Here is a 54,976-nt window from a genome sequence, read left to right as displayed (position 1 = left end):
ATTGCCACAGCGGCGGTGATATAGGCCCCTACGGCCTGGCCAAGGGGCAGCTCGGGAAATTGGCTGACCAGCAGTGCCGTGCCAGGCGCGGACCAGGCCGTAATCACCGGTACTTTGAACCACCAGCTCAAGAGTATCCCGCTCACCGCGGCGCCGACTGAAACCGCCCAGATCCAGGACGTGATCATCTCGGTCGAGGCATTGGCGCTCTGGGCGGCCTGGAAAAAGATGATCATGGGGCCGGCGTAGGAAATCAGCACGGCAAGAAAGCCGGCAGTCACGGCCGAGACGGAAAAATCTTTGGAGATCATAGTGCGCTTCTCTTTGCACCCAGTGGCCGTATAGCCGCCGGGTATTTATTATGAGCGCACTCTATTAGCCTTCTTTGAATTGATAAATAGGCCAGACCTGAGCAAGGCTGCCGAGCAGTTGGGCATTTCCCGCGGCTGCGCGACCACGTTGGTCAGGCAGTTGGAAAGCCGCCTTGGCGCCCGGTTGCTGCAACGCACTACGCGACAGCGTCTGTGCCACTCTGGATGGGCAGTCTTCTGACTCTCGGCTGACTGAGCAGTTGACCCTGCGCGGCGGTGTGGCATTTGACGAAACGCCACTCCGCAACAAGGGCAAAGTCGATTCGAAGGGAGAAGTGGCGAGTCTGTCTGCGACTTATCGCTTCTGACCCCCTGTGGGGTTCTCAGCATTGCGCGGGCTTGGTGGTGCTGCGCTCGGTTCGATCGCGAGGCGCCAAGCGAGGGCGGTGGAGTGGCAGAGCAGGCAAAAATTTCGGAGCAGAAAAGATAAGGGCCTGCATGAGATTAATCATGCAAGCCCTTGATATCTATGGTGCCCGAACCCGGAATCGAACCGGGACGCCCTTACGAGCGGGGGATTTTAAGTCCCATGCGTCTACCAGTTTCGCCATTCGGGCGGTAGCGCGGTGAAGCAGGTTTGCTGCTTTTAAATCAATCCGTTAGCGACGCGATGCGGCTTCGGTCGAAAATTTCGCAGGGGCACGAATATATACAGGTGTCTTCGTCTAGGCAAGTTTGCCGAGGCTGATATCACCACAATTCTTTACTGCTGTTCTTTTGGGAAAAGCCAGATAGATCAGTGATCTACGTAATTTTCCACGCGTGCAGTCTCACTCAAGTAGCACGTGGCTCGGGCGTTGCGCGCATCTGATCTGTACTTTGCTGCGCCACCTGCCTCTGTAACGAAGTATCCAGCTACCTAGAATAGCGCTGTGATGACAGAGAGAGGATAGGAGGCGAAATGTTGAAGATGGCGTTGTTTCTGGGCGGCTTTCTGGCGCTCACCCTGGTGATTGGCGCACTCGCGACAATCTCTCCCATTTAAGCCAATACTCCGCAAAAAACAGCCTATAGCCATGGCAATAGCGGCGCCAAGGCATGGACGAATGTAATAACCCCAGCGCATTACACCCATGGGGTTAATGCTATTTGACGCTAGATATCATATTGCCTCCATGCGCTACTGGGCGCCTCGTTATCGAGGTTATCGAGCGCGGAGACAGGTATGCGCAAACGTGGATTCAAGTACTGGGACTGGGCTGATTGCACCTTGCATAGCCGCTGCCATATCGAGTGGCTCGCCGATCGAACCCTGATCGACGTGCAGGCGCGCTTGTCCCGGATGGGGGTTACTCAGTTGTTTGTGGGGGCCTATGCCCAGGGCGGGGAGCTGATTTTCGAGGAGTATTACGAAAGCCGTTGTGGCGAAACCATCAGCCAGGCGCTGTTGTGGGGGCAGGAGCGGGCCCGGTCGCTGCTGTCGCTGCAGTTCACGACATTGGTATTGCCGCGCCGTGGCGCATACCGGGCGTGTTGATTGATGTGTGGTGAGTGTTGAGCGGGCGGCGAGGCCGTCCGCTCAAGATCGCTCTAGAAGCGAAAGTTGGCGGCCAGTTCGGCCGAGCGCCCCGGTGCAACGTTGGCGAACACGCCCACATGGGAGGCGTCGTAGATGGTTTCGTCGGTCAGGTTCAAGACGTTGAACTGCAGGTCCAGGTTCTTGTTGACCCGGTAGGCAACCATCGCGTCGTAACGCCAGTAGGCATCAAGGCTCTTGATATTGGCGTCGTCGACATAGCGTTTGCTCATGTAGTTGGCGCCACCGCCGACTTTCCAGCGCTCGGTCAGCATGTAGGTGGTCCAGACGCTGCCGCTATGGGGCGCAATAAACTTGGCCTGCTTGCCGTCGAAGCTTTCGCGTGAATTGGCGTACTTGACTGTCTTGGCATCGAGATAGGTATAGCCCGCCGCAATGTCCCAGCGATCAGTGATGCTGCCAGTGGCCCCCACTTCGAAGCCCTGAACTTCGCTATTACCGGTCAAGCTGACTTCGCCCGTGGCGGCGTCATAGGAGCGGCCATCGGTTTTTTCCGTCTTGAACACGGCCGCCGTTAGCGCTAGGCGCTCGTCAAGCAGATCCCACTTGGTCCCCAGTTCCAGGCTGCGACTTTTTTCCGGATCGAGGTCGAGCAAGCCGCCCCCTGCCGGGCCATCCGCGCCCCCCGATTGACCGGCGGTTTCGCCCGAAGGGTTGGAGGAGGTACCGTAGCTCAGGTAGATACTGCCGTACGGCAGTGGCTTGAAGACGATGCCGGCCTGGTAGTTCCACAGGTTGTTCTTGTTGGTCAGCTTGGCGTCGGAGACGTGGTAGTCGTCATAACGCACGCCCAGGTTCAGGTCCCATTGTTCATGCAGGGCCAGGGTGTCCATCAGGTAGAGGGCGCGGTTGTTGTGCTTGACCTCGCTGTGACTGCCATTGCCACGCCCGTAAGGCGCATAAGGATCGTTGGGGTTGGGATGGTTCAGGTCGCCGGCATCGATATCCCTGGAGGTTGCGTACCGCGCCTTGGTGTCGAGGCGTTCCCGGGAGAACTCCAGACCGGCGCTGTAGCTATGGGTAATGGAGCCGGTATCGAACTTGCCGAACAGGTCGGTCTGGTTGATCAGTGCCTTGTTCACCACATTGCGCCCGCGCGCCGGACCCCGGGCGACGATGCCGGCCTGCTCCTGCGCTGCGGTGAGGGACGCACGGCTCATGACGTAGTCCTGCATGCTGCGGCTGCCACGCAGGGTGTTGCGCAGGGTCATGTGCTCGTTGAGGTCATGCTCGAGCTGGAAGGTTGCCAGGTCACTGGAGGTCTTGCGAAAGTCGCGTTTGGCGAAGCCGTAGAAGTTGTCGCGGTCGACATTGACCGGCTTCTTGGTGATCTCCGACATCGGGTGGCCCTGGTCGGGGATATCGTCGCTCTGCATGTGGTAGTAGCTGAGCGTCAAGCGAGTCGGGGTGTGCAGGCCAAAGGTCAGGGTGGGGGCAATGCCCCAGCGGCTGACTTCGACATCATCACGTCCCGGGGTATCGGCTTCATGCTTCATGGCATTCAAGCGAAAGGCCATGTTCTGCTCGGGCAGGTAGCGGTTTACATCGATGCTCGTGCGGCGCAGTTGGTCGGTCCCCAGTCGCAGGCTGCCTTGAGTGAAGTCTTCGGCGCGTGCGGTCTTGCTGACCAGGTTGATCGTGCCCCCGGTGGAGCCGCGGCCAGCATAGGCCGAGCCCGGGCCCTTGACGATTTCGACCTGTTCGACGTTAAAGGTTTCATGGGACAGGCGACCGACATCGCGGATGCCGTCAATCAGGATATCGGTGCTGGCTTCATAGCCCCGGATAAAGGGGCGATCGCCCAGTGGCGTGCCGCCTTCACCTGCGCCAAAGGTGATGCCTGGGGTCGTACGCAGGGCATCGGCCAGGGAGGTGACGCCGCGTTCCTGCATCAAGGTATCGGTGATGATGGTGACGGACTTGGGCGTTTCGCGCAGGGGCGCGGTGAATTTCGGCGAGCTGGACACATCCTTTTTGTAGCCACCATGCTGCTCGCCTGTGACCTCGGTACTGTCTAGCGTGAGTGCATTGTGTTCAGGAGGCGTTGCGCGTTTCTCGGGCACGCCCGCAGCCAGCGCACTTTCGGAAATACCGAGGGCCAGAAAGCCCAGCGAAGTCGACCACAACCGGCGGGAAGCATTAGGGTATGGAGTGTTGTTACGGGACATGAAGAAATGAACCTCGGCCTAAAAAGTGCGGGGATTCTTATATGCAAACGAATCTCAATCAATTTAAAGTTCCGAGCAAACAGTGTCGAAATGTATATCTGGTGTACTGGCCTAAAGGGCTCTAGCGCGCCTCATTCTGGCGTCATCAGGACCGCCAGGGCCATGCTGATGAATTCGTGGTTGTGATCGAGTGGGTCCAGGGTGCTGCGTACATGGTCGGCGATGTCGGCTGAGCCTTGCTGCTCGACCCAGTTGGATAACTCGACAATGGCGCTTTCCAGCGCCAGCTGGTTTTCATTGAGCTTGGAGAGCAGGGCGGGGAGCAGATCGGTATTGGGCATGGGTAATCCTCGACGTTAGGCCAACGTTAGCCCAGGCGAGGCGGAACCGCCTTGCGCCTGGTCTATGGCTGATGCCGGAATTTCCTCAGGCTGGCTGCAGATTTGTGCCTTTTCTTCTGTTGCTGATTCGCCAAAGCCTGTAGGCCCTAACCCCGGCACGCACCGAGCGAAAGACTTGGCCCGGGCGCATTTCCCGGGCGAAGCCGGAGCGTACGAGCATGCGCAGGAAGGTGCCGCGAGCCCGGGAGATACTCAGGATAATGCCCTGGGCCTTCAGGGTTTCGCGCACTTCGTTCAGGGCGGCCAGGCCGCTGACATCGATCGATGTCACGCCTTCGGCATCGAACAGCACGGCCTTGGCATTGGGCTCGTTGGCGACGGCTTCGAGGATCCGCATCTTGAAGTAGTCGGCGTTGAAGAACAGGATCGCCTCGTCGAATCGGTAGATCACCAGGCCCGGGTAGGTTCGCGCCTTGGGATGCCGGGCGATATTGACCTGGCCTTCCACGCCGCGCTCCCAGCCCAGTACAGCGTCAGTGGGCTGGTAGATGGTTTGCAGCAGGCGCAGTACTGCCAGGGTCACGGCGATCAATATGCCGGGCAGTACGCCAACGCCCAGCACGCCGACGGTGGTTAGCACGCACAGCCAGAACTCGAAGCGGCTCAGGGAGTAGATTCTGCGCATCGAGCGAATATCGATCAGGCCCCAGCCGGCCATCAGCAGCACGGCACCGAGCGCCGGCTGCGGAATCCATGCCAGCGGTGCGGTAAACAGCAGGAGGGTCAGGGCAATCACCAGGGCTGCGATGATGCCGACCAACTGGCTTTTGCCGCCGACCATATCATTGACGGCGGTGCGCGAGTCGGCGCCGCTGATGGCAAAGCCTTGGGAAACCCCGGCGCCGATGTTCGACAGACCCAGGGCAATGAATTCACGGTTGGCATTGACTGCATAACCGTGACGCGCGGCAAAGCTGCGGGCGGTCAGCATCGCGCTGCAAAAACTGACCGTGGCAATCCCGAGGGCGTCGCGCAGCAAGCTTTTCATTTCGCCCAGATTGCTCTGCGGCCAGCTCAGTTCCGGCATGCCGGAGGGCACCGCACCCAGTACGGCGACGCCGAAAAGGTCCAGGCGAAACAACGCTGCCAATACGGTGGCGACTGCCACGGCGACCAGCGCCGAGGGCCATTTGGGATAGCGGCGCGGCAGCCAGATCAGCAGGCCCAGGGCGAAGAGGCCCAGCAGGAGGCTGAGGATATGGGTTTCGTTGATCCGGCTCAGCATATTGACCAGGCTGAGAATAAAGCCGTCGGCCTCGGTTTTGTAACCAAGCACCTTGCCCAACTGCCCGGCCAGCAGGCTCAGGCCAATACCGTTGAGATAACCGATCAGGATGGGCCGTGAGAAGAAGCTGGCAATAAAGCCGGCCCGGGCGACCCCGGCGGCGATCAGCATCAGGCCCACCATGATCGTGGTAATGACCGACAATGCCGCCAGACGCTGAGGGTCACCCATGGCCAAGGGGGCGATGGCACCGGCAAGCATGGCGCAGGTGGCGGCATCGGGGCCGACCATCAACTGGCGGGAACTGCCCACCAGGGCGTAAATGATCATCGGCAGAATGCAGGCGTATAGCCCGACATGGGGAGGGAAGCCAACAATCTGTGCGTAGGCAATGGCAATGGGGATCTGGATAGCCGCCACTGACAGGCCGGCCTGCAGGTCGGACTGAAACCACTCGCGTTTGTAATGAAGAAGGTCGGCCAGCCCGGGTAGCCAACGGGAAAGCGCCATGGGTAGATCTCCTGAAAAGCCATGAAGCGGCAAGACACAAAAGCCGCGCAGTAGAGCAGATCTCCCGCGTGCTCGTCCTTGACTAGGGTCAGCATAAGGCCATTGGCCATCTATTTACATAAAGACGAATCCCACTTATCTGGGCATGTATTCCTTCTGCCAGCGACGAGGAATCCAGAGTGATACCAGGCCGAGTATTACGGCTATCAAGGCACTGGCCCATAACGCACGCAAGCCGAACTGGCTCTCCAGTAGTGCGCCTAATATGGCGCCCAGCAACATTCCGCTCCAGGGCACCAGTTGCACCCGCCAGCCGTTGCGCCGCTCGCCCATTAGCCAGCGCCCGAGCCCGCGGCCAAAGCGCGACAGTGCCCCGGTGACATAGGTCAGCCCGATGGGCAGCCCATTGACCTGTTCGACGGCGGCATTGAGCATGCCCATGGCCAAAATGGCGGCGATCAGCGCGAGCAATTGCCCGCTCTGGGGCAGCGTAGCCGCACCACATAGCAGTGCGGCGATGCCCAGCATCAGGGGCAGGGCGCGGTGACCGCTGAGGCGACCGATGACCACCCCCAACGCGTTGCCCACTACAAATGCGGCGATTGCGGTGAGCAGGCGCAGGGTCAAGCCCAGCTCTCCTTCGCTGACCGCCACCGCCAGGCGGGTGGTGTTGCCGCTCATAAATGAAACGAAATCGCCGGTGGCCATAAACCCGATGGCATCGGTCATGCCCGCCAGGAGCGAAAGACTGGCCACCAGCCCCAGGCCGATGCGCGCCCGCCAGGCCTGAATACGTAAGTGACGTGGGTTGCGTCGCACTAGACCGGGTAACGGCAACATCGATTCGGTTCCTTGAACAGGGCAGTCGTGCCCACCAGTTTGCCTCGCGGCTCTGTGGCTTGGCCAGCCTGCGGTCGCCGGTCCTCAGGCGAGTACGGCGACTGCCTTGATCTGTGCCCAGAGTTGCTGGCCCGGGTGCAGGCCGAGCTGGTCTCGCGAGTAACGGGTGATGCGGGCCAGCAAGGGTGTGCCGCCGACGTCGAGGCGGACCAGCATATGGGCGCTGTTATCTGCCGGCGCTTCACCGGTGACCACAACAGGAAGGCGATTGAGGATGCTGCTTTGCTCATCGTAGTGACGACTGAGGCTGACATCCCGGGCCTGGACCTTGATCCGCAGCGGGGTGCCCTGGGCCAGTTCGGTATGGGTCACGCGCATCTGCAACTCGCTGTCGGGCAGGCGTACGGTCAGCAGTTGATAGGCTGCGTTGTAGTTGCTGACCAGCCCCTCGATGACCACACCGCCGTCGTCGCCCATGGCCAATGGCAGGTCCAGGCGCGCCAGTGTTTCGCCAATCGGTCCGCTGGCCAGGGCGCGGCCCTCGCTGAGCAGGACGATATGGTCGGCCAGGCGGGCGACTTCATCCTGGGAGTGGCTGACATAGAGCACCGGGATATCCAGCTCCTCATGCAGGCGTTCGAGGTACGGCAGGATTTCGGCCTTGCGCCGTGAATCGAGGGCAGCCAATGGCTCGTCCATCAACAATAACCTGGGGCTGGTCAGCAGGGCGCGGGCGATGCCGATGCGTTGACGTTCGCCGCCGGACAGCGTGCCTGGATCCCGTTCCAGTAGATGACCAATGCCCAATAGACCGGTGGCCTGGGCCATATCGACCTGGCGCTGGCTCCGGGGAATGCGGCGCAAGCCGAACTCCAGATTCGCCCGCACCGAGAGGTGGGGAAACAGGCTGGCCTCCTGGAAGACATAACCCAGGGCGCGCTTGTGCGGTGGGATGAATATTTTCTGGCGACTGTCCTGCCAGACTTCATCGTTGATCCGCACAAATGCCTGGCTGGCACGTTCCAGGCCGGCGATACAGCGCAGGCAGGTGGTCTTGCCCGAGCCGGAATGCCCGAACAGCGCCGTGACACCTCGCCCGGGCAGTTGCAGGTCAAGGTCAAGGTCGAAGCCCGGATAGTCGAGCTGCAGGCGTACTTCGATTGACGCGCTCATCGCTAGCCCCAACCCATTTTGGTTTTACGGCTGGAGTAAAGCGCCAGCAGCACGAGGAACGAAAATATCAGCATGGCGCCCGCCAGCCAGTGTGCCTGGGCGTATTCCAGGGCTTCGACATGGTCATAGATTTGCACCGAGACCACCCGGGTCTTGTGCGGGATATTGCCGCCGATCATCAGCACCACGCCGAACTCGCCGACCGTGTGGGCAAAGCCCAGGATGGCGGCTGTGATAAAGCCTGGCCTGGCCAGGGGCAAGATCACACTGAAAAAGGTGTCCCAGGGATTGGCCCGCAAGGTCGCGGCGACCTCCAGTGGGCGTTTGCCGATGGCGATAAAAGCGTTTTGCAGCGGCTGGACCACAAAGGGCATGGAATAGATCACCGAGCCCAGCACCAGCCCGCTAAAGCTGAAGGTCAGGGTGCCCAGCCCGATGGACTGGGTGAACTGACCGATAAAACCGTGGGGGCCAAGGGCCAATAGCAGGTAAAAGCCGATCACCGTCGGTGGCAGCACCAGGGGCAGGGCGACGATGGCTCCGACTGGCCCGCGCCAGCGTGAAGGGGTGCGGGCCAGCCAAAGTGCAATCGGAGTGCCGACCACCAACAGAATCGCCGTGGTCAGGGAGGCCAGCTTGAGGGTCAGCCAGATCGCGGCGAAATCGGCACTCGAGAGCGGCATTTAGAGCTCGTAGCCGTAGGACTTGATCACGGCAGCGGCTTTCGGCCCCTTGAGGTAGTCCATCAGCGCCTTGGCGGCTGCGTTGTCCTTGCCTTTGGTGAGTAGCACGGCGTCCTGTTTGATGGACTCATGCATGTCCGCCGGGACAACCCAGGCCGAACCGCTGGTGACCTTGCCGTCCTTGTAGATCTGGGACAGCGCGACAAAGCCCAGTTCGGCATTGCCGGTGGAGACAAACTGGAACGCCTGGGTGATGTTCTGGCCAGTCACCAGCTTGTCCTTGACCTTGTCGGTCAGGCCCAGCTTGGCCAGCACCTGGGTGGCTGCCAGACCGTAGGGAGCGGTTTTTGGATCGGCGATGGACAGGTGCTGGTACTGGTTGTCCTTGAGTACCTTGCCGTTGGCATCGACATAACCGTCCTTGGCGGACCAGAGGGCGAGGGTGCCTATGGCGTAGGTGAAGCGCGAGCCGGGGACAATATCGCCCTCTTTTTCGAGGCGGGCCGGGGTGCTGTCATCGGCGGCGAGAAACACTTCGAAGGGCGCGCCGTTCTTGATTTGGGTGTAGAACTGCCCGGTGGCGCCATAGGCCGCGATCAGCGTGTGCCCGGTGTCCTTTTCGAAATCGGCGGCGATGGCCTGGATCGGCGCAGTGAAGTTGGCGGCGACGGCCACCTGGACTTCATCGGCCTGGGCGCTTCCTAGCGCGAAGACTGCCAGCAGGGTTGCCAGGCATGTCGGGGCAAAACGTGATGGGCGGATAGTCATGGAACAGCTCCGTGGTGGACGTAGGCGCACACAGCAGGTTATTGGAAGAGGATGCGCCGGTAGGGGTGATTCGCTATATAAATGAATATATAGCGAATTGTCGACGAACGGAATGTTCCTGGTGCTGCCGGGGCTGTGTATCTAGTCCCTGAGCTTGAGTCGTGCCAGCGCCTGCTCGGCCAGTCGCCGCGTCAACTCGGCGCTCGACAGGTCGCGTCCCAGGCCCAGCGCCTGGCCAGACCAGAGATTGGCGAAATCGGCTTCATCCTTGGCCCGCAACGGCATCAGCGCGCCGCCGGCCAGCGGAAAGGCCGGGGCCTTGGCGTTGATCGGCCCCAGTTCGCGCATGACCCGGTTGACGATGCCCCGGGCTGGTCGCCCGGTAAACAGGTTTGTCAGGGCGGTATCGCTGTCCTTGGCAGTGCGCAGGGCCTGGTGATGGCTGGGCGAAACCTTGGCCTCGGGGGTAAACAGGTAGGCGGTGCCGACCTGGGCCGCCGAAGCGCCGAGCATCAGGGCCGCCGCAAGGCCGCGGCCATCACCGATGCCGCCGGCGGCAATCACCGGAACGCTGACCGCATCGGCAATCTGGGGCACCAGGGCGAGGGTGCCGACCTGGGTATTGAGGTCATCGCTGAGAAACATGCCGCGATGGCCGCCCGCTTCGTAGCCCATGGCGATGATTGCGTCACAACCGTGCTGTTCCAGCCAGATGGCCTCGGCCACCGTGGTGGCCGACGATAGCACCTTCGCCCCGGTCGCCTTGACGCGGTCGAGCAGCGGTTTGGGCGGCAGGCCGAAATGGAAGCTGACCACCTCGGGGCGTAGCTCCTCGATCAAGGCACAGCCTGCTTCGTCGAAGGGCGCGCGATTGGAGACGGGCGTCGGGGCATTGAAGTCCACGCCAAGCTCACGGTAGTAGGGCTCCAGGGCCCGTTTCCAGGCCGCTTCACGGACGGCGTCCGGCGCTGGTGGTTGATGGCAGAAAAAATTCAGATTCAAGGGGCCCTGGCTTGCCTGGCGAATGCTCAGCACTTCCTGGCGGACCTGCTCGAGGGTCAGCATGGCGCAAGGCAGTGAGCCCAGGGCGCCGCCCTTGATGGCGGCAATCACCATGGCTGCGGTCGTGGCGCCGGCCATGGGGGCCTGGATAATCGGCAGTTCGATGCCCAGCAGATCCAGGATACGCGTATCAGGCCACTGACTCATGCAAGGATGTCCTTCTGAAAAGGTGGGAGGCAGGCCGGTGGTTGTAACAGCAGTGCGCGCCCGTCTCAACTGTCTTGTGGTGTGAAAAGAGCGCGGCAAGGCTGCTGCGCCCATGCTAGAAAGCACTTTAAGATTTAGCATAAAACTTAATTAAAACAGTTAGTTGTATATCTATATTAAAGTACTTTATTGCCTAGCCGGCGACTCGAAATGTCAGATTGATTCTTCGCTCACCCCAGTCGGGATGCTCGCCTGCAGACAGCGGCATGATCCCGTGAAAGCGCAGGCGATCCTCGCCACCCCAGACCACCACGTCGCCGTGGAGCAGAGAAATGCGTGCGGGTTTATCGCTGCGTTGGTGACCACCAAAGAGAAAGGTGGCTGGCAGGCCCAGCGAAACCGAAACAATAGGCGCGGCGAAATCGCGTTCGTCACGGTCCTGATGCAGGCCCATGCGTGCACCGGGGCGATAGCAGTTGATCAGGCAGGCGTCGGGGACGAAAGCGCCAAAGCCCGTTGCTGCAGCGGCCTGGCCGGCGAGGTCGAGAAACACCTCGGGCATGGACGGCCATGGCTGGCCACTCAGGGGATCGAATGCACTGTAGCGATAGCCGAAGCGATCACTGATCCAGCCAAGCGCACCGCAACAGGTCGTGCTCGCCGACAAACTCAGGCCCGACGGTGTGACCAGATGGCGCAAGGGCGCCAGGGTCATCACCTGATTGAGCGGTGCGAGCAGCCGGTCGGCGAAATCCAGGGCAAAGCCTCTTAGTACGAAAGCCTCGCGCCCAATGCCGAGCGTCCTGGGTGGCTGCTCGACATCGCTGAACAGATCAGGCGTCATCGTCGCTTACAGCGCCTTGCTGACCTTGATGTCGCTGATGACTTCGCCTTGGGTGCCGTGGATGGCCTCCAGGGCTGCGCGGGCTTCGGCTTCGCTGCCGGTCTGGAGCTGGGCAAACTCGAAACGGCGTTCACCGTCGAGCTTGTACTTGATGACGTACTTGGTGGTCTGGGTCACGGTCTTTCCTGGGCCTGCCTAGCGCAGTTTCGAGCTGGAGCGGCGGATGATGCGGATGGAATGAGTCAGGTTGGGTTTGCGCGTCACGCTGATCGGGCGCCGATTGACGGTGTCGATGGTGATATTCCAGAACCCGGTGCTGGGGATGGTGATCTTGGCCGGGAACTGGTCGAACGCGCCGCCATGGTAGGTGTGCCGTCCACCATTTTTGAAGCTGCGGAAGTTGGCGTCGTTCATCAGCCGGATATTGCAGACCTGGGAGCAGTCGATCACGACAATGTCGTCTTCGTTCAAGTGCTCGCGCTGGTGGATGAATTTCATGGGCGCCTCCAAACGGCTTTTTCTACACAATCAAAACAATAGCTTGTGCCGTGGGTTTTTCGGGTCGCCACGGGGCGCCCATTATGGGGCCGGCGAGGGGCGGACTTGAGTATTTTTTTCTTTGTTTTCCAGATTAATCCGTCTTTTCAGGGAGAAAATTCCAACGGGTCTTGTCGTAAGGGTCTTTAAGCGAGGTTTACCGGATGAAGCGGGGAGTTTGGGTCATGGTGCTGGCGATCAGTGGCTGTACCACAGTGGCGGATATCGAGCAGACGCCCCCGTCGATGAATGTCATCTCCGGGAAAAAGCCGGATGCCTATGCTCGCTGTGTTTCCGACAAGCTGGCTGGCAGTCGCGAGCCCGCGGTCGTACAGGCCCGCGAAGACGGCTACCGGGTGATTATCGCCCAATCGCTGTCCTCAGCACCGGCGGCGGTGTTCGATATCGAGGAGCGCTCGGGCGGCAGCAGCATCAAGGTGCACGAGTTTCTCGCCAATCTGCCATTACGCTCGACACAAGTGCGCGATGCCGCGACCCAGTGTATTTCCGGCTAGGGCACCTACCTTGAGCCGGGCGCATACGCCTCGGCAGCGAGCCTCCTAAAGGCCCGACGCTTCCAAAGAAAGCGTCGGGCCTTTGCTTTGGTTGAGGCAGTGCTCTAGGCACATTTCGACTTGCGGGTCACGCTTTGGTCACTTTTTGGTTGATGTCAAATTGTCGCAGGGTTTAAAGTCATATTCTTTTCCGTGATAAGCATATAACTAGAAAGATGAGGAGAGAGCCATGATCCCGTTGGATCGAGCACTGTTGGGCGGCTTGTTGTTCGCGTTGCTCAACACCGCCCAGGCGGCAGATGGGCAAAAGGTCATGACCCAGGGTGGCGCGCAACCAGGCGCCATGGCCTGTATCGCGTGCCATGGTCCCGATGGCATGGGGATGGCAGCGGCAGGTTTTCCGCGCCTGGCCGGCCTGCCCGCCGCCTACCTGAGCAAGCAGTTGCATGATTTCAAGGCCGGCACCCGCAGTAACCCGGTGATGGAGCCGTTGGCCAAAGCCCTGACTGAAGAAGAAATCGCCGCGGTCACCCAGACCCTGGCCGCGCTGCCTGCGCCCAAGACACCGCAACTGGCCCGTAGCGAAACGCCGACCAATGCTGTCGAAAAACTGGCCCTGCAAGGTGCTTGGGATCGTCAGATTCCGGCCTGTAGCAGCTGCCACGGCCCAGGTGGCGTCGGCGTCGGTGATGCCTTCCCGCCATTGGCCGGCCAACCGGCCAGCTACCTGGTCGCCCAACTCAACGGCTGGCGTGACGGCACGCGGCGCAATGATCCCAACGACCTGATGGGCCACATTGCCAAGTCCATGACCGCTGAAGAGGTTAAGTCAATCGCCGATTATTTCGCTTCCCTGACCGCCCGGGAGGTCAAATAATGAAACGTCTGATGCTCAGCCCTTTGCTGTTCGCCCTGGCGCCATTGAGCGCGCTGGCGGCACCGATTGCCATGGAAGACCAGTCGCAGATCAAGGCGCCGCCTGCCAGCAGCCATGTGGGCGAGTACTTCCAGCCGCCGAGTGAAAGCGAACTGCCGGATAACGCCTACGGCAAGATGGTTCGCCAAGGCTATGCGCTGTTTGTCGACACCAAGCGCCTGGCGCCGCAGTACGTCGGCAACGGGCTCAACTGCAGCAACTGTCACTTGGATCAGGGGCGTCTGGCCAACTCGGCACCGCTGTGGGGGGCCTACCCGATGTACCCGGCCTATCGCAAGAAAAACGACAAGGTCAATACCTACGCCGAGCGTCTGCAAGGGTGCTTTCAGTTCAGCATGAACGGCGGCAAGCCACCGGCGGCGGATAGCCCGGAGATCACGGCGCTGTCGGTGTACGCCTACTGGCTTGCCAGTAAGGCGCCGATTGGTGTCGAGCAGCCAGGCCGTGGCTACCCGGATGTCGTGCAGCCGGCCAAGGGCTTCGATATCAAGCGCGGCGCCAAGGTTTACCAGGAGCAATGCGCGGTTTGCCACGGTGCCGATGGCCAGGGCCAGAAGGTCGGCCAGGACTACGTGATGCCGCCGTTGTGGGGTAAGGACTCCTACAACTGGGGCGCGGGCATGCACCGGGTCAATACGGCGGCATCGTTTATCAAGCACAACATGCCCCTGGGCAAGCCGGGCTCGTTGAGCGATGAGCAGGCCTGGGACGTTGCAGCTTATGTCAACAAGCATGAGCGCCCGCAGGATCCGCGCCTGATCGATGGCTCGATCGAGAAAACCCGCGAGAAGTTCCATGCCAACGATGGCATCAACTTCTACGGCCAGAAAGTCGATGGAGTTCTGGTCGGGCAAGGTATCAAGTAAACTGCACGCCGATTGGAAAATGCCGTCAACGCGCAAGGCGTTGGCGGCATTGTTATGGGTGGAGTTCAAATGAAGCGCGAACAGGTTAGAGAACGGCATGCCGAAGGCCATATTTCGGCAACCCATGTGATTCAGAACCCGGCGAACTCGGGGGAGTGGATCGTGTTTTTCAAGAAAAGCGCAGGGCGTAGCTTCTTTCTGGTCGACGACAACGATGAAGTCGAGTCCTTTGCCCGCCTGGACGATTTGATCGAGACGGTACGCTCACTGGGCATCAAGTTCGCCGAAATCCATATGTAGGCTTGAGCCTACTTGCAGACCACCACCACGCTGCGACTCTTGTAGTTACCGACATCCACGCCCAGGGTTTTCTCGCTTTCCTTGGGGGCCGGCGTGCCGTCGGTGCCCCTGATCTCGTACTGCGCGCCCGCGCAGGACTCACTGGCTTTCTCATAGCAGGCGGCCCAGGAATTGGCTTCGCCCGAGCAGTCGATGGTCAGCCCTTGCTCACCGTTGTTCAGGTAGGTGTCGGAGACGGTGGCGCAACCGCCCAGTACCACGACCGCCATCAGTGCCATGCATGTTTTCATCAATGCGTTTTCATCCAGAAATAAGGGAGGCGGCCCGCTGTCCGAGGGCACGCTATAGCGAAGTGCCATGCAGGTATAGAGCGCAAGGAAACGCCCCGGTTCCCACGCTAGCTCAGCCGGCATTCAGCGCCCGAATGGGCCGCTCGTAAAGGGCGTCTGACGCAATATTTACAGCGCCGAGGAACTATCTGGCCTAGGATTTCTCTATCTTGGCATCGGTAGGCCATCAGCGGGGCATTGTAAGGTGAACGCCGCCTGATTAGACTGCGCCGAAACTCGTAAGCCCAGCCTTTTTAAGGACTCATATGATCAAGAAATGCTTGTTCCCAGCAGCCGGTTACGGCACTCGCTTTCTGCCAGCGACCAAAGCCATGCCCAAGGAAATGCTGCCGGTGGTGAACAAGCCACTGATCCAATACGGTGTAGAGGAAGCCCTGGAAGCCGGGCTGAGTGAAATCTCCATCGTGACCGGCCGCGGCAAGCGCGCTCTGGAAGATCACTTCGACATCAGCTACGAGCTGGAAAACCAGATCAAGGGCACTGACAAGGAAAAATACCTGGTCGGTATCCGTCGCCTGCTGGACGAGTGCTCATTCTCCTACACTCGCCAGACCGAAATGAAAGGCCTTGGGCACGCGATCCTGACGGGCCGCCCACTGATCGGCGACGAGCCGTTTGCTGTGGTGCTGGCAGACGACCTGTGCGTCAACCTGGAAGGCGACGGCGTCCTGACCCAGATGGTCAAGCTGTACAAGCAATACCGCTGCTCGATTGTCGCGATCCAGGAAGTCGACCCGCAAGAAACCAACAAATACGGCGTGATTGCCGGCGAGATGATCGGTGACGACCTGTACCGCATTCGCAACATGGTCGAGAAGCCAGCGCCGGCAGATGCACCGTCGAACCTGGCCATTATCGGCCGCTACATCCTGACCCCGGATATCTTCGACCTGATCGAGCAAACCGAGCCAGGCAAGGGCGGTGAAATCCAGATCACCGACGCGCTGATGAAGCAGGCGCAAAACGGTTGCGTTATTGCCTACAAGTTCAAAGGCAAGCGCTTTGACTGCGGTGGGGCAGAAGGCTACATCGAAGCCACCAACTTCTGCTTTGAAAACTTCTACAAAACCGGCAAGGCGTACTGATTCAGCCGCCTGAACGGAACTGAAAAAACCACCTGAGGGTGGTTTTTTCATTTATGGACCCCATGTAGGAACAGCACTGGCCCTGAGGACAGCAAGGGCTGTGCTGTGTGCCTGCCTAGGAGAGTGAAATGGCCTACGATTTTGATTTGTTTGTAATTGGCGCCGGTTCCGGCGGTGTCCGTGCCGCGCGGTTTGCTGCGGGCTTCGGCGCGAAGGTGGCGGTGGCTGAAAGCCGCTATCTGGGTGGGACCTGTGTCAACGTCGGCTGCGTTCCGAAAAAACTCCTGGTCTATGGCGCTCATTTCGCCGAAGACTTCGAACAATCCCAGGGATTTGGTTGGTCATTGGGCGAAGCTCAATTCGACTGGGCGACCCTGATTGCCAACAAGGATCGCGAGATCCAGCGCCTCAACGGCATCTATCGCAACCTGCTGGTCAACAGTGGCGTCAGCCTGTACGAGGGCCATGCCAAGCTGGTCGGGCCCCATGAGGTCGAGATCAATGGTCAGCGGTTCAGCGCCGAGCATATTCTGATCGCCACGGGCGGCTGGCCGCAGATCCCCGAGATCCCCGGGCGCGAACACGCCATCAGTTCCAACGAGGCGTTCTACCTCAAGTCCTTGCCCAAGCGCGTGCTGGTAGTGGGTGGCGGCTATATCGCGGTCGAATTCGCCGGGATTTTCCATGGCCTGGGCGCGCAGACCACCCTGGTTTACCGCGGCGAGATGTTCCTGCGCGGTTTCGATGGTGCCGTGCGCAAACACCTGCATGAAGAGCTGAGCAAGCGCGGTATGGACCTGCAGTTCAATGCCGATATCGTGCGGATCGACAAACAGCCTGACGGCAGCCTCAAGGCGACCCTCAAGGACGGCCGCGAGTTGCTGGCCGACTGCGTGTTCTACGCCACGGGCCGGCGACCAATGCTCGACAATCTGGGCCTGGAAAACACCGCAGTAAAACTCGACAAACGCGGCTTTATCGAGGTTGACGAGCAATATCAGAGCAACGAGCCATCAATCCTGGCCATTGGCGATGTGATCGGGCGAGTGCAACTGACGCCGGTGGCGCTGGCCGAAGGCATGGCTGTGGCGCGTCGTCTGTTCAAACCCGAGCAGTATCGTCCGGTGGACTACCAGATGATTCCGACGGCCGTCTTCAGCCTGCCGAACATTGGCACCGTTGGCCTGAGCGAGGAGCAGGCCCGCGAAGCAGGGCACAAGGTGCAGATCTTCGAGAGCCGCTTCCGGGCGATGAAGCTGACGCTGACCGATTGCCAGGAGCGGACCCTGATGAAGCTGGTGGTCGATGCCGACACCGACAAGGTGCTGGGTTGCCATATGGTGGGGCCGGAGGCCGGCGAGATTATCCAGGGTCTGGCGATTGCGTTGAAGGCCGGGGCGACCAAGCGTGATTTCGACGAAACCATTGGCGTTCACCCCACCGCGGCGGAAGAGTTCGTGACGATGCGTACACCACTCGTAAACTAATCGCGGGCCTCTGGCCCGGCGGTTGGCGGCCAGAGGTCGTGACGCCCCTGGCAGTGGCCGGTACACTCCCGGCCTACTGCTATGTGACGCGATGGTCATGTCACCGTCGCAGAAATCCGCTAGAGTCGCGGATATGGTTTTCTTCTATTTATAGAGTCACTTGATAGAGAAACCTAATCAGTAGTATCAGCTTTGCCAATGAGCCAATCGGCAGAGCCATGGGTATGATTCACCCATCAACTTTTTCAACCCTGACGGAGAGTCAACGATGCCTATCATCAACAGCCAAGTTAAACCCTTCAAAGCAACTGCATTCAAAAATGGCGCATTCGTCGAAGTGTCGGACGCCGATCTGAAAGGCAAGTGGTCTGTGGTGTTTTTCTACCCGGCTGACTTCACCTTCGTTTGCCCAACCGAGCTGGAAGACCTGGCAGACAACTACGCCGAATTCCAGAAACTGGGCGTTGAGATCTACAGCGTTTCCACCGACACCCACTTTGCCCACGCTGCCTGGCACAACACCTCGCCAGCTATTGGCAAAATCCAGTACACCATGATCGGCGACCCTACGCTGACCATCTCGCGCAACTTCGACGTGCTGATCGAAGAAGCGGGTCTGGCTGATCGCGGTACTTTCGTGATCAACCCAGAAGGCCAGATCAAGATCGTTGAACTGAACGACGGTGGCGTAGGCCGCGACGCTTCCGAGCTGCTGCGCAAAATCAAGGCCGCTCAGTACGTTGCTGCGCACCCAGGCGAAGTGTGCCCAGCCAAGTGGAAAGAAGGCGAGGCCACTCTGGCTCCGTCTCTGGACCTGGTCGGCAAGATCTAAGTCTGTGAGTCAGTCAAGGGCGGTCATCCGCACTTTCTAAGTAAGCCGCACCGCCCTATAACGCCCGGGTGGTAGACACCTGGGCGTTGTTATTTCTACAGAATGAACAAAGGAGATCGCCCATCATGTTGGACGCCAATCTTAAAGCCCAGTTGAAGTCGTACCTGGAACGGGTCACCCAACCGATCGAGATCGTCGCCTCCCTCGATGACGGCGCGAAATCTCAAGAAATGCTGGCCTTGCTCAAAGATGTGGCCAGCCTTTGCGACAAGATTACCTTGCTCGACAACGGCAACGATGCGCGCAAGCCTTCGTTCTCGCTGAACCGCCCTGGAGCCGATATCAGCCTGCGTTTCGCCGGTATCCCCATGGGGCACGAATTTACTTCGCTGGTGCTGGCCCTGCTGCAAGTCGGCGGCCACCCATCGAAAGCCAGCGCCGAAGTGATCGAACAGATCCGCTCGCTCAAGGGCGAGTTCAACTTCGAGACCTACTTCTCGCTGTCCTGCCAGAACTGCCCGGACGTGGTTCAGGCGTTGAACCTGATGGCGGTGCTCAACCCCAATATCCGCCACGTCGCCATCGACGGTGCGTTGTTCCAGGATGAGGTCGATCAGCGTCAGGTCATGGCTGTTCCCAGCGTGTACCTGAACGGTGTCAACTTCGGTCAGGGCCGCATGGGCCTTGAAGAAATCCTCGGCAAGATCGACACCAGCGCCATCGAGCGCCAGGCTGAAAAGATCAGCGCCAAGGAAGCTTTTGACGTGCTGGTGGTCGGCGGTGGTCCAGCCGGCGCTGCAGCGGCGATCTACGCCGCGCGCAAAGGTATTCGCACCGGTGTTGCTGCTGAACGCTTTGGCGGCCAGGTACTCGATACCATGGCCATCGAGAACTTTATCTCGGTCCAGGAGACCGAAGGGCCGAAACTGGCCATGGCCCTGGAAGAACACGTCAAACAGTACGACGTCGATATCATGAACCTGCAACGTGCCGACAAGCTGATTCCCGGCCAGCATGGCGAGCTGCACGAAATCCACTTTGCCAGCGGTGCCTCGCTCAAGGCCAAGACCGTGATCCTGGCCACCGGTGCACGCTGGCGCGAAATGAACGTGCCCGGTGAGCAGGAGTACCGCAGCCGCGGTGTCGCCTACTGCCCACATTGCGATGGCCCGCTGTTCAAGGGCAAACGCGTGGCGGTCATTGGCGGGGGCAACTCTGGTGTTGAAGCGGCCATCGATTTGGCCGGTATCGTGGCCCACGTGACACTGCTGGAGTTCGATGTACAACTGCGCGCCGATGCGGTTCTGCAGCGCAAACTGCACAGCTTGCCGAACGTGACCGTGATCACCCATGCCCAGACCACCGAAGTAACCGGCGATGGGCAGAAGGTCAATGGCCTGCGCTACAAGGATCGGCAGTCTGGCGAGATCCATACGGTCGAACTGGAAGGGATCTTTGTACAGATCGGCCTGCTGCCGAACACCGACTGGCTCAAGGGGACTGTCGAGCTGTCGAACCGTGGCGAGATCGTGGTCGATGCCCGTGGCGAGACCTCGCTGCCCGGTGTGTTCGCCGCCGGCGACGTGACGACCGTGCCGTACAAGCAGATCGTGATTGCTGTGGGCGAGGGCGCCAAGGCTTCGCTGAGCGCCTTTGATCACCTGATCCGCAGCTCGGCGCCGGCTTGAGGCCGACAGCGGACTGATTCGGACGCGATGGCCGTAGCCCTGTTGAAACCGAGCCGATTCGGACGACGGATTCAGGCATTGGTGTTGGTATAGGGCTGTTGTCAGTCCTGAAACAAGAAAGCCCCATGATTGCTCATGGGGCTTTTTCTATGCCTGGGTTTCAGGCATCGGCCAGGGGCGCGGGTTGGATGATCTCGACCCAGTAATTGTCCGGGTCCTTGATAAACGCCAGGCTCTTCATGCGCCCATCGTTCAGGCGCTTCTGGAAATCAACACCCAGTTGTTCGAAGCGCTCGCAGGCTGCCCGGATATCCGGCACCGAGATGCAGATATGGCCAAAGCCGCGTGGGTCGGTATTACCGTTGTGGTAGGCAAAGTCCGGATCGTTTTCCGTACCATGGTTATGGGTCAGCTCGAGGATGCCGGGGATCGATTTCATCCACTCGGTACGCTCGGCGGCATCGGCCGGGATCTGGGCTTTATCGACCAGGGCGAGGAAGTACAGGCTGAACTCGGCTTCCGGGAAGTCACGCTTTTCCACCAGGGAGAAACCCAGGATGCGCGTATAGAAATCCAGGGAGCGGGTGATGTCCTTGACGCGCAGCATGGTGTGGTTGAACACGAAGCGGGCGGTGGCGCTATCGGGTTGCGCCGTGACGCCTGGGAATGAATTGAGTGCTTGCAGGCTCATGGGCCCTCCGTAAAAGAAATGAAAACCTGATACGGAATGATACGGACTTGCCCGGCGCAATGCCAAATCGCTGAGCGCAGGCATAAAGAAGCCCGCCGAAGCGGGCATGGGGCGCTAGTCCTTTAGCAGCCTTCATCCTGGAAGAGTGGATGTGAAAAAAATGTGAAATCTCACGGAGGTAAAGAGTGTTTTATCTGAAAGCTGAAAATAACGAAGTAGTCGCAAGAAGATTGTCTGCAACTTTTTGCGGGGTACTACGAAAGAAAGGGAATAAGCCTGCAAATAGCTAGGCCCATAGGTTGGAATGAGCGAGAGAGAGTTGCGATCAGCGCACTAAAGTATTAACTCGCCCAGCATAGGCAAGGCGAGTAGTGGGCGATACAAGAGTCGGCTCAAACTTGTAACCAGCTATCAACGGTGCCGGCACCGTACTGCTCTTTCCAGGCCTTGAGTCCGCGGTGGTTGCCACCTTTGGTTTCGATCCGCTCGCCAGTGTGGGGGTTGCGATAAACCTTCACCACCCGCGGCCGACGCTGCTTGGGAGCCGTAGTAGCCAGGTTGCCTGGGTTGGGGGCGAGAATGGCAATGATATCCCGCAGGCTCTTGCCATAGGTCTTCATCAGGTCCTGAAGAGCGCTCTCGAACTCGATTTCTTTCTTGAGGCGGGTATCGTTTTTCAGGGCCTCGAGTTGAGCGATCTGCTCTTTGAGTGCCTTCTCGGCAGCGCGAAATTCTGCAAGTTTGGACAAGATCTTTACTCCATCAGCGTAGGCGGTCGACAGGATCATCCTTGGATAAGGCGATAAGCGTGGCGCATTCGGTTAACGGGCCCCCGTGCGGGGGGATGCAACGACAATAATAGAACTCATATCAGTCATTAAGTTTTGATATGAGATGTACGCACTGAAAAAAAGTGTAGTTGCTAATGGGTGGCCGGTAAATGATCTATCTCTATGGAATGGCTGAAAATCAACCACGAAACAGCGACAGCGCCATGTAGTCGTTGCCGCGTCAGGTCGCGCCCAAGCACTTAAGGAAGTCGGCCGGCGGCATGGGCCGTGCAATAAGGTAGCCCTGCAGAAAGTCGACGTGGTGTCCCAATAGATAGTCGCGCTGCTCGCGCGTCTCGACGCCCTCGGCAACGATTCCCAGGTTCAGTTTGCTGCACAACTCGATAATGCTGTCGAGGATATGTCGGGACAGGACATCGTCGCCGATCATTGCGACAAAGCTCTGATCGATCTTCAAGTAGTCGACATTGAGCGTACGCAGGTAACTGAGACTGGAGTGCCCGGTCCCGAAGTCGTCAATGGCAATCATCACCCCCAGTTCGTGCAACTCACGGAAGAGTTGGTGCGTCACCGGCCCTGGTTCGATCAGCTCACGCTCGGTCAATTCCAGCACGAGGATGACCTGTCCCGGCTTGAAGGCCGCTAGAAATTCGCGGCAGTCCTCGACCAGGTCCAGTTCATGGCAGTGTCCGGCCGTGATATTGATGCCCAGGTGAAAGCCGGGGCTCAGTTTGTCGGCGTGGGGGGCCAGCAGCTTGGCGGTCTGCCGCATCAGCGAACGGGTCATCGGCATGATCAGGCCCGATTGCTCGGCAAAGGGAATAAACAGGTCCGGGCGCACCAGGCCCTCGCGCGGGTGTTGCCAGCGCATCAGCACTTCAGCCCCGGCCCAGGCCTCATCCTCACCGCGGACCACCGGTTGGAAGTAGGGGATAAATTCCTGTGCTTCCAATGCCCGTTGCAGTTCGTGGGTCGGCGCCGATGCGCGCTTCTGCATCCAGCGGGTGCTACCGCCGGCCAGTGCGCCAAGCAGGACCAGCAAGCCGAATAACACAGGATACTCGGCCTGCATGTAGCGCCAGACCTCTCCCTTGGGGAAACCGGCTTCGATGCTGTAGGCAAAGCGGTTGGACGTGACTTGGTTATCCGCCACCGGGAAGACTGGCGGAGCCGAGTCGCGGACCTGGCCATCGGCTGCGATCCAGTGCTCGCCCACCTTGAAGAAGAGCCGGGTCTTGTGGCTGATCAAGGAAAGGATATTGCTCAGGTGAAAGCCATCGATGGCGACCAGGGCGCTGCGTTCTCCATCCGCGATGCGGTAGATCAGCACACCCGAACCTGGGGTGACGGGATTGCCGTCCATGAGACGGAGTGTGCCGTCGACGTACTGGCTGGGATCGAACGGTTCGTTGAAGTCACCAAACAGCGAGCTGCAATACAGGATGTTGTTATTGACCAGATTGGTACTGCGTACAAAAGGCCGTCGTGTTACCTGATCGCGCAGGGCAAACAGGTTCTTCGAGCACTCCTGTCCGGCCAGCGGCAGGAGTTCGCCAGCTGAGCGAGCGGCGTGGCCGAGCATCAGGTCGAACTGCTTGACCGAGTCGTTGGCCGCCTGCAGGGAGATCTGCTGGAGCGTGCGCTCGGCCTGCCAACTGAGCATAAGCAGGCCCAGAGTAATGGGAAGCAGGCCGGCGACCAGCGCCAGGCCATGGCGAGCGGACCAAGAGCGCGGGCCGGTGGCAGTCAAGGGCATTCTATACGCCTTACCTCAATGGAGGGCTGTCGTGGGGGAGGGCCGTGGGCCATCCATGCGGGAGCACAGCTAACGCCATGATAGACGGCTTGGCTGCACTGGGGTTCAGTTTTGGCGTGAGTTTACGGCCATCTTGATAAAAGCCTGGGCCGCCGGCGATGCCCCGCGCCGATCCAAGACTGCCAGGCCGACGGTTCGCTTGAACAGAGGCCTGAGGGGGATTTTTTGCAGGCCCGGGCCCAGCACCTCAGAAAGCGCGCCTTCGGCGACCAGGGTGATCGCTGCACTACGTTCGACCGTCGCCAGGGTACTGAGCAACTGGGAGCAGCGGTAGTGGATGTTTGGAACCAGGCGCTGCGCGGCATTGGGCGCCATGTCGACCCGTGATGCTATGGCTGGCTACACTGATGCAAGGAGAGGCCGATATCACGGCGATTGCTGCGCTGGATGCTCGGCACTGACGTGGTCTTGGCTACCTGGGGTGTTTGCTTCAGCGCTGGCCTGTATTGGGTATTACATGGGCGCAGGTGGGCTGCTGATTCTCGCCGGACTGTACCTGTGCAATCGGCCAGTGGTGAATCGTGGAGCGGGAAGTAGGACAAACCGTATTACGGTATGTAGAATCCGCTTACGCATACAAGAATAATGACTTCTGGAAACAGAAGCCTCGCCCAGCAGAGAACGGCGAAATGAAAACACTCGGTTTCCCACTGATCTACGGCGACTTCCTGGCCCGCAGCGTGCGTGGCATCTCCTGCGCGCCACCCGTGCGCGTCTGCATCCTCAATGACTAACGTTCCGTTAATTCTAAAAATGATGATGAGGCGCCACCATGACAGATATCTTCGAAAACCCCATGGGCCTGATGGGCTTTGAGTTCATCGAGTTCGCATCGCCGGTTCCCAATACCCTGGAGCCGATCTTCGAGATCATGGGCTTTACCAAGGTGGCCAGCCACCGCTCCAAAGACGTGCATCTGTATCGCCAGGGCGTGATCAACCTGATCCTCAACAACGAACCCCATAGCGTCGCCTCCTACTTTGCGGCCGAGCATGGCCCGTCGGTCTGCGGCATGGCTTTTCGCGTCAAGAATGCGCAGAAGGCTTACACCCGTGCCCTGGAGCTGGGCGCCCAGCCCATCGAGATCAAGACCGGTCCTATGGAGCTGCATCTGCCGGCCATCAAGGGCATTGGCGGCGCACCGCTGTATCTGATCGACCGCTTTGGCGAAGGCAGCTCGATCTATGACATCGACTTCGTGTTCCTCGAAGGCGTCGACCGCAACCCACCGGGTGCGGGCCTGAAAATCATCGATCACCTGACCCACAACGTTTATCGCGGGCGCATGGCCTATTGGGCCAACTTCTACGAGAAGTTGTTCAACTTCCGCGAAATTCGCTATTTCGATATCAAGGGTGAGTACACGGGCCTGACTTCCAAGGCCATGACCGCCCCGGACGGCATGATCCGCATTCCGCTCAACGAAGAGTCGTCCAAGGGCGCCGGGCAAATCGAAGAGTTCCTGATGCAGTTCAACGGCGAGGGCATCCAGCACGTGGCGTTCCTTACGGACGACCTGATCAAGACCTGGGACCAACTGAAGAAGATCGGCATGCGCTTTATGACCGCGCCACCGGATACCTACTATGAAATGCTCGAAGGCCGTTTGCCCAATCACGGCGAGCCGGTAGATGAGCTCAAGGCCCGTGGCATCCTGCTGGACGGCTCGTCCGAGGCCGGCGACAAGCGTCTGTTGTTGCAGATCTTCTCGGAAACCCTGATGGGCCCGGTGTTTTTTGAATTTATCCAGCGCAAGGGCGACGATGGCTTTGGCGAAGGCAACTTCAAGGCACTGTTCGAGTCCATCGAGCGCGATCAGGTGCGCCGCGGCGTGCTCAACGCCGAGTAACCCCGGCGCCGCCTTGTTGGTGCAAGCGGGCTTGCGTCAACAAGGCGGGCTGCGGGCCTGGGTCTAGATATCCAGGCAGATCTTGCCGAAGTGCTGATTGCTTTCCTGGTAGCGAAACGCTTCGACGATTTCGCTCAGCGGGAAATGGCGATCGATCACCGGGCGCATAGTCGAAGCGTCCAGCGCGCGGACCATATCCTGTTGCTGGGCCCGGCTTCCCACCAGTACGCCTTGCAGGCGCAGTTGCTTGACCAGCGCCAGCACCAGCGGGAAATTGCCCGCGACACCGGTCAAAATCCCAATCAATGAAATCTGCCCGGCCACACGGGCGGCGAGCATTGATTGCTCCAGGGTGGCTGGCCCACCGACATCAATCACATGGTCGACACCGCGCCCACCGGTCCACTGGCGGGCGGTCTCGCCCCAGTTGGGGGTCTTGCGATAGTTGATCAGATGGTCCGCCCCCATGGCTTCCAGCCGCTCGAGCTTGGCATCGCTGGAGGAGGTAGCAATGACCCGGGCGCCGGCCAGTTTGGCGAACTGCAGGGCGAAGATCGAGACGCCGCCCGTGCCCTGGACCAGCACCGTATCGCCCGGTTGTAGGGCACCATCGACCATCAGCGCACGCCAGGCGGTCAGCCCGGCGGTGGTCAGGGTCGCCGCTTCGGCGTGGCTATAGCCTTGGGGCGCGAGGGTAAAGGCACAGGCCCGGGCGGTCACGTGCTCGCGGGCGTAGCCGTCGATGCCGTCGCCAGGCACAGTGGCAAAGCCTTCGACCAATGGGGTGCCGTCGATCCAGTCAGGGAAAAAGGTGCTGACGACCGAGTCGCCGACCTTGAATTCGCTCACGGCCGAGCCCACCGCCGTGACCACGCCGGCGCCGTCGGCCATGGGAATACGCCGCTCGCTGGGCCCCCACATTCCGCTGACCACGGCAAAGTCATGGTAATTGAGGGAGTTGGCATGCAGGCGCACACTGATTTCGTGGGCAGCGGGGGCACGCACTTCACTGTTGCCGAGTACCACACGATCGTAGCCGCCGCCGGCTTCCACATAAAGCGTCTTGTTGGTCATGGCAGGGGTTCCTGGTCGCTAGAGGGATAAGAGAAAGTACCTGAAGAGGCGTGCAGGACAACAGTAGACCTTGTGCCCGCTTCCATGGGCGCGAAAAATCCGGCGGGTGTGGATTTCTCTTAACAAAACTCTTCAGCGCTTGCGTATACATCGTTTAGTTGACTTTAAGAATATTACTTAAGTCATTGAATATACAAGATATAAAATCCGATATAGGGTTGGCACGATAGTTGAGAAGGGCCCTTGGCATTCAACAATAACAAGGTGCTCAGCCATGAACTTCCGTGCTCGCTTATCCGCGACCCCCTACCGTTGCAAATACCTCTGGGCCGCGCTGCTGCTCAGTGGTGCCGCCCCAACCCAGGCCACCGAAGGGGGCGGATCGTCCTGGCCGATGGGGATCGAAAACTACCTGATGGGCGCAATCCCCGCGCCGGGCTTCTATAGCCAAGTGTTTGTCGGCAACTACCTGGCCGACACCCTGCGCGGTAACGACGGGCGCAAGTTGGCGGTCGACCTCGATCTGCGGGTCACCACTGTCGTGCCGCGCTTTATCTGGGTCAGCGAACAGCAGTGGCTGGGCGGTAGCCCGGGTTTCCATGCCTTGCTACCGCTCAACGATATGCGCATCAACGTCAATGGTGCCCATGATCACAAACGCGGGATCGGCGATGCACACTTGGGACCGTTTCTCGGTTTCCACCACAGCGATAAGTTGCACACGGCCCTGGGGGTCGACTTTGTGCTGCCCACAGGCGCCGAATACGACAAGGACGATGCCATCAACCTGGGCAACCACTACAGCACCGTGCAAGCGGTATACGCCGTGAGTTATATCGACCCCCAGGGCCTGAACGCCGATATCCGCCTGATGCACGAATACAACTTCGAGAACCCGGCCACCGACTATCAGTCCGGTCGCGAACTGCACGCCGACTATGCCCTGGGCTGGGGCGTGGGCAACTGGGTGCTGGGGGTGGGCGGCTATGCCTATCGGCAGATCAGCGATGATCGGGTCGATGGCCGGCGGCTGGCCGACAATCGCGGGCGCTCCTTCGCCATCGGGCCGTCGGTGCAATACCGCAATGCGGCTGGCTGGTCGTTAAGCGCCAAATGGCAGGGAGAGAGCGGGGTGCGCAACCGGGCCGAAGGCCAGGCCTATTGGCTCAAACTGACTGTTCCCCTGTAGCGCGCTGCAGCCCTGCCACTGTGAGGTGGCAGGGCACGGGTTACTTGTCCTTGAGGCGATAGCTTATCTGGGCACGGCTCATGCCCAGCATCTGCGCCGCAGCGGTGATATTGCCCGCGGACTTTTCCAGGGCCAGGTCGACCAGCAGCCCTTCGATCTCCTTGAGTGACGCCCCCAGCTCGCGCTCGCGGCCCTGGACAAAGGCCTGGAGCTTGTCGAGCGTGGCTTGGGCCGGCGAGGGCCCGGCACCGGGCTGCTGAGTCTCATAGGCCCGCTGCAGCAATTGTGCGTCGGCCTCGGCCTTGTCCCGCTGCTCGCGGGTGGCGGCCAATGAGGACAGCTTGCCCTCGGTGGTCAGCCCGACCGGCGTGGCCATATTCTGCGTGCCGCCCTGGGACAAATGGATCACATCCATCACTTCACCATCGGCGGCGGCGATCACGCCTCGCTCGATCAGGTTTTGCAGTTCGCGAATATTGCCGGGAAAACGGTGGGTCAGCAGCGCATTGACCAGGCGCGTACTCAACCCACCCAGCGTACGGCCGTGGCGGGCGCTGAAGGTGCGCAGGAAATGGTTGATCAGCAACGGGATATCTTCGCGTCGCTCGCGCAGTGGCGGCAGGTGGATCGGAAAGACATTGAGGCGGTAGAACAGGTCCTCGCGAAAGCGCCCGGCTGCCACTTCATCGAGCAGGTTCAGGTTGGTGGCGGCGATGACCCGCACATCCACCCGAATGACCGTGCTGCCGCCGACCCGTTCGATCTCGCCTTCCTGCAGGGCGCGCAGGATCTTGCTCTGGGCGCTCAGGCTCAGGGTGGCGATCTCATCGAGAAACAGGGTCGCACCGTCGGCCCGCTCAAAACGCCCGGGACGGGAGCGATCGGCACCGGTAAAGGCCCCGCGCTCCACCCCGAACAACTCGGCTTCCACCAGGTTTTCCGGCAGTGTCGCGCAGTTCAGGGCAATCATCGGTAGGTGGCGCCGGCTACTGGACTGATGCAGGGTCCGGGCGAACAGTTCCTTGCCCACGCCCGACTCACCGGTCAGCAGGACCGTGGCCTGGGTCGGGGCGACACGTTGCAGCAAATGGGTGGCCGCGATAAAGCTCGCGCAGATACCGACCATCTGTTTGTCGTCCGCACCGGGCTCGGCCAGTGCGTCGGGGGCCGGGCTGGCCGGCGCCACATGGCTGCTACGGCTAAGGAACTCACTGGCATCGAAATGAGCCAGATCGGCCTCGACATCCTCCCAGAGCTGCGCCGGCTTGCCGATGATCCGGCAGGCTTGCTGGCCGGTGGCACGGCACTCGACCTCGCGAAACACGATCAAGCGGCCCAGCAGCGATGACGCATAACCGCTGGCATAGCCGATCTGCATCCAGCAGGCGGCCTCGCTGCCAATGCCGTTGGCGGCGATATGGACATCGTCCTCGATGCTGTTGTGCCAGAGAAACTCGGCATAGAAATGGCCGATGCCACTGTCGATTTCAAAGCGGATCACCTCGGCCCGCAGCATGCCCTTGAGCATATGCAGGCGCGGCCCGGCGGAAAACAGACTGGCATGGTCGCCGGCCGGCCACTGCTCGTTGACCTTGGCCGCATCCCGGGCACCGGCCTGCCAGCCGATCCGCGTCAGCAGCCCGCGGGCGCGTTCTGCACCGAGCGCATGGGCCAGCTCACTGCGGATGGCGCCGAATGACGACGCCTGCAGCAGCATCATGCGCTGGCCGCACAGCCAAATATTGCCGTCGTCGGGGGCAAAGGTCACCGTTTCGGCCAGATGGTCGGCCGAGGGGTAGCCGCTGAGGTCGAACTGGATGGTGCGGTCCACGAGCAATGGTTTTTTCTGGCGCAGCAATTGCTCGATGAAATCCTCTTCGGGGCCTCGAACGGGCGGGATCTGGGTAGGGCGTGACATAGGCAGTTACAACACCAGGCAAGGGGCGTTCAGTATGCCCCGGACGGTCGAAGGGTCAATCGTAACGATGGTCGATGCTCCTGATCCCAGGGCTTTGCTGTTCGATAATCGAACGGGAATCTGGTCAGCAGAAGAGGGTGGCGAGCCTTGCGCACGCTGCTGATTTTTCTGCATAAATTTCTCAGGCACTGAAGGCCCACGGCGGCACAATAGTTCATGTAAAACCTCCATTAATTTAATAACCTCATGATAAATAACGATAAAAACAAATTTAATCTCATCTGGCACAGTCCTTGATAAAGCCAGTGACCCACTTTTATAACAACAGGGTCATTTGCTTATGAAAACTCCATGCCTTGCTTATGAGCACCTTGAACAGCAACCCATCGCGGGCACCTGGCGCGTCGGCCGGGGCGACCGCCAGCTGGCTGTCAGCGATCCCTTTACCGGTAAGACACTGCTGAACCTGCCCCTGGCCAACCGCGAAGATCTGGACGAGGCTTTTCGCACGGCCCGCGAATGCCAGGTGGCCTGGGCGGCCAGCGGGCCGTCGACGCGGGCCGACGTGATGCTGCGTGCCGTGGCGATCTTCGATCAGCGGCGCGAAGAGATCATCGACTGGATCATTCGTGAGTCCGGCAGTACCCGCATCAAGGCGCAGATCGAATGGGGCGCTGCCCGCGCCATTACCCAGGAGGCGGCCAGCCTGCCCAGCCGGGTTCACGGGCGGATCCTCGCGTCGGATATCCCCGGCAAGGAAAGCCGGGTCTATCGCAAGCCCCTGGGCGTGGTCGGGGTGATCAGCCCCTGGAACTTCCCGTTGCACCTGACCCAGCGCTCCCTGGCGCCCGCCCTGGCCCTGGGCAATGCCGTGGTGGTCAAGCCGGCCAGCGATACGCCGGTCACGGGTGGCCTGTTGCTGGCGCGGATTTTCGAGGAGGCCGGGTTGCCGCCTGGGGTACTGAGTGTGCTGGTCGGCGCCGGGGCCGAGATTGGCGATGCCTTTGTCGAGCACCCGGTACCGGGCTTTATCTCCTTTACCGGTTCGACGCCGGTGGGCCGCAATATCGGGCGGATTGCCAGTGGTGGCGAGCACCTCAAGCACCTGGCGCTGGAACTGGGCGGCAATAGCCCCTTTGTGGTGCTGGCCGATGCCGATATCGAGCAAGCCGTGAATGCCGCCGTGGTGGGCAAGTTTCTCCACCAGGGGCAAATCTGCATGGCGATCAACCGGATCATCGTCGAACAGCCGCTGTACCAGGCGTTCACTGAACGCTTCGTGGCCCGGGTCAAGGCTCTGCCGGTTGGCGATCCGAACCTGGCTGAAACGGTGGTGGGGCCGGTGATCAATGCCCGCCAATTGGCCGGGCTGCTGGCGAAAATCGCCACGGCCAAGGCCGAAGGGGCGACGGTGCTGGTCGAGGGCGTAGCCCAGGGCAATGTGCTGCCCCCTCATGTGTTTGGCGATGTCAGCAATGACATGGAAATCGCTCGCGAAGAGATCTTCGGCCCCCTGGTCGGCATCCAGTGCGCACGCGACGAAGCGCACGCCCTGGAACTGGCCAATGCCAGTGAATACGGGCTCTCCAGCGCGGTCTTCACGGCCAGCCTGGAGCGCGGCGTGCAGTTCGCCCAGCGGATTCAGGCCGGCATGACCCATATCAATGATATTCCGGTCAATGACGCGCCCAACGCGCCGTTCGGTGGCGAAAAGAACTCGGGCATCGGCCGTTTCAATGGCGACTGGGCCATTGACGAGTTCACCACCGACCACTGGATCACGCTGCAGCACGCGCCGCGCGCCTATCCGTTCTGACGCTAACAAAACCAACAACAAAAACAGGAGAACACCATGTCCTTACCTGCCTTTCCTCGGGCGGCGGTGCGTGCGGCTATCTGTCTTGCCGTGCCGCTGGCCTGCCTGTCCCTGCCTGCCGTTGCCGACGGCGACGGCCAATGGCACGGCGGCGCGAATGTCTACGAGAAGCTCTGTGGCCATTGCCATGAAGCCGGTGTCGGCCCGCAGATCAAGGGCCGCCAATTGCCGGCGCAATACATTACGGCAGTGGTGCGCCATGGTTTTCGTGCCATGCCGGCGTTCCCGGCGAGTTTTATCGATGAAAACGCCCTACAGCAAGTTGCCGAGTACATCTCGACGGCTACTGCCGCACCGGCCAAGCCATGAAGGAGACGCCCATGAATCTTGATCGTCGTACCGTGCTCAAGGGCGCGGCGCTGGGTGGCCTGGCCGGCGTGGGCCTGAGTGTGTCCGGGCTATCCCTGGCCAACGGTGCCCTGGGTGGCCAGCCGCCCATCCGGCGGCCGGACCTGCTGCTGGTCGCGGCAGGGGCCGAGTCGGCGTTTGTCCAGGGGGCCCAGGCCGCAGCCGGTGGCCAGCGGCTGGCGGTGGAACGCTGCACGGCCGATCTGGCCTATCTGCGCTCGATCGAGCAGCGGTTGCGCAGTGGCAAGCCGCTGCGCCTGATCGGTCTGGTGGATGACGCCAGTGCCGAGTTGCTGGTCGAACTGGCCCGCAGTGCCGGGGCCCGGGTGCAATGGCTCGGGCAGCACAGTGCCAGCGCCGATGCCTCCCAGCACCGTGTGCTGAGCGCCGAAGCGGCCCATGGCTGTGCGGCACAACTGGGGCAGCAACTGAATGCGTGCGGCAGCGGCTTCGTCCTGCACGAGCAACGGCCCCTCGGCGGGCGTGAGCCCCTGGCCCTGGCTGCGCGCCAGCGTCAGGCCGGTGTGTCGTCGCAATGGGCCACGACCCTGGGCTTCGCCCTGGCTGCACTGGGCACCCCACATACCGCCACGGCCCCGCTGGTTGCCACCTCGGCCCCCCTGCGCGGGCATTTCGTTTCGTTCTCTATCGAGACGTGAAGGAGTTGAATTCAATGAGTGAACAAGATTACGCCGTACTGCCCCGGGGTGTTGTCCAAGCCCAGTTCAAGAAAGCCGTGGCCAAGTTTCGCGCCTTGCTGGGCGACGAAAACGTGCTGCTCAAGGACGAGCAACTGGTGCCCTACATGAAAATCATGATGCCGGTGGAGGACGCCGCCCATGCGCCGTCCGCCGCCGTCACCGCGACCACCGTGGAGCAGGTCCAGGGCATCGTGAAGATCTGCAATGAATACAAGATCCCGATCTGGACCATCTCCACCGGCCGCAACTTCGGCTACGGCACCGCGGCACCTGGCCAGCGCGGCCAGGTGGTGCTGGACCTGAAGAAAATGAACAAGATCCTCCACGTTGATGCCGAACTGTGTACCGCGCTGGTCGAGCCGGGCGTGACCTACCAGCAGCTCTACGACTATATCCAGGAGCATAACCTGCCCCTGATGCTGTCGTTCTCTGCGCCGTCGGCGATTGCCGGGCCCGTGGGCAACACCATGGACCGTGGCGTTGGTTACACCCCTTACGGCGAACACTTCCTGATGCAGTGCGGCATGGAACTGGTGCTGGCCAATGGCGAGGTGCTGCGCACGGGCATGGGTGGGGTCAAGGGCGACAATGCCTGGCAGGTCTTCAAGTGGGGCTACGGGCCGACCCTGGACGGCATGTTTACCCAGGCCAACTACGGTATCTGCACCAAGATGGGCTTCTGGCTGATGCCCAAGCCGCCAGTGTTCAAGCCGTTTTCCATTGCCTACGATTCCCAGGACGATATTGCCGAGATCGTCGAGCTGCTACGCCCGCTGCGTATCGCCCAGATCATTCCCAACTCCGTGGTGATCGCCAACTCCCTATGGGAAGCGGGCAGCGCCAATGTGCGCCGCGCCGACTATTACACCGAGAAAGGCGCGACGCCGGACGCGGTGATCGACCAGATCATGAAGGACAAGGGCCTGGGCCACTGGAACGTGTATGCCGGGCTGTACGGTACGCCGGAACAGGTGGCGGTGAACTGGAAGATTGTCACGGATGTGATCAAAAAGTCCGGCAAGGGCCGCTTGATCACCGAGGAGGAGGCCGGTCAAACCCAACCGTTCAAGTACCGTGCGCAATTGATGTCCGGGGTGCCGAACCTGCAGGAATTTGGCCTGTACAACTGGCGTGGCGGTGGCGGTTCGATGTGGTTTGCGCCGGTCAGCCAGGCCCGTGGCAGCGAGTGCGACAAGCAGCGGCGCCTGGCCAAGACCATCCTGAATAAGCATGGCCTGGATTATGTTGGCGAGTTCATTGTCGGCTGGCGCGATATGCACCACGTGATCGACGTGCTGTACGACCGTACCGACCCTGAGGAAACCCAGCGCGCCCGGGCATGCTTCAACGACCTGCTCGACAGTTTCGAGCGCGAGGGTTATGCGGTGTATCGGGTCAATACCGAGTTTATGGATCGGGTGGCCCAGAGCTACGGGCCGGTCAAGCGCCGGGTCGAGCATGCGATCAAGCGTGCCTTGGACCCGAACAATATCCTGGCGCCGGGCAAGTCTGGCATCGACCTGGCCAATAACCTCTAAATACCTCAGCTCTGTGTCTCTCTGTGGGAGCGAACTGGCGAGCGCGTTGGCTAACGCCCAAGCGCGAGCCCGTTCGCTCCAGCAGGAGACGGTGTTGTTTCTTTCGGATGTTGCGTGATGCAGATAAAGCGATGGTTGTTGATCGGCACTTGGCTGTGCCTGGATATCGGCGCGGCTCAGGCCGCCGGGGACCCCTTGCGGGGCAAGGCGCTGTTCGGCCAGTGCGGTTTTTGCCACAGCACCGAGCCTGGCAAGCACGGCATGGGCCCCAGTCTCCAGGGGATTTACGCAAGAACGGCCGGGCAGGCTGTCGGCTTCGACTACTCACCGGCCCTCAAAGGTGCCGGCGTGCAGTGGGATGCCGGCAACCTGGATCGCTGGCTCAGCCACCCAGCCAGCATGATCCCGGGTAATCGGATGATGTTTCCCGGCGTCGCGGACCAGGCGGCCCGCGACGACCTGATCAGCTACCTCAAGACGCTGCTTTAGCTCGACCGGGCACCAGTGCCAGGACCGGTGCCGGTTTTTCCAGCGCGCCGCGAATCACGCTCAAGGCGATATTGCGCAGGAAGCGCCGGTGGGCCGCGCTGTCCAGCGCGGCATTCGCCGACCAGACCGGCAGATGGCTGAGCAGTCCGCTGAAGGTCCGCACGGTGGCCGTGGCCAGCGACGGGCTGGAGGAAATGCCAAAAGGCGTGAGCAACTGGATCAAATGCTCTTCATACCGGCGCCGCAAGGCCAGGATCGACGCCTGGTGTTGCGGTTCCAGGCAATGCAGTTGCTGCTGCGCAACCACAAAGAAATCGCTCTTGCGCGCATGCAGGTCCAAATGGGCATCGATCAGCTCGTTCAGGCGTTTCTGCGCCCCTGCCGTCGAGCGTTTGGCGACAATCTCCAGCAAATCGCCGTAGAAGGTTTCCATCAGCTCGAACAGCAGCGCTTCCTTGCTCTCGATATGGTTATAGATCGAACCGGCCTTGATCCCCAGGTGGGTGGCCAACTCGCGCAGGCCGACCTGGGCGAAGCCACGCCGGGCAAACAGTTCGACGGCTTTTTCGCGGGTTTCCAGGTGGCGCGAGGCAACCCGTTCCAACGGGCCGCCGGGGCTGTGTATGGGCGTGGGCATCGGTGATCACTCGTAGGTGTAGAAGCCGCGGCCGCTCTTGCGGCCCAGGTAACCGGCCAGGACCATCTCCTTGAGCAGCGGGGCGGGGCGGTATTTGGGGTCGTCAAAGCCGACATACAGGCTTTGCATCGCCGCCAGGAGGGTGTCCAGGCCGATCAGGTCGGCCAGGGCCAGCGGGCCGATCGGGTGGTTGCAGCCCAGGCGCATGGCGGTGTCGATATCCTCGGCGCTGGCCAGGTCGTCCTGGAGCACGAAGATCGCTTCGTTGAGCATCGGGCACAGCAGGCGATTGACCACGAAGCCCGGACGATTGCGCACGCTGACCGCGCTCTTGCCGATCCGCTCGGACACGGCCACGGCCGCTGCCTGGGTGGCATCGCTGGTCTGCAGGCCACGAATCACTTCGACCAGGGCCATCATGGGCACCGGGTTGAAGAAGTGCAGGCCGATAAAGTGCGCCGGGCGGCTCAGTGCCGCGCCCAGTTCGGTGATCGACAGTGACGAGGTGTTGGTGGCGATGATGCAGTCGGCCCCGGCAACGCCATCGACCTGCTGCAGAATGCGTTTTTTCAGCTCGAGGTTTTCCGTGGCGGCTTCGATCACCAGTTCGACCCCTGCCAGTACGGCGTAGTCGGTGCTCAATTGAATGCGCGCCAGGGCGCCAGCCTTGTCGGCGGCGCTGATCACGTCCTTGCGCAGTTGCCGGTCAAGGTTGCCGGTCAGGGTTGCCAGGCCTTTTTCCAGGGCCTGCTGGCTGATGTCGATCAATGTGACGTCGAGACCTGCGAGGGCGCAGACCTGGGCAATGCCGTTGCCCATGATGCCGGCGCCGATGACGGCGACTTTCTGAATGCTCATGGCTGTATTCCTTGAATCCTGAAATGAAGAGGCGATCAAACCCGCTCGAAAATAACCGCGATACCCTGGCCGCCGCCGATGCACATGGTTGCCAGGCCGTAGCGCCCACCCGTGCGGTGCAACTCGTGGATCAGCTTGGTGGCGATGATTGCGCCGGTGGCGCCGACCGGGTGGCCGAGGGCAATCCCCGAGCCGTTGGGGTTGACGCGCGCCGGGTCCAGTTCCAGCTCCTGGCTGACCGCGCAGGCCTGGGCGGCAAAGGCCACGTTGGCTTCGATCACATCCAGGTCGGCGATGGTCAGGCCCGCGCGCTTGAGCGCCAGGCGGCTCGCCGGTACCGGGCCAAGGCCCATGAGTTCGGGTTCGACACCAGCATGGGCGTAGGCCACCAGCCGTGCCATGGGCTTGAGGCCGTGGGCCTTGACGGCGGCTTCGCTCGCCAGCATCAGGGCCGCGGCGCCGTCGTTCAGGCCCGAGGCGTTGCCGGCCGTGACGCTGCCGTCTTTCTTGAACGCGGTTTTCATCTGCGCCAGCTGTTCCAGGGAAGTGGCGCGTGGGTGCTCATCGATCTCGAACAACTGGGTGCCCTTGCGACTGCGCACTTCCACGGGAACGATCTGCTCGATAAAACGGCCTTGCTCGATCGCACGGGCGGCACGCAACTGCTCTTCCAGGGCGAAAGCGTCCTGCATCTGACGCGTGATGCCATTGCGCTCGGCAATGTTTTCGGCCGTGATGCCCATATGAATGCCATGGAAAGGGCAATGCAGGATGCCGAGCATATAGTCGATGGCCTGCACATTGCCCATCCGGGCGCCCCAGCGGGCGGAAGGCAGCAGGTAAGGGCCACGGCTCATGGACTCGGCGCCGGCGCCGATGGCCACTTCGGCATCGCCGAGCATCACGCTCTGGGCGGCCGAGACAATGGCTTGCAAGCCCGAACCGCAGAGGCGGTTGACGTTGAAGGCCGGGGTTTCCTTGGGGATGCCGGCGTTCATGGCGGCCACACGACCCAGGTAGGCGTCGCGGGTGTCGGTGGGGATGACATTGCCCATCACCACGTGGCCGACCAGTGCCGGATCGAGGCCGCTGCGTTGCAGTGTGGCCTGGACGGCGGTCGTCGCCAGGTCGCACAAGGCGACATCCTTCAAGGCGCCACCAAAGGTGCCGATGGCGGTGCGGGCGGCGCTGACGATATAGACTGGCGGGGTGCTCATGCTGGGTTCCTGATGGCTGGAATAATGCGCGTTGACTGCGTAACGTTCAGCCTCGCAGTCTACGGGTGGGCCGGGCCGGGGGCCTATGCCGAAACTGCTCACTGAAACTGCGCTTTTTTGCCACTGGTCTTGCAGGCTCCATGAAAGAAAAACACTCGATTTCCACCTATTTCGTCCATGCCTTGCTCTGGCGTTTTCGCGAGCAGCCCGAACGTATGGCGCAGTTGCTGCAAACGGCCGGATTCGAAGAGCGCTCACCGGCCCACCTGGGCGAACGGATTGCCCCCCGATTACTGGCCAATCTCTGGCTGGCCGTGATTCGCGAGCTGGACGATGAATTTTTCGGCTTCGACTCCCATGGCATGCCAATCGGCAGTTTTGCCCTGATTTGCCGAGGGCTGATCCAGGCGCCCACGCTCGGCAAGGCGTTGCAATCGGGGGTGGAATATTTCGAGCTGTTCCTGCGCGATCTGCGCAGCGAGGTCCAGGTACGCGGTAAGCGGGCGGTGCTGGTGCTGCGTTATCGCGGCGCGGACGAATACCTGCGGGCGCTGGTCAGCGAAACCTTTCTGCTGCTGATTGTCGGTTTGCTGTGCTGGCTGGGGGGGCGGCGGATTCCCATCAGTCATGCACGCTTTGCCTTTGACCGCCCGGACCATGGCGACGCGAACCTGCTATGGGGTGCGCAGGTGGAGTACAACTGCGCCCAGACCGAAATCGAATTCGAGCGCGAGTACTTGCGGTTGCCGGTGGTGCAGGATCGCAAGTCGCTCTATGGCTTTCTACGCGATGCACCGCAGTCGGTGTTTATCCGCTTTCGCAACCGGGAAGGCTTCAGCGCCCGGGTCCAGCAGCGCCTGCGCAATTGTGGCTATGACCAATGGCCGACGCTGGAGCGGATTGCCGACGAGTTTGCGGTCAATATTGCCAGCCTGCGTCGAGGGCTAAAGCGCGAAGGGTTTTCCTATCAGCAGATCAAGGACGAAGTGCGGCGCACGGTGGCCTTCGAGTTGCTCCAGGGCTCCACGCGCAGCATCACCGAGATTGCCCTGGAAGTCGGTTTTCGCGAACCCAGTGCTTTTCACCGGGCGTTCAAGCAATGGACCGGGGAGAGCCCGGGAAGTTTTCGGTTGCGCATGCAACGTTAGTTCGCCATCCGATTCTGCCCTTTCGCCAGTTACTACCCTGACGCGCCCAACCTATGGCTACCCCCGCGACTAAGTCGGCTGAACCGACAGGGATGCCATGTCGATAACGAACCGATAGCGCACATCGGACCGTTCCATCCGCTCGAATGCGTGATTGATCTGCTCCATACGGATCATTTCGCACTCGGGCAGGATGTTTTTCTCTGCGCAAAAATCGAGCATCTCCTGGGTCTCACGAATGCCGCCAATCGGGGAACCGGCGATTCGCCGGCGGCCAAGGATCATGGGGACGGTGCTCTGTTCGGCCATCGGTCCAACCTGGCCGACCAGGACCAGGGTCCCGTCGACATCCAACAACGGCACATAAGGGTCGAGGCCGTGCTTGACGGGGACGGTGTCGATAATCAGGTCGAAGCTCGAGCGAGCCTTGGCCATCGCCGACTTGTCACCTGACACCAGCAACTGATGGGCGCCGAGCGCCAGGGCATCGGCGGCCTTGTCCGGGGAGCGGCTCATGACCGTGACCTTGGCGCCCATGCCGGCTGCCAGCTTGACCGCCATATGGCCCAGACCGCCCAGACCAATGACCCCCACCCGGCTACCCGGCACGACATTCCAGGTCCGCAGGGGCGAGTAGGTGGTGATTCCGGCGCACAGCAGCGGGGCGACCTTGGCCAGGTCCAGCGTGGCGGGAACCCGCAGGACAAACTCCTGGCGCACCACCAGATGCTTGGCGTAACCGCCCTGGGTCGGTTCGCGAGTCAGGCGATCCCGGCCGCTATAGGTGCCGGTATTGCCTTCGCGGCACAGCTGTTCCTCGCCCTTGCGGCATTGATCGCACTGCTGGCAGCTATCGACCATGCAGCCCACCGCGACGGTATCGCCGACTTTGTGGCGGGTCACGGCAGTACCGACCGCGGTCACCCGACCGACGATTTCATGGCCCGGGACGATGGGGTAAGAGGTCCAGCCCCAGTCGTTGCGGGCGGTATGCAGGTCGGAGTGACAGACGCCGCAGTAGAGAATCTCCATGGCAACATCATTGTCCCGCAGCGCGCGGCGCTCGAAGGCATAGGGCGCGAGCGGTGTAGTGGACGATTGTGCGGCGTAGCCCAGGGTTTTCATCGGTTGCCCCTCAAGGGTGAAAAAGCGTACCTCTCACAGACTAGAATGGGCTGCGGCAAGCGCAAGATTGACGCTTATTTTAGGAGTTCCACCATCAAAGCCTTATCCCTGGTAAGACCCAGCGGCAGTCGAATTGCCAGCGGGGAGAAAACCCTTGAAGTGCGCCGTTGGCACCCGGAGCTGGAGCCCTGGGAGGATCTGCTGATTGTCCAGAACGGCCGGTTTCTGCATAACGAAGGCGAGGAGGACGCTGACGGTCTTGGCGTGGCCATCGTGCGCGTAAAGGCCGTGCGCCCCTTCGTGCCGGCGGATATGCAAGCGGCCTGCGCCAGTTACTTCGCCGAGGGCTGGCTGGCGTGGGAGTTGAGTCATGTCCGGTCGATTACGCCGCCGGTGAGGGTCCGCGCGGCGCGCGGCATTTACACGGTAGAGCTTGAACTGCCCGTTGACTGACTCCGGGCAGCAAGCAGTGAGCGGCAGAAGGTCCGTATGTCACGGGCGCAGCGCAATCGCGGCGAAACGATCGCCAGGCTGGCCGTTCCGCTAGGCGCCGAACGTCGTATTCGGCGCGCGGCTTCCTAGACCAGGTAGCGCCTGAACCAGCCCAGTGTCCGGTCCCAGGCCAGCGTGGCGGCGGCTTCGTCGTAACGCGGGGTGGAGTCGTTGTGAAAGCCATGGTTGGCACCGGGGTAGATATAGGCCTCATAGGTCTTGCCGCCCGCCTTGAGCGCCTGCTCATAGGCGGGCCAGCCTTCGTTGATGCGCGTGTCCAGTTCGCCATAGTGGATCAGCAGGGGCGCCTGGATCCGGGGCACATCCGCGGCATCGGGCTGGCGTCCGTAAAACGACACCGCAGCACCCAGCTCGGGGTACGCCACGGCGGCGGCATTCGCCACGCCACCGCCATAGCAGAAGCCGACGATACCGACCTTGGCGGTGGTGGCCGGATCCTTGAGCAGCCATTCGATGGCGGCGAAAAAATCATTCATCAGCTTTTGTGGGTCGACGCTCATTTGCAGCTCGCGCCCCTTGTCATCGTTGCCCGGGTAACCGCCGACCGAGGACAGCCCATCGGGGGCCAGGGCAATAAAGCCGGCCTTGGCCAGGCGGCGCGCGACGTCTTCGATATAGGGGTTGAGCCCGCGATTCTCATGCACCACCACGACCGCCGGCAGTTTGCCGCTGGCCTTCGCGGGGCGGACCCGATAGCCGCGCACCTGGCCATGGCCCCTGGGAGACGGGTAAGTCATGTATTCGGCCAGGATATCCGGGTCGGTAAAGGGCACCTGTTCCGCCAGGGCATAGTCCGGGCTCAGCGAGGCCAGCAGGCTGGTGGCCGCCAGGCCGCAGAAGGTGAGGGCCGTGGCCCGTTCGAGAAATTCGCGCCGGTTGATCTGGCCGTGGACATAGTGGTCATACAGTTCGAGCAGTTCGGGGGAGAAGTCTTTTGCAGTCAGACGGGTCATCCGTGCGTTTCCTTATCGAGCGCCCGCGCCGCCCACCGGGTCTGGATCGGGAGGGCTGACAAGCACGGCCTGGCGTGAATGATTAAAGCAGCCCCTGGCGGACGGGCCAGTCGGGGCGAGCGATAGGGCGCTGCTCGTTTCGATCAGGTTTTTGTCGCTTGCGATCATTGTTACCGCTGGCGCCCGGTCTTATGTTGACGTTGCAAAGATAAGTCGGACGAACTGCAAGCGTTAAGCCGCAAGGGGCTCGCGTGTTGGGTTGAAGCCGTCACTCATAACAACAATGGATCACTGATGGGTATTACTATGTCCGAGCTGAAACTGCATCCCCTCGCAGCCGAGTCGCTGCAACGCTGGCATCGCATGATTGCCAGTGACGACCTCAGTGCATTGCCCGAGTTGCTCGACGCACAGGCGGTGTTTCGCTCGCCCATGGCCCACAGTCCCTATCCGGGCGCGGTCGTGGTGTCGACCATCCTCAATACCGTGAGCAAGGTGTTCAGTGACTTTGCCTACCACCGGGAGTTGGCCAGCGCCGATGGCCTGAATGTGGTACTGGAGTTCAGTGCCAGGGTCGGTGACCGCCAGCTCAAGGGCATCGATATGATTCGCTTCAACGAGCAGGGCAAGATCGTTGAGTTCGAAGTCATGATTCGCCCCATCAGCGGCTTGCAGGCACTGGGGGAGGAGATGGCAAAACGCCTGGCCCCGTACCTGGCGGCCAGTAAAGGCCAGGCTAGGAGCTGAGGCCGGACGCCGCGCAGGAGAAGGCTGCGAATGCTGGGTGGGCATCCGCAGCCAGCGGGTCAGAAGATCTGTACCGGCAGTTCCAGCGCAATGATATGCATGGTGATGTCACCGTCCGGCTGGCCCTGCTTGGCGTTGTGCACGCCCTGGCGCAGGCGCACCCGCAGGCCTTTGGCGACGCCGCTTTGCACCACGTAGCGGGCTTCGAGATCACGCTCCTGGTGCTCGGCGGTCTCGAAGCCCGACCAGCCCTGGTAATGCGGGTTGGATGAACTCTTGATGTCGTAGCCGTAGACATAGCGGGCCATGAAGCTCAGGCCCGGGTAGCCGTAGGGCGCCATGTCCAGGTCGTAGCGCAACTGCCAGGACTTTTCATTGGGACCGTTGAAGTCCGAGACCATCACCGGGTTGTCCAGGTAGATCGAGTTGCCGAACGAGCCCGAGCCGTTGTTGCCGAACCCCACGTAGTCCATAGGCGTATCGCCATGGATCTGTTGGTAGGACAGGCTCAGTTTATGGTTGAGCCGGGTATACGCCACCTTCGTCGAGAACGCCGTGGTGTTGATGTCGCCAGCCTTGGCCTGGCCCTGATCCAGGGAACGGTAGAGGTTGAAGCTGGTATCGATCCGCGATTGGCCATCCACTGCCCAGCCGTAGTCGGTCCCCACATAGGCCTGGCGCCACAGGTCTTCGTAGTTGGCGCCGTACAGGCTCATGTTCCAGTGATCGCTGATGGCGTAGCGCCCACCGGCGAAGTCGACCGCCCGCGTGGTGACGTTGGCATAGGTGGCCCACAGCTCGCCCGAACGGCTGGTAGAGGCCGGCTCCGTGCCTGCGGTGAAGTGCCCACCTTCGATCAGCAACCCGGCAATGTCCTGGTTACTCAGATGAATACCCGTGGCGGTACTGGGAAACAAGCGTGGGTCTGCCGTGGCGAACACCGGGTTGGTGACCTGCATTTCACCGAAGCGCAATTGAGTCTGGCCGTAGCGCAGCTTGATCGAGCCCCCCGCGCGGCCGTAAGTGTCTTTGGCTTCGGCGCGGTCGTTGACCTGGATATTGCCGTAGCCGGTGTGGCCATCGCCGCCGTCCAGCTTGAAAGCGCTGTAGGCAAAGGCATCGAACCCGATCCCCAGCGTGCCCTGGGTAAAGCCGGAGGAAAAGTTCGCCTGCAAACCGTAGGACAGGTCCTTGGGGTCACGGCGGTTGTTGGGGCGCCGATCATGCCCATCGCCCTGGACCTGGGTATTGAGGAAGTTCACCCGGTTGACCAGGTTCAAGTGACTGCCTTCGATAAACCCTTCGGCAGTGTCGGCAACGGCAAACAGCGGGCACACAGCGAGCGCCAGGCAACTGAGCGGCCATGGATTGTTGAGCTTGAACATAGTGGTTCTCTTGCACGTGGAGGCGTTGTAACGCCTGTTTTTATTATTGAGCGCCCTGGCAGCCGGGCGCCTTGTTGCCCCGGCGAACGCTCGCCGGGTGTACAGGCCCTCCGTTGCGCCGTGCCCTGAGGCGTCGGTCAACGGAGGGCGCGCCTGCCCCAGGTTCAGGGCTGGGTGCGCGAGCCGGCATAGGCCGGGTAGTTGAGAACGAACTGCACATGGGCCTTGACCCCGGTAGCCAGGGTGGCGTCGTCGACGGCGAAGAGCGGGCTGTGGTTGTTGGCGGCCTTGTTCATGTCCTGGTCCGCTGGCGTTGCGCCGAGGAACACGAACAGGCCCGGGACTTTCTGCGCATAGAGGGAGAAGTCTTCGCTCGGCGACAGCGAGGCCGGCAGGCGTTCGACCTTGCCCGGGGCCGCGAGCTCCAGCGCCGGGACCATGGCTTCGGTCAGGGCCGGGTTGTTGGTGGTAACCGGCGCGTAGTGCATGACTTCCAGGTTGGCCTTGACCTCGTAGGCGCTGGCAATACCGCTGACCAGGGTCGGCATTTTCTCCAGGATAGTCTCGCGAATGCCGGCATCGTTGGTGCGGATGGTGCCGGAGAGCATGACCGACTCGGGAATGATGTTGCTGGCGTTGCCGCCGTTGAAGGCACCCACGGTGATCACGCCCATGCCCTTGCTCAAGTCGACGCGGCGGCTGATCAGGGTTTGCAGGCCGTCGACGATTTTCGCGCTGGCGACAATCGGGTCTGCGCCGGTCCATGGCGCGGCGCCGTGGGTCTGCTTGCCATTGACGGTGATGCGGAAGTTATCGGCACTGTTGAGCACCGAACCCGACTTGAAGTACAGGTGCCCGGTAGGGAAGCCCGACATCACGTGAATCCCGAACACCGCCTCGACCTTGGGCGAGTCCAGCGCACCGTCGCGAATCATGGCGCGCGCGCCGATCACCGCCTGGGTGTCGAAATCATCCACGTCGGCCGCGCCTTCCTCGGCGGGCTGGAACAGGAACACCACGGTGCCGGCGATCTCGTCGCGATGCTCGGCCAGGACCGAGGCCGCGCCCAGCAGCATGGCGGTGTGGGTGTCATGGCCACAGGCGTGCATGACCGGGACGGTCTTGCCCAGGCGCACACCTTCGGCCTTGCTGGCGAACGGCAAGCCGGTCAGTTCCTTCACCGGCAATGCATCCATATCGGCGCGCAGCGCGATCACCGGCCCCGGCTTGCCGCCCTTGAGCACGCCGACTACGCCGGTCTTGCCCACGCCGGTGCGCACATCGATGCCCAGTGCCTTGAGGTGTTTGGCGACCAGAGCCGCGGTCTTGAACTCGACGTTGCCCAGCTCGGGGTTCTGGTGAATGGTGTGGCGCAGGTCAATCACCTGCTGGTTGACCGCGGCGACGGCCGGATCGACCCAGCGGTTATCGGCCGCCTGGCTCATGGCGCAGGACAGCGAAGTGAGAACCGCAAGGCACAGGGGGGCAGCTACTTTCATCGTGGATATCCATGGCAGTATGGTTTTTTAGGGGCAAAGCTCGGCCGTCGCGGCACGCGAAGCGCGTGCAGCCGGTCGTTTGTCACAGGGGTGAAGCGTGATTCGAAAGGCGGGCTAGTCGAGGGGCTGGCCGGCGGTTTCCTTGACCAGTGCCAGGCCGGCAAGGGTGCAGCACAGGCACACCATGACGTACAGCGCCGGGGCGTTGTTGTTGCCGGTCAGGCCGATCAGGCCGGTGGCGAAAAACTGCGCGAAGCCGCCGAACACCGAGACACCCAGGCAGTAGACCAACGACAGGCCGGTGGCCCGAATCGCCCGAGGGAACAGCTCCGCGACCAGCACCAGGGTCGGCACGGTCATCAGCACCACCGGCAAGGTCGCGAGCACCGAGACGAGCACCAGCGTGGTCAGCGTCGGCAAGTGGTTCATCAGCATGAAGATCGGGTAGATCAACAGCAGCATGGGCACGCAGCCCAAGGCGATGGTGCGCCGCCGGCCGATACGATCGCTGAGCCGGCCGACGCGCACCGCCAGGCCGATCTGCACCAGGACCGCCAGACAGACGGCGGCCATCCCCGTGCTGATGGGCAGGTGCAGGACCGTGACGCTGTAGTTGGTCAGATAGTCCAGCACGATATAGCTGGACGCCGTGCCACCGATGACCAGCAATGCACCACTGAATATTCGCTGGCGATAGTGAGTCAGCATCAAGCGCAGGCTGAGAGCCGGCTGGCGACCGCGTGCTGATTCGGCCACGGTTTCCTTGAGGTGACGACGCATATAGGTGCTGACCGGAATCACCAGGAGCCCCAGCACGAAGGGCAGGCGCCACCCCCAGCTTTGCAGGGCCTCGGGCGACAGGGACGCGCTCAGAAGCAGGGCCATCATGGCGCCCAGTAGAAAGCTCAGACCTTGGCTGAACACCTGCCAGCTACCGTAGAACCCACGATTGCCGTTGTCGGCGTATTCCAGCAGCAGGGTGGTCGAGGTGCCGACTGCGCCGCCGATGGCAAACCCCTGCACCAGCCGCGCCAGCACCATGATCAACGGCGCAGCGATGCCGATCTGGGCATAGGTCGGGGTGAGGGCGAATACCAGCGAGGCCAGCGCCATCAGCCAGAGCGTCAGCAACATCGCCGGTTTGCGCCCGACCCGGTCCGCATAGGCACCGAGCACCAGGCCGCCGACCGGGCGCATACCGAAGCCAACGCCAAAGGTCGCCAGGGCCAGCAGTAACTGCCCCTGGGCAGTTTCGACCGGGAAAAACAGGCGCCCAATCAGCGTGGCGAAAAAGCTGTAGACACAAAAATCGTAGAACTCCAGGCCGGAGCCGAGGGTGATAGCGGCGATGGCGCGGGCACCCAGGGGCGGGCAGGGCACAGTAGCCGGCTGGGTACAGGCAAAAAGGCCAGAAGCGGGCGTGTTGGCGAACGCATTGACGCTCGATTGCGCAGGGCTGCGCCGAGCGATCAGATCTTCTTCGAGCGCGCGAATACCGGGCAGCGCAGGCAGATTGACCATCCGCTTTTTCCTCGTTTTTATTAGTCGTTTTCGAGTGTTGGGCTGATACCCTGGCGATCCTAATGAGTTGGCGAGTGCTGCGGCAGTCGCAAAAAAGCGGGGCTGAAAACCATAGGTTTACACCCCCGGTGTCTGGAGTCGTGGATGAAGCTGCATCAACTGCGCGCGCTGGTGATGATTGCCGACTGTGGCAGCATTCGAGCGGCGGCGCGCCAACTGGGTATTTCGCAAACGGCGGTGGCCAAGGCCCTGCGCGAGCTGGAGGAAGGGCTGCAATTGCCATTGCTGATGCGCAATGCCAGTGGTGTGGTGTTGACTGGCTACGGCCAGTCGCTCCTGCAGCATGCGCGCCAGATGCTCAACCAGCTCGAACGGGCCCAACTGGAACTCGCGCACCTGAGCGACCAGGCCCAGGGCAATCTGTGCCTCGGTATCTCGCCATGGATGGGCATGACCCTGTTGCCGGAGGTCGTGACATTGTTCCGCCAACGGATGCCGCGAGTGCGCCTGGAAGTCTTCGAAGGGTTGATGGCAGTGACCCTGCCACGCTTGCGCGATGGCACCATGGAACTGGCGGTGGGGCTGGTGTCGTCCCTGCTGCCGCGCCCGGAGTATGCCAGCGAGCAGATACTCTCGTACCGGATGGCAGTGGTGTCGCGCCACGATCACCCACTGCGCGACTGCCGCTCGATCCACGACCTGGTGGAGCAAGACTGGGTCGTCAATTACCCGGACATCGGTTACGACTTCCTGATGAACGAGCTGTTCTGGCAACACGGCGCGCAGATCGATATGCAGCACATCCACCGCGCGCAATCACCGCAACTGACCCTGTCCATGGTCGAGCAGACCGACATGCTCAGCTACTTCCCGGAGCCGGTGCTCACGGTGCCGTACTACCGTGAACGGGCCAGGCGTCTGGAGCTGGTCGAGGAGTTTGCCACCGACACCATCGGTATCGTCACCCCGCGCAACGCCCAGATGGGCGTGGCAGCCCAGTGTTTTGTCGAATGCATGTTCCAGGTCCTGCGCCGCCGTGCACGCTCGACGCGCCCGGAGGATGTCCGGTTGTTCGATACCCTGGAACTGTTGATTTGACGGCGCGGCCTGCGGCCTGGGCGTCAGGCCGTGTCGCGGCGCAACCAGACCGAGATACATAACCCGCGGGGGTGGCGCTCGTCCGTGCAGCCCAGCTCAATCCGGGCGCCATTGCGCTGATGCTGGGCCGGTGGTCAAGGCAGGGCACATAGGCGGGCGAGGGTGCCCGCCAGTGAGGGAGCAGGGTGCTTGCCGCCATCGATTTTCCCACACTCGTCTATGATCAGAGGGGCTCACCGGCCAGCGGTTATCCGGCCCGGATAATCGTGCACTGTTCAAGGGAATGGGTGTGTTTCACGCCCCTATCGCGCCTATGTCATCAACGTCCCAATGGATCATCTGCGAGCATTGCGACTCGGTGTATACCCCGGTTCCATTGGCCAAGGGGCAGGTGGCGCGCTGCTTGCGTTGTGAAGCGATTCTCGCGCGGGGCGGGCCGATGAGCCTGCAGCAGCTCCTGGCCCTGTCGATCAGCGCCGCGCTGCTGTTTGTCTTCGCCAATGCCTTCCCGGTGATCTCCATCAGCCTGCAGGGCCTGAGCAACGAAACGACGTTATTGCAGTCGGTCCAGGCCCTGGCCCAGGGGCAGATCAGCGTGATCGCCGCGGTAGTCGGGCTGGCCATTATCCTCGCGCCGATGCTGCAGATCATCCTGCTGTGCTGGCTGCTGCTGTTCGCCTTGAACGGCCGCGCGGCACCGGGCTTCAAGGCCTGCATGCGTGCCCTGGAACACCTACGCCCCTGGAGCATGCTGGAGGTGTGCCTGCTGGGCATTATGGTGGCTATTATCAAGCTGGCGGGCATGCTCGATGTCCATCCCGGCCTGGGCCTCTGGGCACTGGCCATGCTGACGGTGCTGTTGATCCTGATTTCCGGCCGAGGCATCCGTCGCCTGTGGGATGACCTCGACGGGGTGATCTCGTGAGCCTGCCACCTTATGCCGTCGAGCTGAACCTGGCGTTGTGTCATACCTGTGGCGCGGCCTGCGCGTTGGACGCCCACGATTGCCCGCGCTGCGCCGCCGCTGTGCATCGGCGCAAGCCCAATAGCCTGGCGCGAACCTGGGCGTTTCTGATGGCCGGCCTGATTTTTTATATTCCGGCTAATCTCATGCCAGTGATGCACACCAATATCTTCGGCAGCGGCAGTGAAGACACCATCTTCAGCGGAATCATGGTGTTCTGGAACGCCGGGGAATGGGACTTGGCGCTGGTCATATTTATCGCCAGCGTCGCGGTGCCGTGCATGAAGTTCCTGGTGCTGGGGGTGTTGCTGGTGACCTGCCAGCGCCGTAGCCGCTGGGCGCAACGCGAGCGTGCCAAGCTCTACCGGATGGTCGAGCTGGTCGGCTACTGGTCGATGCTCGATGTGCTGGTGGTCGCGTTGATTGCCGCGCTGGTGCAGTTTCGCTCGCTCAGTTCCATCGACCCGCGCATGGGCATCCTGTTTTTTGGTTTGGTCGTGGTCATGACGATGTTTGCCGCCATGAGCTTCGACCCTCGACTGATCTGGGACACAGAGGTCAACGATGCCTGAACAACCCCACCCCCCAGTGCCCCCCACGCCCGGCCCCCCCGAGGTCAAGCGGCGGCGGTGGAATATCTCCCTGGTCTGGCTGGTGCCCATTGTCGCGGCGCTGGTAGGGGTCTCGATGCTGGTCCACAACGCCAGGACGGCGGGTCCACAAATCACCATCAGTTTCCTCACGGCGCAAGGGCTGGAGGCGAACAAGACCCAGGTCAAATACAAGAACGTGGTGATCGGCAAAGTCACGACCATCACCCTGAGCGACGACCGCAGCCATGTCGAAGCCATTGTCGAACTCGACGGCACGGCCCGATCCTTTGCCGTCGAGGATTCACGCTTCTGGGTCGTACGGCCGCGCATTGGCGCCGGCGGCGTCTCGGGTGTCGATACCTTGCTGTCCGGCGGCTTTGTCGGCGCGGACGCCGGGGTGTCGGGCAGGGTGGTCGACCGGTTTGTCGGCCTGGAAACCCCGCCGCCGATCACCTATGGCGAAAAGGGCACGCGATTCATCCTGCGCACCGAGGACCTGGGCTCGCTGGATGTGGGCTCCACTGTCTATTACCGGCGAATCCCGGTCGGTCAGGTGGTCTCCTACGCCTTATCGAAGGACGGCAAGGGCTTGGATGTGCAGATTTTTATCAATGCGCCGTACGACCAATTTGTGATCACCAACACCCGTTTCTGGAATGCCAGCGGGGTCGATGTCAGCCTGACTGCGGGGGGGCTGAAAGTGAATACCCAATCCGTGGCCTCGATCCTCGCAGGCGGTATTGCGTTCGTCGAGCCCAAGTACAGTCCCAATCCGCAGCTGGCCCAGGCCGATACGGCCTTCACCCTGTTTGTCGACCAGGAGTCGGCACTGGCGCCTCCCGACGGCCCGGGGCGCTTTATCCAGATGCGTTTCTACCAGCCTTTGCGCGGCCTGGTGGTGGGCGCGCCAGTGGAATTCAATGGTGTGGCGATCGGGCGAGTGGTGTCGGTCGACCTGGACTTCGACCCGGTGAGCAAGGACTTCCCGACGCTGGTCGGCGTGGTTATCTACCCGAATCGGCTGGGCAAGGCCCACGAAAAACTACTGAAAGAACCGGGCGCCGATGAGGAAGCCCGGGGCGAAAAAATCATCGCGGAGCTGGTCAAGCATGGCCTGCGAGCCCAGGCCCGGACCGGCAACCTGCTGACCGGCCAACTGTATATCGCCCTGGATTTTATTCCGGGTGCCAAGCCCGTGGTCTACGACCCCAGCGCGCGGCCGGCGCAGCTCCCGACCGTGCCGGGGAGCCTGGACAAATTGCAGCAGCAACTGGAAGGGATCGTCGAGAAATTCAGCAAGTTGCCGACCGATCAGATCGCCGCCAACCTCAATGGCAGCCTGAGCGAACTGCAAAAGACCCTCAAACAGGTCAATGGCAGCGTCCTGCCCGAGATGCGCAGCACCCTGGAACAGGCAAAAAACACCCTGGCAGAAGCCCACGAGAGCCTGGGCGAAGACTCGCCACAGCGCCAACAGTTGGGTCAGGCCCTGGAAGAAATGCAGCGTACCGCGCGTTCGGTCCGGGTCCTGAGCGACTTCCTGGGCCGCCATCCCGAAGCATTGATCCGTGGCCGCACCCGGGACAAGGAGCCTGACAGCTTCAAGTCATCGCCTTCATCTTCACGTGAGATCGAGCAGCAATGAGCGCCATGATCCTTCGCCATCTGGCGGTGTTTGCCACATTGGGTCTTGCGGCCTGCACATCGGCCCCGACGCATTACTACACCTTGGTTCCGGCCAGTGATGTCAGCCCCCCGCGCACCGTGGCGGCTTTTCAGTTTGCGATGCAACCGGTGCGTATCCCGGTGCAGGCCGACCAGCCACAGGTGGTGGTGCGTGAGAGCAATGGCTCCCTGGCCATCCTGGAAACCGAGCGCTGGAGCGCACCGTTGGCCGACGAGTTCCACGATGCCTTGAGCGGCGCAATGGAGCGCAAGCTGGGGGTACGTGATGTGGCAGGGCTGCCCAAGGCGGCGAATCTGCCGGTTGTATCACTACAGACCGATGTCCGCCGTTTCGACTCCGTGCCGGGGCACTACGCACTGGTCGATGTGGTGTGGAGCATCAGCCGGCGCCAGGCAGGAGAGGCGCGCCGCAGCCTGACCTGCAGCAGCGTGATCCGCCAACCGGCTGGTGCCGGGGTGGCGCAGGTGGTACTGGCCCACCAGCAGGCGATTGAACAACTGGCCAGCCAGATCGCCCCGGCCGTACAGCGCTTTGCCCAGAATGGGCCAGTGACGTGTCCATGATCCGGGGCGTTGTTTATCAACGGCTATAACCCTGGATTTTGCGACCTATTGGCCAAAAACCACGTTAGAGTGCTCATCAATACCTGTTCAGAGGGTACGCAACTCGATTCGCACAGCCACCGGGCCAAGCGCTTCCTGCAGCGAACAGGGCAAAAAAACCGCACTTCAATAAATAGATGAAAAATGAATCGCCCGCTGTTTGTATCACTGGATGGCCCCAAGGGCGCCGGAAAAACCACACTGTTGGAAGCCATTACCAAAGTACTGAGGGCTGACCATAAAAAGGTCATCCGACTTTGCGAGAAAAAAAGTGATCCCTTCAGGGGTGAAACCATGGCGCTTGTAAACAAACTCGTCAGAAATCCTGACCGGGATCTCGACCGGGATCTGGAATGGCAAGTTTGTGAGCGCCTGGCTGAGAGCCGAGCCTGGATCTCCCGGCACGTACTGACTAAACAGCCCACGGACAGCATCATCCTGATCGATCGCTGGTACCCGTCCGATGCGGCGTTTCGCCGGATAGTCTCGTTTGCAGAAATTCTACAGCTGAACATTGAACGAAACGTGCGAGTGCCAGACCTGCATGTTGGGGTCGTCACCGCCCCTGAAATATCATGGAGGAGGGCAGCGGCACGGTCCCGCGGCCTGGGCAGCACGGTGATCCGTGAGCTGGAAGAACATGACGCTTGTACCACCGCGTTCGAGCAAGCAATTGCCGATCACGGCTGGATGTTATGCCGTAATGAACGAACGATTGAAGAGGCAACGATGCAGGTGGTTTCTGGGATTTATGGGTTAGAGGGTAATTCCTGCCTGAGCCCAGCTCCCGTTTGATGTGCAAGCGGAACTCGTCATGAAGATATTCATGTGATTCAGACGTGGCCAAAGGTGAACAGCATTCAGGCCTTGAGCTTGCAAGGTGACTAGAGAGTCCGGGGCGATTCATAGTGACATTGGACACAAGACCTTACTGAAAGTCGCAGTACGCTATTTAACTTACGGGCCATGTATTTTGTTCATAAATAGCATAACTCATTGTTAATAAATATATTTCCATGAATTTTGATTGATGGATGTACATAGCCTATTGTTCACTAGGAACAACAAACGGGCGAACCCGATCTACGAAGACTTAGAGTCCGATGTGCCGACGTGAGGTGATCAGTAAGTTTTTCGTCAGGCTGGATGGGCCACTAAATTTTGGCGTCGCGAGGCCAGTTTAGGCTTTAGCTCAGCCGGTAGCCTATGAGCTACAGCAAGCCCCCGGCTATCCACGCCGCAATTTCTACAAAATTCACCGACAACGAAAGGAGTTAGTTCGGTATGCCAAAAACCATCGGTTATTCGGTCTTAAGCGATTTGGAGGAAGGTTTTTTGGTCCAAACTGCTCCGAGTGTGTGGCATTTCTCTATCGACTCTGCGATCCGTTACGAAACCGAGAAAGAAGCATGGGCAGCAGCAAATAGGCGCAAGTTTGCTCTGGCTGCACCGGTTCGCATCATCGAGGATGATGAGGGAACACTTGATTATGAAAGGCTCGAATCCATCGTCAAAGCTAAGGGCGGTAGCTGGATAGTCAAGGTGACTCTTGAACGGCCAGCAGACCGCATTCATTACCTCATGAGTGCCGGTAAGAAAATCACCATTTCTACATCGCGGCAGGATGCCAAAGGCTACACAACAGAAGGAGCCGCACAGCGGGCAGCAGATCTGGTGAGCTCCAGCCCGACCATGAAAGCTCAGATAGAACGAGTGACCGCGGAAATCGTGGCCTTTCCAGTTAGCGGTATGTAGCCTGTAGTTGGGCTGTTCAAGCAATAGCGCTGAAAATAACCTTTCTTGAACTGACTTCAGGTTGTCTCGAAAACCAGAGCCACAGACTACCCAGCGAGCTCCGACCTCAGAGAGGAGCTTGTCTTAACTTAAATAGTCTAAGACCTTCATACCTGATCACCAGCAATGAGGGGGTCTAATGAGCGTTTTGGAACTTAAGATGAGTCTTAGCCTTCTGAAAATGCGGGAGCAGCGGACAGCTGAAGTGATCGCTAGGCATCGCGTATTTAGGGCGTAATGGGTATCAATCGAATCAGAGTCTTACGAAGCACATGAACATTTATGACATGGCATTTTATTTAACATAATATACATTATGCGAATCGTCCTATAGAGGTCTGGGATGCTCTGGTGGTCAGATTTGAAGCCAGCCCGCGCTGCGTTTTTCGCGGGAATGCCTTGGCCTCAGCCGTTCGCCAGATCCTAGGCAGAAACAACACCGGTCATCTCGGTCAGGACCTTGTCCAGATGCGGTGCCAGTTCAAAAACTTCAGACCGTAAAACCTTGAGCGAGTCAGCCTCATAGCCGTAGCGAGCTTTGGTGAAAAGCACTGAACAGGCCTGGATCCTTGCCTCCAGAGGAAAACCAGGTTCGATGCTTTCAGAAACGGCATCTAACTGTTGCCTCAATGCCGGCGGGATTTGCTCGTAAAGCTTGACCAGGTCGTGCTTGTCACCCTTAACGTGCTTGCTGAGACGAACGAAGCTCGGACAGTCAGGGTCAGTTTCGACAAGGAAAGACTTCAAGTATTGCTCTGATGCCAGGCCAGCATTCATGGCCGCAGGCAGTAGCAAATCACTGTTTCCGCGCAGCCCCTCTTGCTCAAGCAACAAAGCAGCATTGAGGAAATCACGAGCCTCACTCACAACCTGAATACTAGGCAAATGTGCCTTGTAAATGGGGGTACAAAGGAACGATAACTGACTACCAAAATGGGTTGCTCCGTCGATGAGATAACGATGAGTGTGTCCACCATAAACCGCATCAACATGCGTAAAAGAGTCGGTGGTCAAGGGCATAACGGTAGTGATCCGAAAGCGATGAAGAGCAAGTTCAATCGCAACAGAATGATCGCCAAGCGACAGCTCAGACGGAGGCTTAACGCCGGTGGCACGAAACGTTAGATCAGCCTTCCCTTGGTAAATCATGCACACTCCTTTATATGATTGAGTAATAACTAAACTAAATGGTTGTTTAGTTTAGTTATATTATAGGGCTTTCCTGAATCCTTCGATGGCCACCCTTCAAGCTAACGTCCAACAGCCGGCGCATTCAACCACGCGGCTTCTTCTGCCTTTGCGACGTTCTCCAAAGCCTGCTGATAAACCTGCGGATCTGGATCATTGCGGGCCAGCTTCAGATACTCACGAATGACGTTTTCGTTGTCCAGATGCATGACTGGATCAAATGGTTTTAGCGGCTTTTTGCTGGTCATTTGCGTTGGCCTATTGAGGTTGTCTACTTCTTAAGTCCTGTACCTGGGCCACGTCAATAGAAGGAATTAACGTCGGTGTGATGAATAGAATCAACTCGGACGTACCGCTGGATTTCGTGCTGTAACGGAAAATTCGGCCCAGATAAGGAATCGAAGCCAACCCCGGCACTCGATGCTCTTGGACGTGTTCAGTGGTTGAATACACACCGCCTAGAGCGATGGTTGAACCCAAACGAACGCGAACCTTAGACGTCAACGACGCTGTTTTGATCGGCGGAACACCATTGATGGCATTGGAAAAATCAGGCTCGTCCTTGGCTAATTTCACGTCCAGTAAGACCCCGGTTTCATCAATCGAAGGTGTTACATCAAGGGACAGCGCGGCCTCTTTAAAGGAAACAGATGTCGCACCATCACCGGCGGCTTGCTGGTAAGGAACCTCAGAGCCTTTAACGATTCGAGCCTGCTGCCGGTCGGAGGCAAAGACTCGCGGACGTGAGATAACTTTGCCGTAACCACCCTTCTCCATCGCTGCCAATTCTAAATCCAGAATAAACGCGCTTGAAACAAATCCAATCCCCGCGTTAGAAATT

The 54,976-nt window shown here is 60.6% G+C and carries 56 protein-coding genes, 1 tRNA gene and 1 pseudogene (1 of these 58 cut by a window edge); 27 read left to right on the top strand and 31 right to left on the bottom strand.

The genetic code is table 11. The features are described from left to right. A protein-coding gene (locus NPS46_RS05640) for a benzoate/H(+) symporter BenE family transporter (protein ID WP_274105451.1) crosses the window boundary here: on the bottom strand, window positions 1-311 show its 5' portion. It extends 904 nt beyond the left edge of the window; 311 of the gene's 1,215 nt are visible here — the first part of the coding sequence; the start codon lies at window positions 309-311; its stop codon lies beyond the left edge, outside the window. A 79-nt stretch (window positions 312-390) separates the two neighbouring features. Here NPS46_RS05640 and NPS46_RS05635 point away from each other — a divergent pair, with 79 nt between their 5' ends. Beyond that, the gene (locus tag NPS46_RS05635) at window positions 391-552 is read left to right on the top strand and encodes a LysR family transcriptional regulator (protein ID WP_337994234.1); all 162 of its coding nucleotides are present in this window, start codon (window positions 391-393) and stop codon (window positions 550-552) included. 289 nt (window positions 553-841) lie between these two features. Here the strand turns inward: NPS46_RS05635 and NPS46_RS05630 are convergent. Continuing rightward, window positions 842-928: transfer RNA gene (locus tag NPS46_RS05630), tRNA-Leu, on the bottom strand. A 608-nt stretch (window positions 929-1,536) separates the two neighbouring features. On the opposite strand from NPS46_RS05630, the gene NPS46_RS05625 reads away from it, so the two are divergent. Beyond that, window positions 1,537-1,848: a hypothetical protein gene (locus tag NPS46_RS05625; RefSeq protein WP_274105449.1), complete on the top strand. Its 312-nt coding sequence runs from the start codon at window positions 1,537-1,539 to the stop codon at window positions 1,846-1,848. A gap of 53 nt (window positions 1,849-1,901) precedes the next feature. Here NPS46_RS05625 and NPS46_RS05620 read toward each other — a convergent pair whose 3' ends face one another. The 11 genes from NPS46_RS05620 to NPS46_RS05570 form a co-directional block, all read right to left on the bottom strand. Continuing rightward, window positions 1,902-4,076 carry a TonB-dependent receptor gene (locus tag NPS46_RS05620; RefSeq protein ID WP_274105448.1) on the bottom strand — a complete coding sequence of 725 codons (2,175 nt, stop codon included), beginning with the start codon at window positions 4,074-4,076 and terminating at the stop codon, window positions 1,902-1,904. Between the two features lie 131 nt (window positions 4,077-4,207). Then, entirely contained in the window at window positions 4,208-4,417 is a 210-nt protein-coding gene (locus tag NPS46_RS05615) for a hypothetical protein (RefSeq protein WP_274105447.1), read from the bottom strand. An 85-nt stretch (window positions 4,418-4,502) separates the two neighbouring features. Next, complete coding sequence (locus tag NPS46_RS05610; protein ID WP_274105446.1) at window positions 4,503-6,212, bottom strand: SulP family inorganic anion transporter; 1,710 nt, start codon at window positions 6,210-6,212, stop codon at window positions 4,503-4,505. Between the two features lie 135 nt (window positions 6,213-6,347). Next, the gene (locus NPS46_RS05605) at window positions 6,348-7,052 is read right to left on the bottom strand and encodes a YoaK family protein (RefSeq protein WP_274105445.1); all 705 of its coding nucleotides are present in this window, start codon (window positions 7,050-7,052) and stop codon (window positions 6,348-6,350) included. Between the two features lie 84 nt (window positions 7,053-7,136). After that, on the bottom strand, window positions 7,137-8,225 hold the full coding sequence (gene modC, locus NPS46_RS05600) for a molybdenum ABC transporter ATP-binding protein (RefSeq protein WP_274105444.1): 1,089 nt from the start codon (window positions 8,223-8,225) through the stop codon (window positions 7,137-7,139). A gap of 2 nt (window positions 8,226-8,227) precedes the next feature. Further along, window positions 8,228-8,908, bottom strand: coding sequence for a molybdate ABC transporter permease subunit (gene modB, locus NPS46_RS05595; RefSeq protein WP_274105443.1), 681 nt, complete (start codon window positions 8,906-8,908; stop codon window positions 8,228-8,230). After that, complete coding sequence (gene modA, locus NPS46_RS05590; RefSeq protein WP_274105442.1) at window positions 8,909-9,676, bottom strand: molybdate ABC transporter substrate-binding protein; 768 nt, start codon at window positions 9,674-9,676, stop codon at window positions 8,909-8,911. A 141-nt stretch (window positions 9,677-9,817) separates the two neighbouring features. After that, the gene (locus NPS46_RS05585; RefSeq protein WP_274105441.1) at window positions 9,818-10,885 is read right to left on the bottom strand and encodes an NAD(P)H-dependent flavin oxidoreductase; all 1,068 of its coding nucleotides are present in this window, start codon (window positions 10,883-10,885) and stop codon (window positions 9,818-9,820) included. 193 nt (window positions 10,886-11,078) lie between these two features. Next, entirely contained in the window at window positions 11,079-11,729 is a 651-nt protein-coding gene (gene alkB / locus NPS46_RS05580; protein WP_274105440.1) for a DNA oxidative demethylase AlkB, read from the bottom strand. A gap of 6 nt (window positions 11,730-11,735) precedes the next feature. After that, a complete protein-coding gene (locus tag NPS46_RS05575) occupies window positions 11,736-11,906 on the bottom strand; it encodes a hypothetical protein (RefSeq protein ID WP_274105439.1) in 171 nt (56 codons plus the stop codon). A gap of 18 nt (window positions 11,907-11,924) precedes the next feature. Further along, window positions 11,925-12,227 (bottom strand): DUF1883 domain-containing protein, encoded by a 303-nt coding sequence (locus NPS46_RS05570; RefSeq protein ID WP_274105438.1) that lies wholly within the window; start codon window positions 12,225-12,227, stop codon window positions 11,925-11,927. A 203-nt stretch (window positions 12,228-12,430) separates the two neighbouring features. Here NPS46_RS05570 and NPS46_RS05565 point away from each other — a divergent pair, with 203 nt between their 5' ends. The 4 genes from NPS46_RS05565 (at window position 12,431) to NPS46_RS05550 (ending at window position 14,884) form a co-directional block, all read left to right on the top strand. Next, window positions 12,431-12,781 (top strand): hypothetical protein, encoded by a 351-nt coding sequence (locus NPS46_RS05565; RefSeq protein WP_274105437.1) that lies wholly within the window; start codon window positions 12,431-12,433, stop codon window positions 12,779-12,781. 229 nt (window positions 12,782-13,010) lie between these two features. Then, window positions 13,011-13,658 (top strand): c-type cytochrome, encoded by a 648-nt coding sequence (locus NPS46_RS05560; RefSeq protein ID WP_274105436.1) that lies wholly within the window; start codon window positions 13,011-13,013, stop codon window positions 13,656-13,658. Next, window positions 13,658-14,584: a c-type cytochrome gene (locus NPS46_RS05555; RefSeq protein ID WP_274105435.1), complete on the top strand. Its 927-nt coding sequence runs from the start codon at window positions 13,658-13,660 to the stop codon at window positions 14,582-14,584. Before NPS46_RS05560 ends, NPS46_RS05555 begins: the two co-directional genes overlap by 1 nt. A gap of 69 nt (window positions 14,585-14,653) precedes the next feature. Further along, window positions 14,654-14,884, top strand: a complete 231-nt coding sequence (locus NPS46_RS05550) for a hypothetical protein (protein ID WP_274105434.1) — start codon at window positions 14,654-14,656, stop codon at window positions 14,882-14,884. Between the two features lie 8 nt (window positions 14,885-14,892). Here the strand turns inward: NPS46_RS05550 and NPS46_RS05545 are convergent, their stop codons facing one another. After that, the gene (locus tag NPS46_RS05545; protein ID WP_274105433.1) at window positions 14,893-15,174 is read right to left on the bottom strand and encodes a hypothetical protein; all 282 of its coding nucleotides are present in this window, start codon (window positions 15,172-15,174) and stop codon (window positions 14,893-14,895) included. Between the two features lie 305 nt (window positions 15,175-15,479). Here NPS46_RS05545 and galU point away from each other — a divergent pair, with 305 nt between their 5' ends. From galU to ahpF, 4 genes are all read left to right on the top strand, one after another. Continuing rightward, the gene (gene galU / locus NPS46_RS05540; protein WP_274105432.1) at window positions 15,480-16,319 is read left to right on the top strand and encodes a UTP--glucose-1-phosphate uridylyltransferase GalU; all 840 of its coding nucleotides are present in this window, start codon (window positions 15,480-15,482) and stop codon (window positions 16,317-16,319) included. 128 nt (window positions 16,320-16,447) lie between these two features. Further along, the gene (gorA, locus tag NPS46_RS05535; protein ID WP_274105431.1) at window positions 16,448-17,806 is read left to right on the top strand and encodes a glutathione-disulfide reductase; all 1,359 of its coding nucleotides are present in this window, start codon (window positions 16,448-16,450) and stop codon (window positions 17,804-17,806) included. Window positions 17,807-18,074: 268 nt separating this feature from the next. Next, entirely contained in the window at window positions 18,075-18,638 is a 564-nt protein-coding gene (gene ahpC, locus NPS46_RS05530) for an alkyl hydroperoxide reductase subunit C (RefSeq protein ID WP_100941167.1), read from the top strand. Between the two features lie 125 nt (window positions 18,639-18,763). Continuing rightward, window positions 18,764-20,326 carry an alkyl hydroperoxide reductase subunit F gene (ahpF, locus tag NPS46_RS05525; RefSeq protein WP_274105430.1) on the top strand — a complete coding sequence of 521 codons (1,563 nt, stop codon included), beginning with the start codon at window positions 18,764-18,766 and terminating at the stop codon, window positions 20,324-20,326. A gap of 160 nt (window positions 20,327-20,486) precedes the next feature. On the opposite strand, the gene gloA is transcribed toward ahpF, so the two are convergent. From gloA to NPS46_RS05505, 4 genes are all read right to left on the bottom strand, one after another. Beyond that, window positions 20,487-21,017: a lactoylglutathione lyase gene (gene gloA / locus NPS46_RS05520; protein WP_274105429.1), complete on the bottom strand. Its 531-nt coding sequence runs from the start codon at window positions 21,015-21,017 to the stop codon at window positions 20,487-20,489. A 392-nt stretch (window positions 21,018-21,409) separates the two neighbouring features. Next, window positions 21,410-21,766, bottom strand: a complete 357-nt coding sequence (locus NPS46_RS05515) for a histone-like nucleoid-structuring protein, MvaT/MvaU family (RefSeq protein ID WP_274105428.1) — start codon at window positions 21,764-21,766, stop codon at window positions 21,410-21,412. A gap of 262 nt (window positions 21,767-22,028) precedes the next feature. Further along, window positions 22,029-23,564 (bottom strand): EAL domain-containing protein, encoded by a 1,536-nt coding sequence (locus NPS46_RS05510; RefSeq protein ID WP_274105427.1) that lies wholly within the window; start codon window positions 23,562-23,564, stop codon window positions 22,029-22,031. Window positions 23,565-23,669: 105 nt separating this feature from the next. Next, window positions 23,670-23,939 (bottom strand): LysR family transcriptional regulator substrate-binding protein, encoded by a 270-nt coding sequence (locus NPS46_RS05505; protein WP_337994233.1) that lies wholly within the window; start codon window positions 23,937-23,939, stop codon window positions 23,670-23,672. 457 nt (window positions 23,940-24,396) lie between these two features. On the opposite strand from NPS46_RS05505, the gene hppD reads away from it, so the two are divergent. Continuing rightward, window positions 24,397-25,473, top strand: coding sequence for a 4-hydroxyphenylpyruvate dioxygenase (gene hppD / locus NPS46_RS05500; protein WP_274105426.1), 1,077 nt, complete (start codon window positions 24,397-24,399; stop codon window positions 25,471-25,473). Between the two features lie 63 nt (window positions 25,474-25,536). Here the strand turns inward: hppD and NPS46_RS05495 are convergent, their stop codons facing one another. Continuing rightward, a complete protein-coding gene (locus NPS46_RS05495; RefSeq protein ID WP_274105425.1) occupies window positions 25,537-26,547 on the bottom strand; it encodes a zinc-dependent alcohol dehydrogenase family protein in 1,011 nt (336 codons plus the stop codon). A 274-nt stretch (window positions 26,548-26,821) separates the two neighbouring features. On the opposite strand from NPS46_RS05495, the gene NPS46_RS05490 reads away from it, so the two are divergent. Next, window positions 26,822-27,736 (top strand): SphA family protein, encoded by a 915-nt coding sequence (locus NPS46_RS05490; protein ID WP_274105424.1) that lies wholly within the window; start codon window positions 26,822-26,824, stop codon window positions 27,734-27,736. 40 nt (window positions 27,737-27,776) lie between these two features. On the opposite strand, the gene NPS46_RS05485 is transcribed toward NPS46_RS05490, so the two are convergent. Then, window positions 27,777-29,654 (bottom strand): sigma-54-dependent Fis family transcriptional regulator, encoded by a 1,878-nt coding sequence (locus tag NPS46_RS05485; protein WP_274105423.1) that lies wholly within the window; start codon window positions 29,652-29,654, stop codon window positions 27,777-27,779. 340 nt (window positions 29,655-29,994) lie between these two features. Between NPS46_RS05485 and pchA the strand changes: the two genes are divergently transcribed. The 5 genes from pchA (at window position 29,995) to NPS46_RS05460 (ending at window position 34,606) form a co-directional block, all read left to right on the top strand. Further along, window positions 29,995-31,470: a 4-hydroxybenzaldehyde dehydrogenase gene (pchA, locus tag NPS46_RS05480; RefSeq protein WP_274105422.1), complete on the top strand. Its 1,476-nt coding sequence runs from the start codon at window positions 29,995-29,997 to the stop codon at window positions 31,468-31,470. A gap of 36 nt (window positions 31,471-31,506) precedes the next feature. Next, entirely contained in the window at window positions 31,507-31,839 is a 333-nt protein-coding gene (locus tag NPS46_RS05475) for a c-type cytochrome (protein ID WP_274105421.1), read from the top strand. Window positions 31,840-31,850: 11 nt separating this feature from the next. Continuing rightward, the gene (locus NPS46_RS05470; RefSeq protein WP_274105420.1) at window positions 31,851-32,537 is read left to right on the top strand and encodes a hypothetical protein; all 687 of its coding nucleotides are present in this window, start codon (window positions 31,851-31,853) and stop codon (window positions 32,535-32,537) included. 14 nt (window positions 32,538-32,551) lie between these two features. Beyond that, complete coding sequence (locus NPS46_RS05465; protein ID WP_274105419.1) at window positions 32,552-34,117, top strand: FAD-binding oxidoreductase; 1,566 nt, start codon at window positions 32,552-32,554, stop codon at window positions 34,115-34,117. Window positions 34,118-34,234: 117 nt separating this feature from the next. Next, window positions 34,235-34,606 (top strand): c-type cytochrome, encoded by a 372-nt coding sequence (locus NPS46_RS05460; protein WP_274105418.1) that lies wholly within the window; start codon window positions 34,235-34,237, stop codon window positions 34,604-34,606. On the opposite strand, the gene NPS46_RS05455 is transcribed toward NPS46_RS05460, so the two are convergent. From NPS46_RS05455 to NPS46_RS05445, 3 genes are read right to left on the bottom strand one after another with little or no spacing between them, the layout of a single operon-like run. Then, complete coding sequence (locus NPS46_RS05455; RefSeq protein ID WP_274105417.1) at window positions 34,590-35,243, bottom strand: TetR/AcrR family transcriptional regulator; 654 nt, start codon at window positions 35,241-35,243, stop codon at window positions 34,590-34,592. The two genes, NPS46_RS05460 and NPS46_RS05455, sit on opposite strands and share 17 nt — an antisense overlap. Window positions 35,244-35,249: 6 nt before the next feature. Further along, complete coding sequence (locus NPS46_RS05450; RefSeq protein ID WP_274105416.1) at window positions 35,250-36,101, bottom strand: 3-hydroxybutyryl-CoA dehydrogenase; 852 nt, start codon at window positions 36,099-36,101, stop codon at window positions 35,250-35,252. Between the two features lie 35 nt (window positions 36,102-36,136). Continuing rightward, window positions 36,137-37,318, bottom strand: a complete 1,182-nt coding sequence (locus NPS46_RS05445) for an acetyl-CoA C-acyltransferase family protein (RefSeq protein ID WP_274105415.1) — start codon at window positions 37,316-37,318, stop codon at window positions 36,137-36,139. A gap of 140 nt (window positions 37,319-37,458) precedes the next feature. On the opposite strand from NPS46_RS05445, the gene NPS46_RS05440 reads away from it, so the two are divergent. Further along, window positions 37,459-38,466 carry an AraC family transcriptional regulator gene (locus NPS46_RS05440; RefSeq protein ID WP_274105414.1) on the top strand — a complete coding sequence of 336 codons (1,008 nt, stop codon included), beginning with the start codon at window positions 37,459-37,461 and terminating at the stop codon, window positions 38,464-38,466. Window positions 38,467-38,535: 69 nt separating this feature from the next. Here NPS46_RS05440 and NPS46_RS05435 read toward each other — a convergent pair whose 3' ends face one another. Further along, on the bottom strand, window positions 38,536-39,591 hold the full coding sequence (locus NPS46_RS05435; RefSeq protein WP_274105413.1) for an NAD(P)-dependent alcohol dehydrogenase: 1,056 nt from the start codon (window positions 39,589-39,591) through the stop codon (window positions 38,536-38,538). Between the two features lie 45 nt (window positions 39,592-39,636). Between NPS46_RS05435 and NPS46_RS05430 the strand changes: the two genes are divergently transcribed. Continuing rightward, window positions 39,637-40,044 (top strand): ASCH domain-containing protein, encoded by a 408-nt coding sequence (locus NPS46_RS05430; protein WP_274105412.1) that lies wholly within the window; start codon window positions 39,637-39,639, stop codon window positions 40,042-40,044. Between the two features lie 125 nt (window positions 40,045-40,169). On the opposite strand, the gene yghX is transcribed toward NPS46_RS05430, so the two are convergent. Continuing rightward, entirely contained in the window at window positions 40,170-41,057 is an 888-nt protein-coding gene (gene yghX, locus NPS46_RS05425; RefSeq protein WP_274105411.1) for a YghX family hydrolase, read from the bottom strand. A gap of 306 nt (window positions 41,058-41,363) precedes the next feature. Here yghX and NPS46_RS05420 point away from each other — a divergent pair, with 306 nt between their 5' ends. Then, window positions 41,364-41,804: a nuclear transport factor 2 family protein gene (locus NPS46_RS05420; protein WP_274106013.1), complete on the top strand. Its 441-nt coding sequence runs from the start codon at window positions 41,364-41,366 to the stop codon at window positions 41,802-41,804. A 59-nt stretch (window positions 41,805-41,863) separates the two neighbouring features. Here the strand turns inward: NPS46_RS05420 and NPS46_RS05415 are convergent, their stop codons facing one another. From NPS46_RS05415 to NPS46_RS05405, 3 genes are all read right to left on the bottom strand, one after another. Then, on the bottom strand, window positions 41,864-43,189 hold the full coding sequence (locus NPS46_RS05415; RefSeq protein ID WP_274105410.1) for an OprD family outer membrane porin: 1,326 nt from the start codon (window positions 43,187-43,189) through the stop codon (window positions 41,864-41,866). A 164-nt stretch (window positions 43,190-43,353) separates the two neighbouring features. Continuing rightward, entirely contained in the window at window positions 43,354-44,688 is a 1,335-nt protein-coding gene (locus tag NPS46_RS05410) for an amidohydrolase (protein ID WP_274105409.1), read from the bottom strand. 114 nt (window positions 44,689-44,802) lie between these two features. Then, complete coding sequence (locus NPS46_RS05405; protein ID WP_274105408.1) at window positions 44,803-46,209, bottom strand: MFS transporter; 1,407 nt, start codon at window positions 46,207-46,209, stop codon at window positions 44,803-44,805. 144 nt (window positions 46,210-46,353) lie between these two features. Here NPS46_RS05405 and NPS46_RS05400 point away from each other — a divergent pair, with 144 nt between their 5' ends. The 7 genes from NPS46_RS05400 to NPS46_RS05370 all read left to right on the top strand — a co-directional run bounded on the left by NPS46_RS05400 (window position 46,354) and on the right by NPS46_RS05370 (window position 52,908). After that, window positions 46,354-47,307 (top strand): LysR family transcriptional regulator, encoded by a 954-nt coding sequence (locus NPS46_RS05400; RefSeq protein ID WP_274105407.1) that lies wholly within the window; start codon window positions 46,354-46,356, stop codon window positions 47,305-47,307. Window positions 47,308-47,620: 313 nt separating this feature from the next. After that, a complete protein-coding gene (locus NPS46_RS05395) occupies window positions 47,621-48,232 on the top strand; it encodes a paraquat-inducible protein A (protein ID WP_274106011.1) in 612 nt (203 codons plus the stop codon). Next, window positions 48,229-48,843, top strand: a complete 615-nt coding sequence (locus NPS46_RS05390; protein ID WP_274105406.1) for a paraquat-inducible protein A — start codon at window positions 48,229-48,231, stop codon at window positions 48,841-48,843. Before NPS46_RS05395 ends, NPS46_RS05390 begins: the two co-directional genes overlap by 4 nt. Beyond that, window positions 48,836-50,509, top strand: coding sequence for an intermembrane transport protein PqiB (locus tag NPS46_RS05385; protein WP_274105405.1), 1,674 nt, complete (start codon window positions 48,836-48,838; stop codon window positions 50,507-50,509). The genes NPS46_RS05390 and NPS46_RS05385 overlap by 8 nt, the downstream gene beginning before the upstream one ends. Before the next feature lie 5 nt (window positions 50,510-50,514). After that, window positions 50,515-51,114 carry a PqiC family protein gene (locus NPS46_RS05380; protein WP_274106009.1) on the top strand — a complete coding sequence of 200 codons (600 nt, stop codon included), beginning with the start codon at window positions 50,515-50,517 and terminating at the stop codon, window positions 51,112-51,114. A 183-nt stretch (window positions 51,115-51,297) separates the two neighbouring features. Continuing rightward, window positions 51,298-51,948 carry a dTMP kinase gene (locus NPS46_RS05375; protein WP_274105404.1) on the top strand — a complete coding sequence of 217 codons (651 nt, stop codon included), beginning with the start codon at window positions 51,298-51,300 and terminating at the stop codon, window positions 51,946-51,948. Window positions 51,949-52,437: 489 nt separating this feature from the next. Next, window positions 52,438-52,908 (top strand): hypothetical protein, encoded by a 471-nt coding sequence (locus NPS46_RS05370; RefSeq protein WP_274105403.1) that lies wholly within the window; start codon window positions 52,438-52,440, stop codon window positions 52,906-52,908. A 462-nt stretch (window positions 52,909-53,370) separates the two neighbouring features. On the opposite strand, the gene NPS46_RS05365 is transcribed toward NPS46_RS05370, so the two are convergent. The 3 genes and pseudogenes from NPS46_RS05365 to NPS46_RS05355 form a co-directional block, all read right to left on the bottom strand. Then, entirely contained in the window at window positions 53,371-54,096 is a 726-nt protein-coding gene (locus NPS46_RS05365; RefSeq protein WP_274105402.1) for a hypothetical protein, read from the bottom strand. Between the two features lie 101 nt (window positions 54,097-54,197). Beyond that, window positions 54,198-54,383: a hypothetical protein gene (locus NPS46_RS05360; protein WP_274105401.1), complete on the bottom strand. Its 186-nt coding sequence runs from the start codon at window positions 54,381-54,383 to the stop codon at window positions 54,198-54,200. A 10-nt stretch (window positions 54,384-54,393) separates the two neighbouring features. Continuing rightward, a pseudogene (locus NPS46_RS05355) lies at window positions 54,394-54,976 on the bottom strand (type IV pilus secretin PilQ); the annotation flags it as partial.

Source organism: Pseudomonas putida, assembly GCF_028682395.1.
In the GTDB taxonomy this organism is placed as follows: domain Bacteria; phylum Pseudomonadota; class Gammaproteobacteria; order Pseudomonadales; family Pseudomonadaceae; genus Aquipseudomonas; species Aquipseudomonas putida_AB.
This window is presented reverse-complemented; position numbering and strand designations above follow the sequence as displayed.

What these genes read in the sequence shown, in the direction of transcription:
- NPS46_RS05625 (WP_274105449.1), top strand. Translation starts at nt 1,537, where the DNA reads ATGCGCAAACGTGGATTCAAGTACTGGGACTGGGCTGATTGCACCTTG.
- NPS46_RS05620 (WP_274105448.1), bottom strand. Translation starts at nt 4,076, where the DNA reads ATGTCCCGTAACAACACTCCATACCCTAATGCTTCCCGCCGGTTGTGG.
- NPS46_RS05615 (WP_274105447.1), bottom strand. Translation starts at nt 4,417, where the DNA reads ATGCCCAATACCGATCTGCTCCCCGCCCTGCTCTCCAAGCTCAATGAA.
- NPS46_RS05610 (WP_274105446.1), bottom strand. Translation starts at nt 6,212, where the DNA reads ATGGCGCTTTCCCGTTGGCTACCCGGGCTGGCCGACCTTCTTCATTAC.
- NPS46_RS05605 (WP_274105445.1), bottom strand. Translation starts at nt 7,052, where the DNA reads ATGTTGCCGTTACCCGGTCTAGTGCGACGCAACCCACGTCACTTACGT.
- modC (WP_274105444.1), bottom strand. Translation starts at nt 8,225, where the DNA reads ATGAGCGCGTCAATCGAAGTACGCCTGCAGCTCGACTATCCGGGCTTC.
- modB (WP_274105443.1), bottom strand. Translation starts at nt 8,908, where the DNA reads ATGCCGCTCTCGAGTGCCGATTTCGCCGCGATCTGGCTGACCCTCAAG.
- modA (WP_274105442.1), bottom strand. Translation starts at nt 9,676, where the DNA reads ATGACTATCCGCCCATCACGTTTTGCCCCGACATGCCTGGCAACCCTG.
- NPS46_RS05585 (WP_274105441.1), bottom strand. Translation starts at nt 10,885, where the DNA reads ATGAGTCAGTGGCCTGATACGCGTATCCTGGATCTGCTGGGCATCGAA.
- alkB (WP_274105440.1), bottom strand. Translation starts at nt 11,729, where the DNA reads ATGACGCCTGATCTGTTCAGCGATGTCGAGCAGCCACCCAGGACGCTC.
- NPS46_RS05570 (WP_274105438.1), bottom strand. Translation starts at nt 12,227, where the DNA reads ATGAAATTCATCCACCAGCGCGAGCACTTGAACGAAGACGACATTGTC.
- NPS46_RS05565 (WP_274105437.1), top strand. Translation starts at nt 12,431, where the DNA reads ATGAAGCGGGGAGTTTGGGTCATGGTGCTGGCGATCAGTGGCTGTACC.
- NPS46_RS05560 (WP_274105436.1), top strand. Translation starts at nt 13,011, where the DNA reads ATGATCCCGTTGGATCGAGCACTGTTGGGCGGCTTGTTGTTCGCGTTG.
- NPS46_RS05555 (WP_274105435.1), top strand. Translation starts at nt 13,658, where the DNA reads ATGAAACGTCTGATGCTCAGCCCTTTGCTGTTCGCCCTGGCGCCATTG.
- NPS46_RS05550 (WP_274105434.1), top strand. Translation starts at nt 14,654, where the DNA reads ATGAAGCGCGAACAGGTTAGAGAACGGCATGCCGAAGGCCATATTTCG.
- NPS46_RS05545 (WP_274105433.1), bottom strand. Translation starts at nt 15,174, where the DNA reads ATGAAAACATGCATGGCACTGATGGCGGTCGTGGTACTGGGCGGTTGC.
- galU (WP_274105432.1), top strand. Translation starts at nt 15,480, where the DNA reads ATGATCAAGAAATGCTTGTTCCCAGCAGCCGGTTACGGCACTCGCTTT.
- gorA (WP_274105431.1), top strand. Translation starts at nt 16,448, where the DNA reads ATGGCCTACGATTTTGATTTGTTTGTAATTGGCGCCGGTTCCGGCGGT.
- ahpC (WP_100941167.1), top strand. Translation starts at nt 18,075, where the DNA reads ATGCCTATCATCAACAGCCAAGTTAAACCCTTCAAAGCAACTGCATTC.
- ahpF (WP_274105430.1), top strand. Translation starts at nt 18,764, where the DNA reads ATGTTGGACGCCAATCTTAAAGCCCAGTTGAAGTCGTACCTGGAACGG.
- gloA (WP_274105429.1), bottom strand. Translation starts at nt 21,017, where the DNA reads ATGAGCCTGCAAGCACTCAATTCATTCCCAGGCGTCACGGCGCAACCC.
- NPS46_RS05510 (WP_274105427.1), bottom strand. Translation starts at nt 23,564, where the DNA reads ATGCCCTTGACTGCCACCGGCCCGCGCTCTTGGTCCGCTCGCCATGGC.
- NPS46_RS05505 (WP_337994233.1), bottom strand. Translation starts at nt 23,939, where the DNA reads ATGGCGCCCAATGCCGCGCAGCGCCTGGTTCCAAACATCCACTACCGC.
- hppD (WP_274105426.1), top strand. Translation starts at nt 24,397, where the DNA reads ATGACAGATATCTTCGAAAACCCCATGGGCCTGATGGGCTTTGAGTTC.
- NPS46_RS05495 (WP_274105425.1), bottom strand. Translation starts at nt 26,547, where the DNA reads ATGACCAACAAGACGCTTTATGTGGAAGCCGGCGGCGGCTACGATCGT.
- NPS46_RS05490 (WP_274105424.1), top strand. Translation starts at nt 26,822, where the DNA reads ATGAACTTCCGTGCTCGCTTATCCGCGACCCCCTACCGTTGCAAATAC.
- NPS46_RS05485 (WP_274105423.1), bottom strand. Translation starts at nt 29,654, where the DNA reads ATGTCACGCCCTACCCAGATCCCGCCCGTTCGAGGCCCCGAAGAGGAT.
- pchA (WP_274105422.1), top strand. Translation starts at nt 29,995, where the DNA reads ATGAAAACTCCATGCCTTGCTTATGAGCACCTTGAACAGCAACCCATC.
- NPS46_RS05475 (WP_274105421.1), top strand. Translation starts at nt 31,507, where the DNA reads ATGTCCTTACCTGCCTTTCCTCGGGCGGCGGTGCGTGCGGCTATCTGT.
- NPS46_RS05470 (WP_274105420.1), top strand. Translation starts at nt 31,851, where the DNA reads ATGAATCTTGATCGTCGTACCGTGCTCAAGGGCGCGGCGCTGGGTGGC.
- NPS46_RS05465 (WP_274105419.1), top strand. Translation starts at nt 32,552, where the DNA reads ATGAGTGAACAAGATTACGCCGTACTGCCCCGGGGTGTTGTCCAAGCC.
- NPS46_RS05460 (WP_274105418.1), top strand. Translation starts at nt 34,235, where the DNA reads ATGCAGATAAAGCGATGGTTGTTGATCGGCACTTGGCTGTGCCTGGAT.
- NPS46_RS05455 (WP_274105417.1), bottom strand. Translation starts at nt 35,243, where the DNA reads ATGCCCACGCCCATACACAGCCCCGGCGGCCCGTTGGAACGGGTTGCC.
- NPS46_RS05450 (WP_274105416.1), bottom strand. Translation starts at nt 36,101, where the DNA reads ATGAGCATTCAGAAAGTCGCCGTCATCGGCGCCGGCATCATGGGCAAC.
- NPS46_RS05445 (WP_274105415.1), bottom strand. Translation starts at nt 37,318, where the DNA reads ATGAGCACCCCGCCAGTCTATATCGTCAGCGCCGCCCGCACCGCCATC.
- NPS46_RS05440 (WP_274105414.1), top strand. Translation starts at nt 37,459, where the DNA reads ATGAAAGAAAAACACTCGATTTCCACCTATTTCGTCCATGCCTTGCTC.
- NPS46_RS05435 (WP_274105413.1), bottom strand. Translation starts at nt 39,591, where the DNA reads ATGAAAACCCTGGGCTACGCCGCACAATCGTCCACTACACCGCTCGCG.
- NPS46_RS05430 (WP_274105412.1), top strand. Translation starts at nt 39,637, where the DNA reads ATGGGCTGCGGCAAGCGCAAGATTGACGCTTATTTTAGGAGTTCCACC.
- yghX (WP_274105411.1), bottom strand. Translation starts at nt 41,057, where the DNA reads ATGACCCGTCTGACTGCAAAAGACTTCTCCCCCGAACTGCTCGAACTG.
- NPS46_RS05420 (WP_274106013.1), top strand. Translation starts at nt 41,364, where the DNA reads ATGTCCGAGCTGAAACTGCATCCCCTCGCAGCCGAGTCGCTGCAACGC.
- NPS46_RS05415 (WP_274105410.1), bottom strand. Translation starts at nt 43,189, where the DNA reads ATGTTCAAGCTCAACAATCCATGGCCGCTCAGTTGCCTGGCGCTCGCT.
- NPS46_RS05410 (WP_274105409.1), bottom strand. Translation starts at nt 44,688, where the DNA reads ATGAAAGTAGCTGCCCCCCTGTGCCTTGCGGTTCTCACTTCGCTGTCC.
- NPS46_RS05405 (WP_274105408.1), bottom strand. Translation starts at nt 46,209, where the DNA reads ATGGTCAATCTGCCTGCGCTGCCCGGTATTCGCGCGCTCGAAGAAGAT.
- NPS46_RS05400 (WP_274105407.1), top strand. Translation starts at nt 46,354, where the DNA reads ATGAAGCTGCATCAACTGCGCGCGCTGGTGATGATTGCCGACTGTGGC.
- NPS46_RS05395 (WP_274106011.1), top strand. Translation starts at nt 47,621, where the DNA reads ATGTCATCAACGTCCCAATGGATCATCTGCGAGCATTGCGACTCGGTG.
- NPS46_RS05385 (WP_274105405.1), top strand. Translation starts at nt 48,836, where the DNA reads ATGCCTGAACAACCCCACCCCCCAGTGCCCCCCACGCCCGGCCCCCCC.
- NPS46_RS05380 (WP_274106009.1), top strand. Translation starts at nt 50,515, where the DNA reads ATGATCCTTCGCCATCTGGCGGTGTTTGCCACATTGGGTCTTGCGGCC.
- NPS46_RS05375 (WP_274105404.1), top strand. Translation starts at nt 51,298, where the DNA reads ATGAATCGCCCGCTGTTTGTATCACTGGATGGCCCCAAGGGCGCCGGA.
- NPS46_RS05370 (WP_274105403.1), top strand. Translation starts at nt 52,438, where the DNA reads ATGCCAAAAACCATCGGTTATTCGGTCTTAAGCGATTTGGAGGAAGGT.
- NPS46_RS05365 (WP_274105402.1), bottom strand. Translation starts at nt 54,096, where the DNA reads ATGATTTACCAAGGGAAGGCTGATCTAACGTTTCGTGCCACCGGCGTT.
- NPS46_RS05360 (WP_274105401.1), bottom strand. Translation starts at nt 54,383, where the DNA reads ATGACCAGCAAAAAGCCGCTAAAACCATTTGATCCAGTCATGCATCTG.